This window comes from Rosettibacter firmus, from assembly GCF_036860695.1.
Classification (GTDB): Bacteria; Bacteroidota; Ignavibacteria; order Ignavibacteriales; family Melioribacteraceae; genus Rosettibacter; species Rosettibacter firmus.
Map to the genome: position 1 here is coordinate 230687 of NZ_JAYKGJ010000004.1, position 57671 is coordinate 288357.

General features: G+C 30.3%; 48 protein-coding genes, 1 other RNA gene and 1 CRISPR repeat array (2 of these 50 running past the window's edge). Of the genes, 20 read left to right on the top strand and 29 right to left on the bottom strand.

Annotated features, from left to right (window positions below):
- Positions 1-385, top strand: partial view of a hypothetical protein gene (locus tag VJY38_RS12800; protein ID WP_353681115.1) — the 3' portion only. The gene continues 728 nt to the left of window position 1, outside the view; 385 of the gene's 1113 nt are visible here — the last part of the coding sequence; its start codon lies off the left edge, out of view; its stop codon occupies positions 383-385.
- Position 386: 1 nt separating this feature from the next.
- On the opposite strand, the gene VJY38_RS12805 is transcribed toward VJY38_RS12800, so the two are convergent.
- Positions 387-1097, bottom strand: coding sequence for a DUF6901 family protein (locus VJY38_RS12805; RefSeq protein WP_353681116.1), 711 nt, complete (start codon positions 1095-1097; stop codon positions 387-389).
- 192 nt (positions 1098-1289) lie between these two features.
- On the opposite strand from VJY38_RS12805, the gene VJY38_RS12810 reads away from it, so the two are divergent.
- The 3 genes from VJY38_RS12810 to VJY38_RS12820 are packed head-to-tail and all read left to right on the top strand — an operon-like array spanning position 1290 to position 4718.
- On the top strand, positions 1290-2267 hold the full coding sequence (locus VJY38_RS12810; protein WP_353681117.1) for a sugar phosphate nucleotidyltransferase: 978 nt from the start codon (positions 1290-1292) through the stop codon (positions 2265-2267).
- Between the two features lie 17 nt (positions 2268-2284).
- Positions 2285-3430 (top strand): methionine adenosyltransferase, encoded by a 1146-nt coding sequence (gene metK / locus VJY38_RS12815; protein WP_353681118.1) that lies wholly within the window; start codon positions 2285-2287, stop codon positions 3428-3430.
- Between the two features lie 10 nt (positions 3431-3440).
- Positions 3441-4718 carry an adenosylhomocysteinase gene (locus VJY38_RS12820; RefSeq protein ID WP_353681119.1) on the top strand — a complete coding sequence of 426 codons (1278 nt, stop codon included), beginning with the start codon at positions 3441-3443 and terminating at the stop codon, positions 4716-4718.
- 49 nt (positions 4719-4767) lie between these two features.
- On the opposite strand, the gene VJY38_RS12825 is transcribed toward VJY38_RS12820, so the two are convergent.
- The 18 genes from VJY38_RS12825 to VJY38_RS12910 form a co-directional block, all read right to left on the bottom strand.
- On the bottom strand, positions 4768-5208 hold the full coding sequence (locus VJY38_RS12825) for a response regulator (protein WP_353681120.1): 441 nt from the start codon (positions 5206-5208) through the stop codon (positions 4768-4770).
- The gene (locus VJY38_RS12830) at positions 5196-6290 is read right to left on the bottom strand and encodes a sensor histidine kinase (protein ID WP_353681121.1); all 1095 of its coding nucleotides are present in this window, start codon (positions 6288-6290) and stop codon (positions 5196-5198) included. Before VJY38_RS12830 ends, VJY38_RS12825 begins: the two co-directional genes overlap by 13 nt.
- 79 nt (positions 6291-6369) lie before the next feature.
- Positions 6370-6945, bottom strand: a complete 576-nt coding sequence (locus VJY38_RS12835; protein WP_353681122.1) for a hypothetical protein — start codon at positions 6943-6945, stop codon at positions 6370-6372.
- A 4-nt stretch (positions 6946-6949) separates the two neighbouring features.
- Positions 6950-7441: a hypothetical protein gene (locus VJY38_RS12840; protein ID WP_353681123.1), complete on the bottom strand. Its 492-nt coding sequence runs from the start codon at positions 7439-7441 to the stop codon at positions 6950-6952.
- 153 nt (positions 7442-7594) lie between these two features.
- Positions 7595-8623, bottom strand: coding sequence for an AmmeMemoRadiSam system radical SAM enzyme (amrS, locus tag VJY38_RS12845; RefSeq protein WP_353681124.1), 1029 nt, complete (start codon positions 8621-8623; stop codon positions 7595-7597).
- Between the two features lie 165 nt (positions 8624-8788).
- Positions 8789-10216 (bottom strand): pyruvate kinase, encoded by a 1428-nt coding sequence (gene pyk / locus VJY38_RS12850; protein ID WP_353681125.1) that lies wholly within the window; start codon positions 10214-10216, stop codon positions 8789-8791.
- Positions 10213-12699, bottom strand: coding sequence for a Lon protease family protein (locus tag VJY38_RS12855; protein ID WP_353681126.1), 2487 nt, complete (start codon positions 12697-12699; stop codon positions 10213-10215). Before VJY38_RS12855 ends, pyk begins: the two co-directional genes overlap by 4 nt.
- 358 nt (positions 12700-13057) lie before the next feature.
- On the bottom strand, positions 13058-13336 hold the full coding sequence (locus VJY38_RS12860) for a hypothetical protein (protein ID WP_353681127.1): 279 nt from the start codon (positions 13334-13336) through the stop codon (positions 13058-13060).
- 1831 nt (positions 13337-15167) lie between these two features.
- Positions 15168-15877: direct repeats of the CRISPR family, unit length 35 nt; unit sequence GTCTCAATTCGTCAACGACTCCATACATTTGTAAG.
- Positions 15878-16287: 410 nt separating this feature from the next.
- On the bottom strand, positions 16288-16563 hold the full coding sequence (gene cas2, locus VJY38_RS12865; protein ID WP_353681128.1) for a CRISPR-associated endonuclease Cas2: 276 nt from the start codon (positions 16561-16563) through the stop codon (positions 16288-16290).
- A gap of 1 nt (position 16564) precedes the next feature.
- The gene (cas1, locus tag VJY38_RS12870) at positions 16565-19423 is read right to left on the bottom strand and encodes a CRISPR-associated endonuclease Cas1 (protein WP_353681129.1); all 2859 of its coding nucleotides are present in this window, start codon (positions 19421-19423) and stop codon (positions 16565-16567) included.
- On the bottom strand, positions 19420-20232 hold the full coding sequence (gene cmr6 / locus VJY38_RS12875; RefSeq protein WP_353681130.1) for a type III-B CRISPR module RAMP protein Cmr6: 813 nt from the start codon (positions 20230-20232) through the stop codon (positions 19420-19422). The genes cas1 and cmr6 overlap by 4 nt, the downstream gene beginning before the upstream one ends.
- Entirely contained in the window at positions 20229-20648 is a 420-nt protein-coding gene (locus VJY38_RS12880; RefSeq protein ID WP_353681131.1) for a type III-B CRISPR module-associated protein Cmr5, read from the bottom strand. The genes cmr6 and VJY38_RS12880 overlap by 4 nt, the downstream gene beginning before the upstream one ends.
- 11 nt (positions 20649-20659) lie before the next feature.
- Positions 20660-21565 carry a type III-B CRISPR module RAMP protein Cmr4 gene (gene cmr4 / locus VJY38_RS12885; protein WP_353681132.1) on the bottom strand — a complete coding sequence of 302 codons (906 nt, stop codon included), beginning with the start codon at positions 21563-21565 and terminating at the stop codon, positions 20660-20662.
- A gap of 11 nt (positions 21566-21576) precedes the next feature.
- A complete protein-coding gene (locus VJY38_RS12890; RefSeq protein ID WP_353681133.1) occupies positions 21577-22713 on the bottom strand; it encodes a type III-B CRISPR module-associated Cmr3 family protein in 1137 nt (378 codons plus the stop codon).
- Complete coding sequence (cas10, locus tag VJY38_RS12895) at positions 22713-24389, bottom strand: type III-B CRISPR-associated protein Cas10/Cmr2 (protein ID WP_353681134.1); 1677 nt, start codon at positions 24387-24389, stop codon at positions 22713-22715. The genes VJY38_RS12890 and cas10 overlap by 1 nt, the downstream gene beginning before the upstream one ends.
- Positions 24390-24423: 34 nt before the next feature.
- The gene (locus VJY38_RS12900; RefSeq protein WP_353681135.1) at positions 24424-25716 is read right to left on the bottom strand and encodes a hypothetical protein; all 1293 of its coding nucleotides are present in this window, start codon (positions 25714-25716) and stop codon (positions 24424-24426) included.
- A 7-nt stretch (positions 25717-25723) separates the two neighbouring features.
- Positions 25724-27568 (bottom strand): hypothetical protein, encoded by a 1845-nt coding sequence (locus tag VJY38_RS12905; RefSeq protein WP_353681136.1) that lies wholly within the window; start codon positions 27566-27568, stop codon positions 25724-25726.
- The gene (locus VJY38_RS12910; protein ID WP_353681137.1) at positions 27565-28341 is read right to left on the bottom strand and encodes a hypothetical protein; all 777 of its coding nucleotides are present in this window, start codon (positions 28339-28341) and stop codon (positions 27565-27567) included. Before VJY38_RS12910 ends, VJY38_RS12905 begins: the two co-directional genes overlap by 4 nt.
- 296 nt (positions 28342-28637) lie before the next feature.
- Here VJY38_RS12910 and lgt point away from each other — a divergent pair, with 296 nt between their 5' ends.
- From lgt to VJY38_RS12940, 6 genes are all read left to right on the top strand, one after another.
- Entirely contained in the window at positions 28638-29423 is a 786-nt protein-coding gene (gene lgt / locus VJY38_RS12915) for a prolipoprotein diacylglyceryl transferase (protein WP_353681138.1), read from the top strand.
- 18 nt (positions 29424-29441) lie between these two features.
- Positions 29442-30596 (top strand): TolB family protein, encoded by a 1155-nt coding sequence (locus VJY38_RS12920; protein ID WP_353681139.1) that lies wholly within the window; start codon positions 29442-29444, stop codon positions 30594-30596.
- 16 nt (positions 30597-30612) lie between these two features.
- The gene (locus VJY38_RS12925; protein WP_353681140.1) at positions 30613-31038 is read left to right on the top strand and encodes a hypothetical protein; all 426 of its coding nucleotides are present in this window, start codon (positions 30613-30615) and stop codon (positions 31036-31038) included.
- Positions 31039-31042: 4 nt separating this feature from the next.
- Positions 31043-32470: an NOL1/NOP2/sun family putative RNA methylase gene (locus VJY38_RS12930; RefSeq protein ID WP_353681141.1), complete on the top strand. Its 1428-nt coding sequence runs from the start codon at positions 31043-31045 to the stop codon at positions 32468-32470.
- Between the two features lie 124 nt (positions 32471-32594).
- A complete protein-coding gene (locus VJY38_RS12935; protein ID WP_353681142.1) occupies positions 32595-33245 on the top strand; it encodes a DUF4159 domain-containing protein in 651 nt (216 codons plus the stop codon).
- Positions 33246-33263: 18 nt separating this feature from the next.
- Entirely contained in the window at positions 33264-36614 is a 3351-nt protein-coding gene (locus VJY38_RS12940; protein ID WP_353681143.1) for a DUF4175 family protein, read from the top strand.
- Between the two features lie 33 nt (positions 36615-36647).
- On the opposite strand, the gene VJY38_RS12945 is transcribed toward VJY38_RS12940, so the two are convergent.
- Together VJY38_RS12945 and VJY38_RS12950 are read right to left on the bottom strand one after the other, a co-directional pair.
- Entirely contained in the window at positions 36648-38096 is a 1449-nt protein-coding gene (locus VJY38_RS12945; RefSeq protein WP_353681144.1) for a M16 family metallopeptidase, read from the bottom strand.
- Positions 38093-39451: a M16 family metallopeptidase gene (locus VJY38_RS12950; RefSeq protein WP_353681145.1), complete on the bottom strand. Its 1359-nt coding sequence runs from the start codon at positions 39449-39451 to the stop codon at positions 38093-38095. Before VJY38_RS12950 ends, VJY38_RS12945 begins: the two co-directional genes overlap by 4 nt.
- A 602-nt stretch (positions 39452-40053) precedes the next feature.
- Here VJY38_RS12950 and VJY38_RS12955 point away from each other — a divergent pair.
- Positions 40054-40266, top strand: coding sequence for a cold-shock protein (locus VJY38_RS12955; RefSeq protein WP_353681146.1), 213 nt, complete (start codon positions 40054-40056; stop codon positions 40264-40266).
- 133 nt (positions 40267-40399) lie between these two features.
- Here the strand turns inward: VJY38_RS12955 and VJY38_RS12960 are convergent, their stop codons facing one another.
- Genes VJY38_RS12960 through VJY38_RS12970 form a run of 3 tightly spaced genes read right to left on the bottom strand, consistent with a single transcriptional unit; the run spans position 40400 to position 42271 of the window.
- Entirely contained in the window at positions 40400-40978 is a 579-nt protein-coding gene (locus VJY38_RS12960; RefSeq protein WP_353681147.1) for an FMN-binding protein, read from the bottom strand.
- Entirely contained in the window at positions 40960-41631 is a 672-nt protein-coding gene (locus tag VJY38_RS12965; RefSeq protein WP_353681148.1) for an RluA family pseudouridine synthase, read from the bottom strand. The genes VJY38_RS12960 and VJY38_RS12965 overlap by 19 nt, the downstream gene beginning before the upstream one ends.
- Before the next feature lie 10 nt (positions 41632-41641).
- On the bottom strand, positions 41642-42271 hold the full coding sequence (locus VJY38_RS12970; RefSeq protein WP_353681149.1) for a hypothetical protein: 630 nt from the start codon (positions 42269-42271) through the stop codon (positions 41642-41644).
- Between the two features lie 111 nt (positions 42272-42382).
- On the opposite strand from VJY38_RS12970, the gene alr reads away from it, so the two are divergent.
- Complete coding sequence (gene alr / locus VJY38_RS12975; RefSeq protein WP_353681150.1) at positions 42383-43534, top strand: alanine racemase; 1152 nt, start codon at positions 42383-42385, stop codon at positions 43532-43534.
- Between the two features lie 13 nt (positions 43535-43547).
- Here alr and VJY38_RS12980 read toward each other — a convergent pair whose 3' ends face one another.
- A complete protein-coding gene (locus tag VJY38_RS12980) occupies positions 43548-44267 on the bottom strand; it encodes a hypothetical protein (RefSeq protein ID WP_353681151.1) in 720 nt (239 codons plus the stop codon).
- Between the two features lie 274 nt (positions 44268-44541).
- Here VJY38_RS12980 and rnpB point away from each other — a divergent pair.
- The 5 genes from rnpB to ruvA all read left to right on the top strand — a co-directional run bounded on the left by rnpB (position 44542) and on the right by ruvA (position 48678).
- An RNA gene (gene rnpB / locus VJY38_RS12985) (RNase P RNA component class A) lies at positions 44542-44998 on the top strand.
- Between the two features lie 21 nt (positions 44999-45019).
- On the top strand, positions 45020-46741 hold the full coding sequence (recJ, locus tag VJY38_RS12990) for a single-stranded-DNA-specific exonuclease RecJ (protein ID WP_353681152.1): 1722 nt from the start codon (positions 45020-45022) through the stop codon (positions 46739-46741).
- Between the two features lie 24 nt (positions 46742-46765).
- Positions 46766-47494 carry a YebC/PmpR family DNA-binding transcriptional regulator gene (locus VJY38_RS12995; RefSeq protein WP_353681153.1) on the top strand — a complete coding sequence of 243 codons (729 nt, stop codon included), beginning with the start codon at positions 46766-46768 and terminating at the stop codon, positions 47492-47494.
- Between the two features lie 41 nt (positions 47495-47535).
- Positions 47536-48081, top strand: a complete 546-nt coding sequence (ruvC, locus tag VJY38_RS13000; protein ID WP_353681154.1) for a crossover junction endodeoxyribonuclease RuvC — start codon at positions 47536-47538, stop codon at positions 48079-48081.
- Between the two features lie 12 nt (positions 48082-48093).
- Positions 48094-48678: a Holliday junction branch migration protein RuvA gene (ruvA, locus tag VJY38_RS13005; RefSeq protein ID WP_353681155.1), complete on the top strand. Its 585-nt coding sequence runs from the start codon at positions 48094-48096 to the stop codon at positions 48676-48678.
- A 99-nt stretch (positions 48679-48777) separates the two neighbouring features.
- Here the strand turns inward: ruvA and VJY38_RS13010 are convergent, their stop codons facing one another.
- The 4 genes from VJY38_RS13010 to VJY38_RS13025 all read right to left on the bottom strand — a co-directional run bounded on the left by VJY38_RS13010 (position 48778) and on the right by VJY38_RS13025 (position 52937).
- Positions 48778-50040: a glutamate-5-semialdehyde dehydrogenase gene (locus VJY38_RS13010; RefSeq protein ID WP_353681156.1), complete on the bottom strand. Its 1263-nt coding sequence runs from the start codon at positions 50038-50040 to the stop codon at positions 48778-48780.
- A 15-nt stretch (positions 50041-50055) separates the two neighbouring features.
- The gene (gene proB, locus VJY38_RS13015) at positions 50056-51192 is read right to left on the bottom strand and encodes a glutamate 5-kinase (RefSeq protein ID WP_434968572.1); all 1137 of its coding nucleotides are present in this window, start codon (positions 51190-51192) and stop codon (positions 50056-50058) included.
- Positions 51193-51349: 157 nt separating this feature from the next.
- Positions 51350-52141 (bottom strand): class I SAM-dependent methyltransferase, encoded by a 792-nt coding sequence (locus VJY38_RS13020; protein ID WP_353681157.1) that lies wholly within the window; start codon positions 52139-52141, stop codon positions 51350-51352.
- A 55-nt stretch (positions 52142-52196) separates the two neighbouring features.
- On the bottom strand, positions 52197-52937 hold the full coding sequence (locus VJY38_RS13025) for a rhomboid family intramembrane serine protease (RefSeq protein ID WP_353681158.1): 741 nt from the start codon (positions 52935-52937) through the stop codon (positions 52197-52199).
- Between the two features lie 155 nt (positions 52938-53092).
- On the opposite strand from VJY38_RS13025, the gene VJY38_RS13030 reads away from it, so the two are divergent.
- The 3 genes from VJY38_RS13030 to asd all read left to right on the top strand — a co-directional run.
- On the top strand, positions 53093-55129 hold the full coding sequence (locus VJY38_RS13030; protein WP_353681159.1) for a thioredoxin domain-containing protein: 2037 nt from the start codon (positions 53093-53095) through the stop codon (positions 55127-55129).
- Between the two features lie 282 nt (positions 55130-55411).
- The gene (locus VJY38_RS13035; protein WP_353681160.1) at positions 55412-56800 is read left to right on the top strand and encodes an aspartate kinase; all 1389 of its coding nucleotides are present in this window, start codon (positions 55412-55414) and stop codon (positions 56798-56800) included.
- Between the two features lie 7 nt (positions 56801-56807).
- On the top strand, positions 56808-57671 hold the 5' portion of the coding sequence (asd, locus tag VJY38_RS13040) for an aspartate-semialdehyde dehydrogenase (protein WP_353681161.1). The gene runs 177 nt beyond the window's last position; only the first 864 of its 1041 coding nucleotides appear in the window; it begins with the start codon at positions 56808-56810; its stop codon lies beyond the right edge, outside the window.

Genomic DNA, 57671 nt, shown 5'->3' on the forward strand with positions numbered 1-57671 from the left:
CTCATTTGCATCTGTTAAAACAAATTTTACAGGCACAACATTAAATACATTTTTATATGGTGGCTTTTTAGGTGTTGGTAATAAATATATTTCTATTCTTAGTGAACTTGATTTTGCAGAAAATTATTTATCAAAAAATTCAAAATCTTCTGCATTGTTTATCGAGACTTCTTATCAATTAATGATTGGTCTGGATGTAATTATACGCTATGATAGTTTTAATCCAGATATTACATTAAAAAACGATGAGATTTCGCATCTAATTTTTGGTTTTGAATTTTTTCCTTTCAGCTTTATAGAAATTCGTCCTCAATATAGATTTAATATCGAAAATCCAGATAAAAGCAATAATGCTTTTGTTCTACAATTTCATTTGTGGTATTAATTTACTCAAGCCATTCTTTAAATATATTTTCAAAATCAGAAAGGTCATTATATTCAAGACTACTTGAAATAAATTGAGCAAAATTATCCAGAGCTACAATAGCATTAATGCTTGCATCTTTATTTTCAAGATTGGCAACTCGCTCAGATAGAACTCGATTAATTTTAAGAATGTCTTCGTAAATCTGTTTTAATTTTTTCATTTCCCAGTCTGGAGTTCCACCTCTTTGCATTATCATATATTGAACAAATAAGTACATACTAATTACTCTAAATTCAGTTTCTTCAATAGATGCAAATGGCAGATGAAATCTTACAAGCGGCTTTAATTTTGAAAGTACTGGACATCCACTAACTGGCATTATAATACCTATTAAACTGCTAACACCTTTTTGAACAGAAGTTTCTTTAAAGTAAGTTCTCTCATCTACTTCTGCATAAATCTTTACAGTTTCATAAGAATTTATATCACTAAAAAATTTTATTATGTTATCAATATTAACTGCAATGGGACAATATTTTTCAAACTTAGAATTACACAAATCATTAGCACATTGAAAGTTTTCTCTTTTTGCCCAATCTGCTACTTCTGTTTGATTTGATGAAATTAAATCCAGTGTGTTTTTATCAAGTAATATTTCAAATTTTTTTTCTGTTCCATTATTGAATATGAAAGTGTATGTATATTTTAAAACTTCCTGATTGTTTTCCATTTTTCCCTCTAATTATTTTTATTTTTAAAAAGCATGAAGAATAGATAGATTAATCTCCAGAATAATTTTATGATTCTCATAATTTATATACTAATTTAATTACATCAGAATATAAATTCTATATTTGTAATAAATTTGATAAACGATGCCTTATTAATTAAATTGGTAAAGTAAAAAAAGGAAAAGTAATTATTGAGAGCAGTAATACCGGCTGCGGGTTTTGGAACAAGACTGAAACCGCATACATACTCACTCCCAAAAGTATTATTAAATGTTGGTGGTAAACCAATCTTAGGGCATATTGTTGATAAAATAATTTCTGAAAATATTTTCAAAGCCACTTTTATAATTGGGTACATGGGGGAGAAAGTAATTGATTATATAAACAAAAACTACAAGGAATTAAATGCAGATTTTGTAGTACAGGAAGAATTACTTGGATTGGGTCATGCAATTTTTAAAGCAGTACCAACTTTTGATGACGAAGAGATTCTCATAATACTTGGCGATACAATTTTTGATGTTCAATTAACAAATGTATTATCACAAAAAATTAATTCACTTGGAGTAAAAGAAGTTGAAGATCCATCAAGGTTTGGAGTAGCTGTTTGTGAAAACAATCGAATAATAAAATTAATTGAAAAACCACAAACACCAATTTCAAATCTTGCTCTTGTTGGGTTATATTACATTTCTAATTCTAAATTACTAAAAGAATGTTTGAACGAAATAATTAAGAATGATATTAAAACAAAAGGTGAATACCAGTTAACAGATGCATTGCAACTAATGATAGAAAAAGGAGAAACAATAACAACATTTCATGTAGAAGGATGGTATGATTGTGGAAAGCCTGAAACTTTATTATCCACAAATCAGTTTTTACTTTCAAAAAATTATTCTAAAAAAGATTATAATGGTGTAGTTATAAATCATCCTGTATTTATTTCTGATAAAGCTATTATAAAGAATTCAGTCATTGGTCCTTACACAACAATATCGGAAGATTGTATAATTATTGATTCGATTATAAAAAATTCAATAATTAGTTCTGGTGCTAAAATAGAAAAAGCAATGCTAGAAAATTCAATAATTGGAAGCAATGCAGTTATTAAAGGCAATTTCAAAAAATTAAATGCCGGCGATTCATCTGAGATAGAATTTTTTTAATAATAAGTGAGGTATAAATGTCATACTTGTTTACATCTGAATCTGTATCTGAAGGTCATCCAGATAAAATTTGTGATGCCATATCTGATGCAGTTCTCGATGCTGTCTTAAAGCAAGATCCAGAAGGAAGGGTTGCGTGCGAAACATTTGTAACGACTGGACTTGTAGTCGTTGGTGGTGAAATTACGACCAATGCTTATTTAGATATTGAACATATTGTTAGATCAACAATTAGAAATATTGGTTATACAAAAGCAGAATATAAATTCGATGCTGAGTCGTGCGGAGTAATAAATTCGATTCACGCCCAATCACCTGATATTGCAATGGGAGTAGATAAAGGTGGTGCAGGAGATCAAGGATTGATGTTTGGATATGCTTGCGATCAAACTCCCGAATTTATGCCAATGCCAATTATATTTGCTCATAAACTTGTAAAACGCCTTGCTGATATTCGAAAACATCATCCAGAATTAATGCCTTATCTTCGTCCCGATGCAAAATCTCAGGTCACAATTGAATTTGATGATAATAACAATCCTGTTCGTGTTGATGCAATAGTTGTTTCAACACAACATGAACCAAATGTTAGTCAGAAAAAAATAAAAGAAGATGTAATTGAGCATGTTATTAAAGAAGTAATACCCGAACATTTTCTTGATAAGAAAACAAAATTTTTTGTTAATCCAACAGGAAGATTTGAAATTGGTGGCCCACATGGCGATAGCGGTTTAACTGGTAGAAAAATTATTGTTGATACTTATGGAGGCTGGGCACCACATGGAGGAGGAGCTTTTTCTGGAAAAGATCCTTCAAAAGTTGATCGAAGTGCTACTTATGCTGCTAGACATATTGCTAAAAATATTGTTGCTGCTGGATTGGCAAGAGAATGTCTTGTTCAGTTAGCTTATGCAATTGGTGTTGCTCAACCTGTTTCTGTTTTTATAAATACAAAGGGAACAGGTGTTATTCCCGATATTGAACTTGGTAAAATCATACGAAAAGAAATTGATTTAACACCAAGAGGAATAATTGAAAGATTAAAATTACGAAGACCAATTTATCATAAAACTTCTGCTTACGGTCATTTCGGAAGAAATGACAAAGATTTCACATGGGAAAGATTAGATCTGGTTCCAACATTAAAAAAAATTATTCGTTAAAGGAGAGTATATGGATTTTAAAGAAGGAAAATATAAAGTAAGAGATTTAAAATTAGCATCAGAAGGAAGAAAAAAAATAGAATGGGCAGAATCCCGAATGCCCGTATTAATGGAATTAAGAGAAAAATATTCAAGAACAAAACCATTAAAAGGATTTAAGATTGCAGGTTGTTTACATGTTACAAAAGAAACAGCTGTTCTTATTGAAACATTAAAAGCTGCTGGGGCACAGGTAAGCTGGAGTGGATGCAATCCTCTTTCAACTCAAGATGAAATTGCTGCTGCACTTGCAAAAAACGGAATCGAAATTTATGCATGGCATGGACAGAATGTAAAAGAGTTCTACTGGTCAATTGAACAAACTCTTAAAATAAAACCTAATTTAACATTAGATGATGGTGCAGATTTAATTTTTACAGTTCATAACAAATATCCTGAATTAGCAAAAAATATTATTGGTGGAACAGAAGAAACAACAACTGGTGTTCATAGACTTCGTGCAATGGCAGAAGCAAAAAAATTGCTATATCCTGTAATTGCAGTTAATGATGCTGAAACTAAATGGGATTTTGATAATGTTTATGGTACCGGTCAATCATCAATTGATGGAATATTAAGAGCAACTTCTGTTTTACTGGCAGGTAAAAATTTTGTGGTTGCTGGATATGGACATTGCGGTCGGGGTGTGGCAATGCGAGCCGCCGGGATGGGTGCTAATGTAATTGTCACAGAAGTAAAACCAACTGCCGCACTCAAAGCTGCTCTCGATGGATTCCGTGTTATGCCAATGGACGAAGCAGCTAAAATTGGCGATATATTTATTACTGCTACAGGTGTAAAAGATGTAATTGTATCCAGACACTTTAAAGTTATGAAAGATGGTGCTATTGTATGTAACACAGGGCATTATGATTGTGAGATAAATATTCCTCAACTACAACAGTTAAGCAAATCTAAAAGAATTGTACGACCCAATAACGAAGAGTACACATTAAAGGATGGAAGAAAAATCTATCTTCTTGCTCAAGGTCGACTTGTTAATCTTGCTGCTGCAGAAGGTCATCCTTCTGAAGTAATGGATATGTCTTTTGCAAATCAATTTATGTCTCAGTTAAGATTGGTTAATTTAGCCAAGAAAGGAATTAAATTAGAACCTCAGGTGCTCGAAATTCCAGAAGAGCAGGATCAGGAAATTGCAGAAATTAAATTGAAAACTATGGGCTATAAGATTGATAAACTTACCAAAGAACAGATAAAATATATAAAAGATTATAGTGCAGGAACTTAAAAAAATAGAGACACGAATCTAAAGAATTGATTCGTGTCTCTTTACAAATTTATAATTGTGAAAAACATATATTATTAATTAACTGCTCATCAAAAGAAAAATTTTTCCCTTTTAACATATTAAAAAGTGTGCTCAATAAAATCCTTATATCCGTTGGTTTGCTAAGATACTTTTCACATCCTGCTTCGAGTGCATTAATTCTATCCTGATGAAATGCATAGCCTGTATAACAAAGTATAGGAATGTGTGAATATTTAGGATTCTTCTTAAGTTCACTTGCTAATTCAAGACCGTTTGTTTTTCCTCTTAAAGCAATTTCTAAAATTATTAAATCATAATTATCGTTCTGGAGATGATTGTAAACAGCTTCTGCAGAATCGCACACAGTTACAATGAAATACTTACTTAAAAATAATTTTAGAAACTTTTGATTATCAGCATCGCCATCGGTAATTAAAATTTTGGGTTTCTTATTATCTAAGACTTCCATTTCATATCTCCTTTCAAGATAATTGTAAAAACCGAGCCCCTCCCAGGCTCACTTTTTACTTTTATTTCTGCTTTATTAAGGTCAAGAAAATGTTTAACGAGTGTAAGTCCCAATCCTGTACCCTCGTATAAACGTGTATAAGACATATTTGCTTGAGTAAAAGGTGTAAATAATTTTTTTAAATACTCTTCCGATATTCCAATCCCGGTATCGGCTACTTCTATTATAAAATTGTTCTCCCTTTTATCTAAAGTAATCTCAACTTTACCATGTTCTGTATATTTTATTGCATTATCAACAAGTTGAATTAATGATTGAGAAATAGAATAATGATCTGCAATTACAATTGCATCATTATTCTTACTATTAACAATTAACTTAATATCTTTTTCTTCTGCGTGACTTTCGAATTCTTTATACACTGCTTTTAATACAGCATTTAAGTCTATTTGTTCAAAACGTGGTTGATATTGATGCGTTTGAACCTGAGACATATTTATAAGTAAATCAAAAGTACGATAAAGTCTTTTACTATTATTAATCATAGCAAGATATGCATGCTTTTTCTCTTCAGTAATATCTTTTTCGTTAGCGAATAAGTCTGCATAACCTATAATAACATTGAGTGGAGAACGAATTTCATGTGATATTTGAGATAAAAAATATTCTTTCAACTTGCGGGATTCATCAGCTTTTTCGAGAGCAATTTTTAATTCACGCTCAGTCTTTTTCAATTCACTAATATCTCTTCCATAAACCTGACACACATTCAATTTTGGAATCCCTGCAATCAAAAATTGAAATGGATTCCCTGCTAATGAATCTGTATAGGTAATAGTTTTTCCATTCTGAATAATATCTTCAATATCAAATTCTTTTATAAATGGTAATACAGTATCTACCTGTTCACCAAGAAGCATTCTATGTGGAATAATTTTATGAGCTGAATTATTTGCAAGAATAATTTTACCTTTATTATCAAATCGGAAAATTGGATCAGGTGCAAGTTCAGCAAACAGAGCCATAAGCTCTGTCTGCTGATTTTTTAATTTCTCCTCTTCAATAATATGTTTTCTTCGCATAGGTAAAACAATATACCTGAAGAAAACATAGATAACAGAAAGGACTACAACTATCAAAATTAGAGAAAATAAAACCGGATTATCTGGACTTAAGAGCGATACGGGTTTTATCTTCTCTAAAGATTGAAAAGAAGAGTCCAAAGGCGATCTGAAAGATACTTGTAATAAAATAAAATGCAGTAGCATCAGAAAAACCTAATACAAGATTTAATATTTTTGTAATTATAGTTAATTCATAAAACATTAATACTAAATAGAATATGTTAATAGAATTCATTGAAACAGCATTTATAATAAATTCCTTTAAAAAATTTATAAATATAAACCAATGTAAAAGTATGTAAATAAAATAATGTAAATTTATTCCCCCGAAGAATCCAACATATAATAATATCAGTCCAATAAGTAAATAAAAATATTTGTATTTAATTCTATTATTAACATTAATCGAAAACACCAATAACATAAAAAAAACAAGCATATAATATGCAGTTACATAATTAGAAAGTTTAACATATTGAAGCAATATTGATATTGGATCACTAATTGCTAAAATCAAAAAATAAAAAAACAATTTATTTTTTCTTTGTCTAAAAGCTGGTAATAACCAAATAATAATACTTATAAAAAAGAGATTTTTTAATATATCTATCATTGAATTATATACATGCTGGTGGACAAATCATTGAAGCTTCCAACGTATAAACACCATCACTCAAACTAAACACTGCATTTGGTGAAGTAGCTGTTGTGTTTAGTTCCAAGTTATTTAATCCTCTTATTTCAAAATAAATTACTGAACTTTTACTGCTATTTAAAAATTCTTCTACTACTTCTTTACTAAATACAAAAGCTTTCTCATTAGCACTTAACGAAACATTATCTCCCAATAACGAAATTCGTCTCGAATTTAGAATTAAAGGCAATTTACCTTTTAATGAAAAGAAAACATATTTATCTGCCTTAGCAAGAGCTGCTTTTAGCAAATCTTTTCTTACGGGAATTGTGATCGATGGTTTCCCAAATAATTGATTTGCTTCTTCTTTAGCAAAGATTTTACCAATTCTTAATTCTTTGCTCTGTGCTGATACATTCGATACTAAAAGTGTACCGAAGAAAATTACAAAACAGAAATAAACTATTTTTTTCATACATACCCCCTTTTATGTAGGTTTAATTTATTTATAACAATGATAGGAAAAGTTTTTGTTAATATATCGATTATCATAAAAAAATACACTAAAAATTTCATGAGTGAATAAAAAAATTTGCATTGCCCTCTGTGTTTATTTTCAAGAAATCAATTAAAATCTTCCTTCTATCTCAAAGCCACAATAACTACATTTATTTTCTTTGAGTCTATATTTGAGTATTGAATGCCAGTCGCGTACAATCAATTCTTTCTTACAATTCGGGCAATAAGTTGTTTGACCATCAACATCGTGAATATTACCTGTATAACAATATTTTATTCCAGACTCAAGAGCAATACTTCTTGCCATTCGCAGTGTTGATGATGGAGTTCTTTCTTTATCTCTCATTTTAAAATCGGGATGAAATGCAGTAAAGTGCAATGGCACACTATCTCCAAGATTTTCAAGTATCCAGTCACACATTCTTTTTATTTCATCGGGAGAATCATTTTCCTGAGGAATAAGTAATGTAGTAATTTCAAACCAGACATCAGTTTCATGCTTTAACCATTTTAAAGTATCGAGTACAGGTTCAAGGTGAGAAAAAGTTAATTTGTGATAAAATTCTTCCGAGAAAGCTTTTAAATCCACATTAGCTGCATCAATATATTTATAGACCTCTTTACGCGCCTCTTTATCAATGTAACCAGCTGTAACCATTACAGATTTAATTCCTTCTTCACTTGCAAGTTTTGATATATCAATAACATATTCACCAAATATAACAGGATCGTTATAAGTAAATGCTATTGAGGGCACCTGATACTTTTTTGCAAGTGCAACCACATCTTCCGGTGAAGCTTCAATTGAGTTTGTATTATCAAGGCGTGCCTTGCTAATTGACCAGTTCTGACAGAATTTACATCCAAGATTACATCCTGCTGTTCCAAAACTTAGAATTTGTGTGCCAGGATAAAAATGATTGAGTGGTTTTTTCTCGATTGGATCAATTGCAAAACCTGTCGGTCTTCCATAACCAATTGAATATAATTTGCCACCAATATTTTGTCTTATAAAACAAAATCCAGCCTGACCTTCGCCAATAGTACAATAGCGAGGACATAATGTGCAGAGAATTTTATTATTCTTAGTTGGTTCCCACCATTTTGCCAGTTTCAAATTTTCTAATTGTGCAATCATCTTTTCCCTTTCATACTTTTCATTTAAAGATCCAGATCGAAATATTTAATTAAACTACAAAGTAAGTAATGTTTGAATTCTCTGTGTCTTCTTTGCGATCCTTGCGGTTTCAAAACTTAAACCGCAGAGAGCGCCAAGATAGTTAAGATATAGTAAGAATATTTTTCAAACAACAACACATCTTATCCAGGTTCGTCTTCCTTTATCTTTCATTGGTTCGCCTGCTGTAAAAATAATTACATCTCCATCTTTAATCAAATTTTTTTCTTTAAGTAAATTCATTGAATTCTGAATTGCACTTTCTTCATCTCTAATTTTGTCAAGAAAAAATGGTTTAATTCCCCAGTGAAGATTTAAGGTGTTGAGTGTTTCAAATTTATCTGAAATGGCAAAAAGTTTTGCTTCTGGTCTAAATTTAGAAACAATATTTGCTTTTATTCCAAAGTGTGTAAATATAACTATTGCAGAAGCTTTCAATTGTTCAGCTGTTTTTACCACTGCAGCACCACTAGCATCAATCATATTTTCAAAAATATTTTCAGGTATTTGATAAGATATATTCTCATGCTCAGGGAATTCTGATTCTGTTGTAAGTAAAATCTGTTTCATTACTTTTACAGCTTCTACTGGATGATTTCCGACAGATGTTTCACCGCTTAACATAACCACATCTGTTCCATCCAGAACAGCATTAGCAATATCAGAAACTTCAGCTCTTGTTGGTACAAAATTTTGTATCATCGATTCAAGCATTTGTGTTGCTGTAATTACAAGTTTACCCACTTCGTTACATCTTCGTATAATTTTTTTCTGAATTACTGGCACCTGTTGAACCCCGATTTCAACTCCAAGATCCCCTCGAGCTATCATAATTCCATCTGAAGCTTTAAGTATTTTTTCAAAATTATCAACAGCTTCTTTCTTTTCTATTTTTGCAATTAATGGTATCTTATAACCTTTTTCTTCGAGCCACTTTCTTAAATTTATTATATCATTTTCTTCTCTCACAAAAGATAAAGCAATAAAATCAACTCTATGTTTAAGAGCAAATTCGAGGTCATTTAAATCTTTTTCTGTAACAGAAGGAGTGCTTAGTTTCATGCCTGGCAAGTTCATTCCTTTTTTGGGTTTGAGTATTCCCCCTTCCAGTATTCTGCAAATTAGTGAATCATCTTTCTTTTCTTCAATAACAAGTTTTATTAAGCCATCATCAATTAAAATAAAATCACCAATCTGGGAATCATCAATAAGTTTTAAATAACTCGTAGAAATTTTTTCTTTTGTTCCAATGATATTTTGAGTAGTAATCTCAATTGTATCGCCAGAATAAATTTCTATTTCAGGTTGAATTAAATCTCCTATTCTAATTTTTGGTCCCTGTAAATCAATTAAAATTGGTATGGGTAAAGATTTTTCCACGCATATATCATTAATCAAATGAAATAAATGTTCAAAATAAGCATGATTACTATGAGAAAAATTCAGTCTAAATCCATCTGCTCCTGCATCAATTATAGCTTCAAGTTTTTCTTTTGTATCTGTTGATGGACCAAGTGTTACAAGAATTTTTGTTTTAGCAAAGTTGTTTGTCATCTCTTCTTTTTTCTCCTGCTCTTTGTAGAACTTGTCTCTTGATTTGAATCAGATTTTTTAGTTGGTGTTGATTTCAGTCTTTTTTTCATTGCAATTAATTCTTTTTCAACAAGACCAAAAACTGTGTTGGCTTCGTGTCGACCATTAGCTAAAACTTTTCCTGCTTTAATACCTGTCAATATTTCGATTGCTTCTGATACTTCTGATACTGGATATATATGAAATTTTCCTTCTTTAACAGCATTAATTACTTCATCTTTCAGCATAAGATCTTTAACATTCTGCAATGGAATTATTACACCATGATTTCCATTCAAACCTTTTCTTTTACAAACATCAAAGAATCCTTCAATTTTTTCATTAACTCCACCAATTGGTTGAATCTCTCCTTTTTGATTAACAGAGCCAGTTATTGCAATTGATTGTTTTATTGGAATTCCAGAAATAGCAGAAAGCAAAGCACAAATTTCTGTAATTGAAGCACTATCTCCATCAATAAATCCATATCCCTGTTCGAAAGCAAGACTTGCAGTAAACGAAAGAGGAATGTGTTTACCAAACTTTTCTCTGAAGTAACCAGAAATTATCAATACACCTTTATTGTGTGTACTACCACTTAAACCAGCTTCACGTTCTACATTAATGATATTTCCACTACCAAGAGAAACAGAAGCTGTAATTCTTGATGGTTTACCAAATGAATAAGAACCACTATGATAAACTACAAGAGCATTTACAGTTCCAACACGTTCACCTTCTGTATCAATTAATAAAGTTCCATCATGAATCATTTGAGAAAGTTTAGATTCATAAAGTCCATGTCGTTCTTTTGAAGCTTCGTATGCCTGAACAACATGATAATCAGTAACCATTTTATCGCCATTATCACGTGCCCAGAAACTTGCTTCTCGAACTAAATCTGCAATGTAAGCAAATCGAGTTGTTAATTTATTTTTTTCTCCTGCATATCTTGCCCCATACTCAATCACTTTTGCAATAGCAGATTTATCGAACTCAAGTATTTTTTCAGTTTCAATTAATTTTTTTATAACTCTTGCATATTCATTTAATGCTTTATCAGTTTTAGTCATTTCATAATCAAAATCAGCTTTTATTTTGAATATTTTATTAAAATCATCTTCGTAAGCAGATAGAATTGAATAAATATAATTATTGCCAATTAGAATTACTTTTGTTTCGATCTGGATTGGTTCTGGTTTTAAAATACTTGGAGCGAACTGATAAAGATTTGCGAGATCCTGGATTTCCAGTTTTCCATAAAGTAAAACTCGTTTTAAAGATTTCCATACTCCTGGTTCACTAAAAGCATCAAGTGCATTAATAACCAGAAATCCTCCATTTGCTCTAAGCAATGAACCTGCTTTTATTCTTGTAAAATCTGCATACCATCCGCCATGTCCATCACTTATTCTTTCAATTGTACCAAACAAATTTGTATATGTTGGACTTGTCTCAATAATAACCGGTGTTTCTTTTGTGTGTGAGTTATCCAGAATAATATTAACTTCATATTCTTTCAAATAATCGACTATAATGCCACTCTCGGTTTCTTCTCTAATTGGTTTTTGACCTTTAAAGACATCAAGATTAAGAATAATATTTTCAGCTACTTGATCGAGATAATATTTTACTTTTTTGAATTTATATTTCTTTCTCAAATCATCAATTGTAACATTAACAATTACTCTTACAGCTTCTGTTTCGAGTTGAATTATTTTTTCTTGAAAATCCTGAGTAAGTTTTAAACTATCTTTAAAAACCTGCTGAAGTTCTTCCTGATAAGATGTATATTTATTAAAAATTTCCTGAGCCTGATCTTGAGTTAGTTTTTGTTCATTAACTAAATCCTGCAATTGAGTAACAAAGAAAGGTTGATTATCAATTACAGCCAGAATTTCGGGTCGCACCATTTCGCCCATTTTAACTTCGCCAAGTGTAAAATTATCTTTACGCAATTTATCTTCGAATCCAAGCATAATTGCTCTCTGCTTTTTAGTATATTCAGAAAGTAATTGTTTTTTTCTGGATACAAATGGTTCGTTAGATAAAACTTGAGGAATTCTTTCCTGTAAAAATCTTATTGCTCTATTTAAATCCCTTTTAAATTTTCTTGCCATACCAGCAGGAAATTGCAATAATAGTGGTCTATCTTCATCTTTAAAATTATTTACATATGCATAATCATAAAGTTCAGCTGAATTATTTGGGACAATCGATTCGAGCATTTTTTTAATTGTAGTAAGCTTGCCAGTACCAGATAATCCAGCAACAAAAATATTATAACCTGGACTTTTTAATTCCACACCAACTCTCAATGCTTTAATAGCACGTTCCTGACCAACTATTCCTTCGATTGGTTCTAATTTTTCTGTGCTTTCAAAATCAAATACTTGGGGGTCGCAAGTCCATTTTAAATCTTCTACTTTTAATTCACTATGTTTGGGTGCTTTTTTTAGTGACATAAATTTTCCCCTTATAGAAGTCATTTTCATTTTAAAAATATGAATTAAAGCAAAGGAATTCTAATTTAAAAATAATCCTCTGGTAAAGTTAATTTCATGGCAAAAAGAATAAATTAAATAGAGAAGAGATTAATAAAATTAATCAATGGAAATAAATTTCAAATATACTATTAACAATAAAAGTAATTATTAATTGTATTTGCTTAAGTGTTATTTTAAATCTATTGAAAAATTATTAAAGATGAATTTTAAAATTAAACCCGTCAGGCATTTTATTACCCAACGGGCTTTTGATATTATTAATGAATATTACAAATTCTGATTATGTTATAAAATCTTTCTTATATATTTTAAATTATCATTTGTTATGTCTTTCATAAGCTTTAATCATCCTGTTAGGATCTTTACACGATACCAAGAATAATTCACCATTATATTGAACTAACTCATAATAATCTTTTGTATTATCGATATTTGATGTCATTACACGTTTCCACACATCCCCCTTTACATTATAACCCATTACACCAATTAGAAAAGAATAATTATAAAAACTAATAACAGTATTAGTTAATAAATCACCATCTTTTTCTTCAAGAATTTTATCAACTGCATTTTCAATATTGGGAGAGCCCAATGGTACATAAAGAACAAAAACTTCGTCCTTAGCTTCTCCAGTTCCAACTTTTTCGTATTTTGCTCCTAATTCAACATTTTTTGTTGAAAGGATTGTAAAAATCCCCTAACCGCATAGTACAACTTACTACAAACAGGAGTAAAGCTATAAAACAAAAAGTAAAAGTTAACCTTTTCATTTTAATCTCCTTTATTTAATTTGTATTATTAATCAGGCATAACGAAATAATGAAGACTGCCCCAATATTATTTTACTGAACACATTCATTTCAAAAAATTATAAATAAACTCGGTAATTAAATTTGATAGTAAGTATAACATACTTCTATTAAGATTTAAAAAACGCTTATTAACATACCCTACAGAAAAATATTTTTACTCAACATAATTTTTAGAAATAATATTATCAAGAAGATTTTTTAATATGAAACGAAAGAGGAATATTGCTAGTGGATGAATCTCAATTCGTAAACGACTACAAAAACAATTTAGAATCAACCATTATATAAACTCATCACTTTTAGCGCCCAGTCTTTGAGCTCCGATTTATCGGGGCGAAATCCCGATGAGCTTTAGCGAAATCGGACAATTCGTCAACGACTCCACACACATGTAAGACACATGCTTTCAGAAGCCTTTCACAAACAAAAGTAAAGGGTCTCAATTCGTCAACGACTCCATACATTTGTAAGTTGGTTTTTACTTGCTGACTCCACCATTCTGGGAAAGTCTCAATTCGTCAACGACTCCATACATTTGTAAGACATATTAAAAGAGTTTTACGGCTATCTTGATGCGTTTGTAAGTCTCAATTCGTCAACGACTCCATACATTTGTAAGACGGTGGAATCTGGAGAGTGCCTCAGCAGTTTTTTCGTCTCAATTCGTCAACGACACCAAAAACGATTTAGAATCAACCATTATATCAACTCATCATTTTTAGCGCCCAGTCTTTGAGCCCCGATTTATCGGGGCGAAATCCCGATGAGCTTCAGCGAAATCGGACAATTCGTCAACGACTCCATACACTTGTAAGGAAAGACTGATGGGGATAGTTGAATTTAACGGAGGAATGTCTCAATTCGTCAACGACTCCACACACATGTAAGCGATGGTTTAACTACAGTAATAGATGGTGGTAAGTCTCAATTCGTCAACGACTCCACACACATGTAAGACACATGCTTTCAGAAGCCTTTCACAAACAAAAGTAAAGGGTCTCAATTCGTCAACGACTCCATACATTTGTAAGTTGGTTTTTACTTGCTGACTCCACCATTCTGGGAAAGTCTCAATTCGTCAACGACTCCAAAAACAATTTAGAATCAACCATTATATCAACTCATCATTTTTAGCGCCCAGTCTTTGAGCTCCGATTTATCGGGGCGAAATCCCGATGAGCTTCAGCGAAATCGGACAATTCGTCAACGACTCCATACACTTGTAAGTATCAGAAACTTTCATAAATGAACAAGGTCCACTGGGTCTCAATTCGTCAACGACTCCATACATTTGTAAGCCAAGCGGCGCAAGCGCAAGGTGGCAAGAAATAGATAAACAGGTCTCAATTCGTCAACGACTCCATACACTTGTAAGAAACGAAAATCTATCTCCAATCAGATATAGTTGGAGAATAGTCTCAATTCGTCAACGACTCCATACACTTGTAAGTTACAGCACAAATTATTATGGAGTTTATGGTTCCAGGTCTCAATTCGTCAACGACACCAAAAACGATTTAGAATCAACCATTATATCAACTCATCATTTTTAGCGCCCAGTCTTTGAGCCCCGATTTATCGGGGCGAAATCCCGATGAGCTTCAGCGAAATCGGACAATTCGTCAACGACTCCACACACATGTAAGCCAGGTAATGGTGCAGTGTGGGAGACAATTCAAAATCATAGGTCTCAATTCGTCAACGACTCCACACATATGTAAGTCTTAAAGTCTTTAATATACTCGGGGAAGAAGTTTTTCAAGTCTCAATTCGTCAACGACTCCATACACTTGTAAGCCCCTGCAAGAGAGAGTGATTGGAAACTAATTGCTGATAGTGTCTCAATTCGTCAACGACTCCATACATTTGTAAGTTACGTGGGAATTTGTTTCTTTCCCCCCCTCCTGATTACAGTCTCAATTCGTCAACGACTCCATACATTTGTAAGGATTAATCGCCGACACATCTGTGTTCGGAAAGAATACGCCGTCTCAATTCGTCAACGACTCCATACATTTGTAAGAGGTTGACCCCAGAGAGAGGTTAATGGGGTTGACAGAGGTGTCTCAATTCGTCAACGACTCCATACATTTGTAAGGCAGAATAACATCAAGATTAAGATTTTTGGATACAGTGATGTCTCAATTCGTCAACGACTCCATACATTTGTAAGCAAAACCTCATTCTCATGAGGACGCAAAGAGAGTTTCTGTCTCAATTCGTCAACGACTCCATACATTTGTAAGATTATATTACACAGGATACAACAACTGGAGTTGAAGAAGTGTCTCAATTCGTCAACGACTCCATACATTTGTAAGGCTATACTTACAAACATATTAAATTTAATAACTTACAGCCATAAATGCGAGGCAAAACGGAAAATATGTTTAATTGTTTTACAGAAGCTAAATTTTATTTCTCTATTAATTCTCTAACCTTATATAATTTTTAAAGTTACATCAATACGAAACAAATTATCGTTTACTTAATTTATTTTTCCTTAATTTTAAGGAAATATCTAACAATCTTTCAAAGAACATCAACAAATATGATTTAATCATTAATTTGGTTCGCAGAAGTAACTTAAATTTTTCATTCTGATTACTGCTGTCTAATATCTCCACATTATATAATACTTTAAGATTTCTCTCCTGTTTTTCGACTAAGCTCAGATTCGTGATAACTTATTAAGTATTTCATAACACAAAGATCTTGTATCAATTTTTACCTAAACTATTTCGTATCCTTTTAATCCTGGATAATGTTTTACTTCTCCTATACCAACAGATTTAGAAAAACAATCTTTGCAAATTGGGTAAATTCTTATATTAAAATTACCTTTAGCTAATTTTCTTAATTTAAGAAGAAGTTCTTCATACCGTTTTTGATTAAGGTTACACTCAAAAACCGATTCCTGAACTCGAATGCCATAACCTTCTAAAATTTTGCTGACACGGTTTCTTTCTTTGTCGTCTTCAATATCATAAGTTATAATATGTATCATTTTACCTTATCCATAAAGGTTGATATTTCATTTCTTTTTTTTGAATAGAAAACTTTAATACTTTCACCTGAAAAACAATAAATTCTTTATACGTAATTTTTTTAGAGAAATTAGGTGGTGTAAATTCAACTTTTAGTCGCTCTTCCACCATACTAATAAATTTTTTCCTGAAATCTTTTGTCATAAAACACGGATAGTAATTACTGTCTTCAAAGATAAAATCTTTTCTTGTAACCATATTTCTTCTTATAATATAAAGAACAAGACTATCAATTATATGTCTGAATTCTTCCTGAAGATCGGAGGCAAGGGGATAATAACGATTACTCGGTTTATGATAAAACCCTATTTGAGGATTTATACCTTCTAACAAAATTGCAGTTGATATATGATGATACAAAATTGAATAGCCAAACGAAAGCATAGTATTTACGGGATCTTTCGGTGGTCTTTTATTACGTCTGTCGAATTTCCATTCATCTGGAATAGAATTATTCAAAACTTCATAAAAAAGAGATGCAGAACTACCTTCAATTCCCCTTAAAGAATCGAGCGAATCTGAAATTTTTGCTTTTTCTATAAGAGAATTGAATCTTTCTTTATAATCATTTTCTTCATTTACTCTTCTTGCAATTACTTTATGATTATTAATTTTTGCTTTTACAACTTCGCGTGCAAATTTAAGAGTAAAATCGTAATCATTAGCAAGGGTTAATTGATTAGTCCACAAATTGAAATCTGGATTATTAAGCGGGATCGATAATTTAAGTTCACCGTTTGGTCTGCAAAAATAGATAGGTATATTATTTTCATTTAATTTAAAGATAGCAGGCATAGAAATGCGGCTGTTTCCAATAATGACAACCGAAACAATATCCTGAAGAGGATATTTTATGGGTACTACATCAGGTTCATCATCATTTATAATATTTATATTTTCTTCATCAATATGAATATAAGAATTACCAGTAACATATAAAGGAAATTTTTCAAGGAGGATTTCCTGAACTTCATTTTTTTTTAAAGGTGTAATTTCCTGAAGGTCTGTCTTGTGTAGCGATTTTAATTTTTCTAAATCAACAAGAGTAAGCCAGCTTCCTTCCGGAATTGATTCAGGTGTTATTTCATAATCCAGGATATTTTCTTTCCTTTCATCATTCTTTTCGATGATTAAAGATTTCAAGAATAGATATCCAAGGTACTGGAAACCTTCATCAAACGAGATGATTCTTGTTTTGGAAGGTTTTATTTCGAGCTTTAAATTTTCAAGAGTTTTTTTAACTTCAATAAGAGCATTTTCGGCTTGTTCTTTTGATTTGCAGAGGATTACAAAATCATCGGCATAACGTACAAGTTTAAAATTATCCTGTAATGCTTCGTCAAATTCATCCAAGAATAGATTAGCAAGCAACGGAGAGATAACAGCACCTTGAGGTAATCCTTTTGTACGCTTAATTTTAATTCCATTGAAAATAACATCACTTTTTATCCAGGATAATAGAAATTCGGAGATAGGATCGTTATCAAAAAGAATTTCAATTTTCTTAAAGAGCAACTCCCAGTCAACATTATCGAAGAATGATTGGATGTCTGATTCGAGAATATAATTATAACCATGTTTGCGAGCTTCGTTAATTGCCAGAGCTGCACCTTTTCGGGATAAACCTTTACGGTAAGCATAAGAATTTTCTTCCAATAAATGATCGATAGAATCCCCAATAATCTGAACAACAGCTCTTTGCAAAATGCGATCTTTAACGGTTGGAATAGCAAGAGCTCTTATTTTATTATTGGCTTTAGGTATTATAATGCCTTGTAAGTCAGAGGCTTTGTATTGTCCAGATTTAATTTCTTCAATAAGATTGTTAATATTTTGTTCCAGATTTAATTCAAATATATCAGGAGTAATCCCATCAATACCGGCTATATCGCTATTATTTTTAATATGGATAAACGCATTAAGTAGATTCTCTTTATTTACAACCAATTGAAGATAATTTTTTGATGGTTTTGGAATTAATGTTTTGTGATTGTAACCTTCAATTAAATATTTACCAAAACCAGCTGATGAGTTTTTACCGACGTGTGTAATTTGACCAAACCACAAAATTCTTTTCCAGAGTTCCTCAAGTTCAGTTCTAAATTTAATATAACCAATCATGCCACCTAAGGTTATTTTATTATTTTCTTTTGGAACATCAATCCAGATGAAATACTTATCCAGAATTTCTGCTTCAGGGTTATCTGGGATCTCATTGGAAGGATAAGTTCCACAATTTAATTTATATAAGTCGGCTATCCTTTTGTAAAGTAGCTTAAAAAAGTGCTTGCAATCAAAATATTCCAGATCAAAAAGAGTCTTGCCTTTCTTTTTATCTTCTTCCTTCCTTTCCATTCTAAGAGGCGTAATAAATTTTAATGTAAACTCATTACCACCAAGAGGTTCATAAGCAGTGTAATCAGGGATTTTGAAAATATCAATTAGTTCAACTGAATCTTTATTTAAATCGCCACCAAATTCAAATTCTGGAATATTAGCAAGGTTAGAAAAAAAATTTCTAATTATTTTCTGATCATTTCTTAGAAAAGTGATTTGAAAATTATATTCATCACCTGGTTTATAAAATATTCTTGAAGATTCGCATGGATAAATAACTATATCGTTTACCTTCTTTTTATCTTGAGGCAAAGGATGATACTCTAAAATATTAGAAATAAAGCTAAATAGTTTTGAACCGTGGTAAAAATGAAAATGTATTGGCTTCTTAAATTTCAGTTTAACATTATAGCTTTCAACAAAAATAGAGTCGATGAATGTTAAGGTGAATTTATTTCCCAATAATATATTTTCTTCTTTCATGTTTTTGTTTCCTTAAATTGGCCATAACCAACATTTCTCTTAGCACCCACACCAAAATCGAGTATAATTTGTTTGAAGACTTGAACAATATGCTCTGCTGTAAGAATAATATTATCGTTAAATTTATAATCACAGACAACAAATTGAAAAGTAAATTTTATCCCTGGTGCAATTTTTAAGAAACGGATTGGTTTAGGATTTTTAAATATTCCTTCTGTATGAGGTGTTATATAATCATCTTCAAATATCTTTTTATTATCTGGAATTTCCTCTATGTAAGCATCGCAGAAAATATGTTTACGCATAGGTAATTTGCCAAAGAATATTTCTTCCCAGTTATCTATTTTAATAAAATCAGAAGCCTTTTCGTTAACTAACCTCACTTTATCTTTTATATAAGTAAGTTTTTCTTCTATATACGGAAAATCTTTTTTTGGGAAAACGCTCTTAAGAACTCCTTTAACTGAAGAGCCCGGAATAACAGGAAATCCGGTAGTATGATCAAAGTAAAAACCAAGATTAAAATCTGAGATGTCATTTTTATCTTCAGGGTTTACATCGTGAATTGCACCATGTGAATAACCTGCCCCGATTAGTAATCCAGGGTAAGTTGTTTCGAGAGTAAATTTTGTGTTACCAGTTACTAAAGGATGTTTAAAATAAACTTTATAATTATTGTCCCAAATTTTATCATTTGTTACATAAAATTCTTTAAGATCTCTTTTAAACTCAATATTTTTTTCTAGCAAAATGCCATTTGAATACTTACTGCCAGCAATGTAATACTGATAAGATAAATTTGCACTCATTGTTCCTCCTCTTTGGTTTCATAAGTAAACATAGCAAGCTTACAAGCAAGTGCTGCTTCTAATATTTTATCGCGAAAGTTTAATCGTTTTAATGTCGGTTGGTTATTTGTGTTTTCTAAATAGAGAGTGAGGAGATCTTTATTTTTATCAAGTTTCAGATCTGAATTCCCTTTAATCAATACATGCTTTATAAAATTGGTTATTACAGATCGATCAGCAGTTCCGCTTTTCTTATAAAAAGCAAGAGTTTTGGCCATTCCAGCTTGAATAACGGAAGGTCCAAAAGATGCAATATAACCCACATACTTTGAAGAAATTTTATTTTCTGTAGTTTTGATATTCTTAAAATCATCCTCTGGATCTTCCAGAAGCTGAATAGCAACTGGAATTAGTTCGTCAACTTTCTTTAAGTTCATTTTACCCTCCTTTACTCAATAACTTTAACAATTTTAGAAAATCCGTAACCAATAGAATAGTTTGCACCAAATTGATATACCTTACCATTATTATTAAATTCTTTCTCAAACTTATCCTTTAAATTCTTTTTAGAATTTTGATTTAAATAGGAATCATAACCGAGTAAAAAGTAAAGCGTAGTTTTTCTTGGGAGTACTTCTTCATAAAAAAGATTACCGCTGGTACCATCTTCTTTAATATAGTTACGTGCAACTACTGGAATTGAATCTTTACAAATTCTACTAAAAAGAGATGAATCGAATATTGCGAGGTTGTTGATATCTATATTGAGATAAGTATTAAAAGCTTTTTTTACGGAATCGGGAATTTGGGATTTATATTTCATACCTTTTGTATAATCTTCAATTTCAAGATCATCTACATCATTAAAATAATAGAAATCATGGTTTCTAAAGTTCATTGTCTTGAGGAATGCTTTCAGATCATTAAATTCAGGGACTTTTCGGATAAAGTCTTCAAACATATTTAAATAGTCAATTATTATTGCTTCGGAAGTACAATTGTAAAAGACATTTTGATTTGAGCGTAAAGGGAGTGTAAGCATATTAGCTTCAAAAAATATAAGATGCCCGGGAGAATTTTTTAGGGCATCAGGAGTTTCAGGTCCACCTTCCACTTCGCTGCCAAAAAGTTCTATTACCTCATCTTTTTCTAAGTTTGTATTACTGTTATTATATTTTAGCAAATGATCAAAATATTCTCTTATTGAGCCCTTGATACCAGAGGCATGAATAACAGGTATGTTTGTTACAGGATTTCGTTGAATAAGATTATCAACAATACCAAAGTGAGTATCCCCTGAACCAACATGCATATTTGAAAGTGTTTCGATGATATACATTTTGTAAGTATTCATTTTATTTCTCCTTAAAATTTTATTGCAAAGTTGTAACCGATCTTAATCGCTGCTGGATAAGTTTTAATTTTTACTAATCTATTTGCAGGGAATAGCACAGAGCCAGTTGGTATTGCTCTGAAAGAATCTGTTTTCTCTTTCCTGCTTGATAAGAATCTCGGTGAATGCATTCCACTTATTAATGCAAATTTCAGATCACGTAAAATGTCATTATTGCCAAAAAAGGGTGAAATAAGAACAAGTTTTTCACCATCAAAATCAACATCAAAATTGCCATTATAATCGCCATAGTCTTTATCACTTATAAACCTACTTATTACCGGGTGATTTGTGTATAGATGTGGCAAAGATTTAGGTAATCTTTCAACTTTCATCTTAAACAAAGAGCGTTCTCCTCCCATGAAAACGTCATTATTTTCAATTACATTTTCTTCGCTTAAATGTACTATCACACCAAAGGCATAGTCATCATTCATTCTATAATCATTCTTAATATAAAATAAACCTTCTTCCTCTCTTGTAGTGCGATCTTTTCTTGCAATACCATGCTGCGAATCGGCAATTATTATCTTTTCTGTAAAGTATCCACTGTGTGTAGTCAATTTTTTCTTTTGCTTATATTCTTTATACTCATTCCAGAATTGGATTCCTCCAAGATATGCAGCTGTCGAATCCTTCATTTTTTTGCCGGCACTAAATGAAAGATGATTGCTTTCCCCAGTGATTACCTTTGAATTTTCCTCGGGTTTAAACTCAACAAGATACAGTTTACCATCTTCATTCTGAAAAACATCAGCGGGAGCGGGAAGTAAAAAATCCTCAGGACATTCTGATTCTCTCTTTTGTCTAACAATAAAAACCGGTGATATTTTAAGTATTTTCCCAAAGTTATCGTCTGGATCATCAATTCCTTTCATTTCAGAGGTCCCGGTGAGTTCTTTTAAATCATCATCAAGATTTAAAGGTAATCTCGTTTTTAAATCAAGTTTATTATGTTCTCCAAGAATTTTAGCACGCAGAGTTCCCAGAATAGTTGTTTGTGAAGGGAACATTAATGATTTTGCATAAAAACTTTCACCAAATGATTGTGAAGTTCCAAAATAAAATTTTCCTGCTGGTTTGAATGTTATTAAATGGGGAATACTCATTATTTCTCTCCCGTAATAAACTTTATTAATTTTATTCGTGATATAAATTCATCAAACAGTATTTCTGCCGGTTCACCTCTATAAATTTTTAAAGTACTGCCGTCTGAGTATGTAAGTATTTCCTTCAGCATTTCAAATACATTACCTATTCCGGAGAATTCCTTATGTATATCTTCATTAAAACGGTTTTTCATAAATGCATCGAGTTGATTTGGATTGGTTAAGTTCGTTAATACCTTTTTATATCGAAGCAAATTATGATGAATTCCCTCTGGATATTTGATTTCACCTTTTAATATACCTTTAAGAAATTCTGAATAATTTTTCAATTGGTCTGTACATAACTTGAAATGGACTTTTATTTGTTGTCCCGAATGCTGGGTTAAAAGCAGCACAAGTGAATTCTTACCATCTTGCGATTTTGCCTCACCAAGAAGTTTACGTGCTTCATCTATTGCAATGGATAAAGGAGATTTATAATAAAATAAATGAACACCGAATGAGATACTACCCTTAAGATTTATTTTACCTAATTCCGTTGTATACTTAATAGAAATAGACTGGATATAATCAAATATGGTTTTTATGTCGTTCTCTATTTTGTATGCAGTCGGCATAAATACAAGTAAATCATCACCCCCAAGGTAAACCGGTTCGCCATGGAATTCCTTTTCAGTGATTATTGCAGCTTGTTGTCCAAAACCAAAAAGCGTTTTAGAAAATTTTTGAGGGTCTTCAATATCATTAGCCATTTTACCAAGGTTATCCCCATCAGCAACTACAATTGCCATATACTTTTGATAGTCTTTAAACTGATCGAAATCATTTGGAAATAATTCTCTAAATTTTTTCCCTTCCTCAGTATATGGTTCAAATGAAATTTCATCATATTCTTTTAAATATTTCTCATAACTAATCTTATTTTTTTTTATAAGGTAATTAATCAACTCGTAACCGGAAATTTCTCCGGTAGATCTGTAATGAAAGTTAGAAGGTTGAGAAGATTCTGTTATAACATCAGCAATTGTATTACATTTGAATTTAATAAAACAAAATGGGCAGACAGCTTGTTCTTCATATTTTTTATCAAAGTTATCTTTAATATTAAAAGTGGATGGAAGTATTTTGCATCTAAAACATGTGGTTTCATTTTTACCAAGTGAGAAATAACGATTGCGTTCCAATGCATCGAGGTGTGCTTCAACAGTTTTTATAACATGCTTTTTTTCTATTCCGTTTGCCGGCAGAACAACTATATTTGTTTGAATGTAATCATTAAATATATTTTCTACATCACTTCTTGATTTGCCAGATAAATAATCTGATTTACCAGCATTATCAATAATGTCAATAAAGTTATTTTTAATTTCAATATTTATGTCGCTAATTGTGCTTAAAGTATCATCAAGTGATTTTTTACTTATTCCCACAACATGATCAGGAAATAACCCGGCTTTAGATTTTGGTGGTGGTTTTGATGGATCGAAATAAGGTGTAAGAACTGTGATGTCACTATTTGTAGATAATTTATTATATAATAATTTAACTAATAATTTAACATACCATGAAAAGAAGAAAGAACTAAACCATAGTTCACGTGTTTTTTTTGAATTGCTCATCATTTCATAGATGGGACCGATTGTAAAGCCGAAGAGAGTTTGAAAATTTTCGCTCATAATTTAACTCACTTTTTATTAAACAGGTGAAGTATTATATATTAACCCAATTTTCTGATAGGTGATTTTGAAGAAAATCTTTCAAATCAAAATTATCAGGAACCTTAAGTGATCCAAGATTTATTTCTGTTTTGCCTTCATCTTTCTCTAATAATAGTTTAAAACTGAATCCTTCATCAAGAATCTCTTTATAAGAATCATTTGTTCCTATGTAAACACATCCGTTTAATACTTTAAAGAAAATTGGAGATGGAAATCTTTCTATTTTTGGTTTGCCCGGACTTGGATTGTGCTCTACTGAAATAAAATACTTATATCTTTCATCCTTATTACTTGTTCTTATCCATTTACCATTTTTATCTCTTTCTTCTTTAATCACGTTGAATTCAAAATGCTCAGCAAGTCCTAGTAAAGCTCTTATGTACTTATAATTGTTTTGTTGTCTATCATCCCACTCATTATAGTCAATTTTTTTTGCATCATCTATATCAATTGGTGCAGGCTTTTTACTCCAAAGGTCTTTATTTAATATTTTTTGTTTAAGATATCTTTTCTCCCATATTATACCTTGAGTAATAAAATAGTTGAAAAGTTCCGATTTTGTGTAAGTTGGATAATTTTTCCCACTTTTAAGTTTCTGATATTCATCAAGTATAAATTCAAAGAGGTCTGAAAAATTTTTATAACTAATTTTAGATTTTTTAAAAAAGTGTTTCAACAAAATGTTTTTATCCAATTGAACTGTTTCATTATTTATACTTTCAACTGAAAACGAACCAAATCCTTTATCTTGCCTTGTTCCAAAGTTATTTAATAAGAAAAAAACAGAAATATTCTCTTTTATCTTATTCAATAAAACTTCATCCCATGATTTGATTATAATTCTTATTCTCTCGTCAGTGAAAATGCCTAATGATATTTTCGATAAATCAACTCTTTTAGGATCGATTCTGTCTTTAATAAATTTAATTTTGTCGGCATTTGCGAAAAAAGGTGTTGGGGAAATTATATCTATATCAATGCCAATTTTATCTTTTATTAATTTTTTTAAGTTATTACTTTTTTTATTTTTAATCCTTAATGGCATTGGCAAATAATAAGTTAAAGTAACTTCATTACAAACTTTCATGCTATAATTAAGTGCATCATGCTCACCACTACCAATCAACCACTTTTTATAATCTATCCTATTCTTCTTAAAATAATCAACAAGAAACCTATCAAGTTTGGGTTTTACTTCACTCATTCGTAAAAATGCTTGTGGTTGGTTAAACTGAAAATGAATAAGCGGGCTGTGTTGTTTTAATTTAATACTTAATTGTGCCATTTTTACCTCAATTAAATATTAACTTTTTTATTAGTTCAATAAATGGTAGTAGTGTAAGAATTATCAGCAATAGAGTGAACCCACTAAGTAATATTTTCCACTTATATATTTCAGTGTTAGTTCTCCAGAAAAAGAATTGTTGCATTAAAGCTTTCAATGGAGAAAACCAATTTATCTTATATCCAAGACTTTCTGGATAATCATCATTAATTAAGCAATAAGTTAGCAGGAAAAGTGTAATTAGAAATATTAGGGACCATAAATTTGAATAAATAGCAGGGATTATCCCCCATTTAAAATATTCGGGAATTATCAGATATGGCTTAATAAACTTACTCAGAGTTGAATAGAGAGTTAAGGGGGTAAAAATCGCTGCTATTAAAGTAATTTTATCTAATAATTTTTTCCTTTCCCTTTGAATTTTATTTCGTTCTCTTTCTTCTTGAAGATCCATTCTCTCCAGTATTTGATCAGCAGTTAAATGCAAATCATTAATTTTGCTTTTTAAGATATTGAGCTGATTAGGAATTTGCATATTTTCTAAAGCCATATTATATAATTCGATACCTTGTTCTTGAGGTGTGATTTCGTTATATGTCATTCTATTAATAAAGTTCATTACTTTTATATCCAGTTCTTCCAGCTTCTTTACATACTCAAGTATATTATTAAATTCTTTTTCATTGAATCCATAATCTTCTTTCCTTTTATGTCCAGTATTTTTTAGACTAAATACTAATTTTTCAATTTCATTATTAAATTGGATAATTGAGGCACGCTGAGCAAGAAGTAACACAGCCATTTGATAGTACTGTTTTTGCATATGATTCCGAATATTTTTATATGGGAAGTCATTATAAGGATCAACTCCGCACAAACACATAAAACTATAACGTGTTATACCATAAATAGTCCCATCATCAATAAAGCGCGGATAAGTAGATTTCTTAATTAGATTACTTCTCATCTCATCATTTCCTATGCCGGCAAATTTACCATCAACAAATAAGAACATATACCATTCACGACTTCTCTCATAATTATATACTTTTTCTTTTACGTAATAACCAAGATTCTTTATAAGCTGATCATTTTCATACCAGCAAATCGTATACATTCTATCGTCAATTATTGCTTTGCAATCTTGAGGATTAAGAGGTTTTAAAAGCTCTTCTATATAATTAGCATATTTATGAGTATCTTTTAAAAATTCGCTAGTATTAAATTCCTCAGTAATATTTAAACCACATGCATTAAAAACAATTTTATCACATAGAAAAGCTTCTTTTGTAGCATCAACAGGAGACTTTAATCCCCCAGCACCTAAAAACTGTGGATAAATTCTTCTCCCGAAGTCATTAATCTTTAATATATCTTCAAAACTTTTATAACAAGTGTTATATAATGTTAAGCTTAGAATTCCAATTCCCGTTTCAAATATCCTCAGAGAAACGTTATTTACTTTTAAAGTATATATTATAGGAGTTTGATCTTTGATATAATATGTTATTTCGTCTGTAGGGGATGTTTTTCTTTCATAATATAAACTAACATGCGCATAACTTTTAGTAAAAAGCTCTTCTAATTTTTCTTTTGTGTATAAAGCATCGCGTATATAATCGTAAAAATAATTGTACTCGTTATAAGCCCAAATTTCATCATCAGAATAAGGGAAGTTCTCAGGTTTATCAGCGCCCAAAGTAATCTGGAATGGTTTATATTCCCAATTACTATTTTTCAGTTTTTCGTGTATTTTTCTTAATCTTTCCTGAGAAGAATCTTTGGATTTAAATTCCTTTAATTCAATAGTGAAAGGAAATAGAAAAATATGTTGTGAGTAAATTCTACTCATTTAAATATTCCCTTATTTATTTCATAAATATTTTTTATTGTAATAGGTATATTAGAACCAAAATAACCGCTAAATGGGAGATTGCCCCCATACCAAAATTTTACTGATTCATGATTTTTTTCTAACTCTTGAAAATAGCTTACAAAGTTCTTAACAACTTTTCCGGTTCCGCTGTAATTGAATTTATTCCCGACAGTATTTATAAAAATATGTCTATAGTATTTATAAAGTCGATCAAAGATTGGCGAAGTCTTATCAGTCATACTCAGTATATAAACACCATCCGGAGGAATTTCTTGACAATAATATTTAATTGATAGTTCTGCAAGTTTCTCATCATCTTCTGTGATACCCTGACATTTTCTATCAAAAGCCCTCACTTCATCAATTTCAGTTTGAGTAGCCCCAAAATCAATCATTCCATCTATATAAGCTTTATCATTAATGGAAACCAATTGCTGCCATCTATTTAATTCTATTTTTAATAAATCAGCAACTTGTTCAATAGAAGTTTTTTTATTAGCCCCGGCTTTTTCATTGTGATGATCAATTATGATTGAATTATCTGGATAAGGAATGTCCAATTCTAATTCAATTATCACTGGAATTTTATCTTCAGGAAGTTTTTTTAATTCTTCTTCATATTCAGAAAGCTTTGCCCCCCAGGAAAGTTTTTTATCCTTAAAATCTAATTTCTTCTCTTCAAGAATTTCTTTAATAACAACCATTTCAGCATCATAACCACCAAGAAAGAAGACAAATGATGTTTCCATGATAATATATTTTTTGATATATAAAAATTCTATGATTGCAACAAATGGAAGAAGATATATTCATTAAATTTTTTCCCTCTTGAAATGAATTAAGGTATTAACCTATCTAAATTTAATATAAATAAATCTTGTTTAAAAAGAAACTTATATTTAAGATAAGATTAAAAAATTTGAACTAAGCTTTTGCAATAATTAGCTTCAAGAAAAGTATGCTACTTTAAATTTTCAATTTTTGGTTTATTAATCAATCATTTACTAATTTTGTTTATGTAAAGATTGTATTAGTGAGGTTTATATTGATTTACTGGGATGTAAATCCTGAAATTTTTAAATTAGGACCTTTTACTATTAGATGGTATGGAGTTTTATTCGCAATGGGATTTCTGGTTGGCTATCAAATAATGTCTTATATATTTAAAAAAGAAAATAAAAATTTGGTTCACCTTAATGATTTATTATGGTATATGATTCTTGGAACTGTAATAGGAGCAAGATTGGGACATTGCTTGTTTTACAATCCAGATTATTATTTAAATCATCCACTTGAAATTATAATGGTATGGAAAGGTGGACTCGCAAGTCATGGTGGTGCTATTGGAATTTTACTTGCTCTCTACTACTTCGTTAAAAAGTATAATCTTTATTCATATTTGTGGCTGCTTGATAGAATTGCTATTCCAGCTGCACTTGGTGGTTCATTTATTCGTCTTGGCAATCTATTTAATTCCGAAATTATTGGTAAACCTACAAACTCATCATGGGGATTCATTTTTGCAGCAGTTGATAATGTTCCACGTTATCCTGCTCAACTCTTTGAATCAATTGCATATCTTTTAGTCTTTATTATTCTTTTCATGTATTACTTACGTTCAAATGCAAAATTCAAAAATGGATTTTTACTTGGATTATTTTTTGTCCTCGTATTTTCTTTCAGATTTTTTGTTGAATTTATAAAAGAAGATCAAACTTACTTCGAACAATATCTCCCATTGAATATGGGTCAACTTCTAAGCATTCCTTTCATTATTGCTGGTGTCTACCTTCTAATTCGCAAAGAAAGAAAAACAATTGTAATCAAATAACCAAACGAAATAATAAATATGAAGAATAAATTTTTATATACACTATTACTTTGTCTTATTGCATATTTATCATTCAATTTTACAACAAACAAAATATTACAACAGGCAATTTATTCTCCTGATGATACTTTAAGATATGAAGGAGAAGTTCATTTAAGAAATATTCGTCAACTTACTTTTGGTGGAAACAATGCAGAAGCTTACTGGAGTTTCGATAACAAAAAATTAATTTTTCAAAGCGAGTGGAAAGAAATTAATCCACATGGTTGTGACCAGATTTTTATTATGAATGCAGATGGAAGTCCCATTGAAAAACAAAATAAGTATAAATTAGTTTCAACCGGGAAAGGAATAACTACATGTAGTTATTTTTTACCTGATGGAAAAATTATTTATTCATCAACTCATGCTTCTGATGAAAATTGTCCCGAAAGAAAAATGTTTTCAAACGGTAGATATGTATGGCCAATATATAAAACATATGACATATATATTGCTGATTCTAATGGTTCCAATCCCAGAGTATTAATTGGTGGCGATGGATATGATGCCGAAGCAACTGTTTCACCAGATGGAAAATTTATTGTTTTCACATCAACTCGCTCTGGCGATTTAGATTTATGGAGATATGAAATTGCAACAGGTAAATTGCTTCAATTAACAAACACATTAGGATATGACGGTGGTGCATTTTTTTCAAGAGATTCAAAATTTATTGTATGGAGAGCAAGTCGACCAAAAGGTAAAGATGCAGAATTATATAAAAAACTTTTATCGGAAGGATATGTTGAACCAAAAGAATTGAATATTTTCATTTCTGATATTAATGGAAAAAATGTTCGTCAGGTAACAAATTTACCTGGTGCAAATTGGGCTCCGTTCTTTCATCCTGATGGTAAAAAAATTTTATTTAGTTCAAATCATCACTCATTAAAAGAAGGTGGAAGAAGATTTGATATTTTTATGATTAATATAGATGGAACAAATTTAGAACAAATAACTAACTCTGGTAACTTCGATGCTTTCCCGATGTTTTCTTATGATGGTAAAAAACTTGTCTTTTGTTCAAATAGAAATAAAGAGAAAAAATTAACTCGAGAAACAAATATTTTTGTTGCTGATTGGATTGAAAATCCAGATAAAGTTGATATAAATTTTAAAACACATAAATAATCATTTACTGATTAATATGACTGAAAAAGAATTTACAACTGACTGGATTGAAAAAATCAAAAAGGATTTAAAAAGGTTTCCAGAAGATTTTATTTCTACTGATAATATAGAAATACTTGATATGCCTGTAAAAAACCTATTGCTTACTCCACCACTATTCGATAGTTATGAAATTATTGATAACGATGGTAATATAATCTTTCACTTAAACGACATTAATAAAGCAAAGTATATTTTGTATTCAAATAGAAATAAACCAGAAAATATTCCAGTACCAATAAAACAGGATGATATTGAAAAAGCTGTTAAACTATACGAAACCTACATCGATGAACTTTTAAGAGCAATTGAAAAGGATTATAAAATTAAATTTCCTGCATCAAAAAATTTCTCGACCATATCAATCCAAATTTTTAATTCATTAAATCTGATGAGACTTTAAGATAATGATTTTACTTAGCGAGAAAATTGAAAATTACATTCTGCAAACCTTTGGCGATGATTATCTTAAAAAGTATAAAGAATTTTATCACAGTAATTATGGCAGTTATATTCGACTTTCAAATAAAGCAGATGCTGATAATCTCATAACCAATCTTAAAAATTATGGAATTCAATTAGAGAAAATAGAACCTTTAGAAAATGTCTATAAAGTTATAGCTGGAGAAGATTTAATTGGAAAAACTTTTTATTACATACTTGGTTATTACTACATACAAAGTTTATCTTCGATGATTCCAGCAATTGTCCTTAATCCTTCTGAAAATGATCGAGTCTTGGATTTATGTGCAGCACCTGGATCAAAAACCACTCAAATTTCTGATTTAATGAAAAACAAAGGGACACTAATAGCAAATGATATTTCACTCGATAGATTAAAAGTTCTAATGTTCAACTTAGACAAGATGAATTCAATAAATGTGGGAGTCTTAAATAAAAAAGGTGAATTACTAAGTAAATATTTTGAAAATTATTTTGATAAAATTCTTGTTGATGCACCTTGCAGTGCTCTTGGTATAGTTCAGAAAAAAGGAGAAGTGAGTAACTGGTGGAACATCAATAAAATTGGGGGTATTGCAGATATTCAATATAAATTATTACTGAGTGCCATTAAAATTTTAAAGCCAGGCGGTACAATTGTTTATTCAACCTGTACATTAACACTTGAAGAAAATGAACTGGTTTTAAATAGAATTTTGAAAAAATATCCTGTTAAGTTAGTTGATATAAAATTACCTATTAAATCTCATCCTGCTTTCACAAAATATAACCAGGAAAATCTGGATGAATCACTTGCTTTTGCAAAAAGAATACTTCCCTGGGAAGTATATTCCGAAGGATTCTTTGTTTCCAAATTAGTGAAAACAGATAAATTAAATAGTGAAACTCCTACAATTCACACTTCAAAAAAAATTGAATTGCTCAGTTATAATAATGCAAGAGTAAAAGATTTTTTATTTCGAGTTTCAGATTATTATGGAATTGATGAAAACATTTTTGATGATTATAAATACATAACAAGAAGCAAAGATTTATATTTTGTTAACAAAGACTGGCAGGCAGAAAATCCAGAACTATTTAATAGGATTGGTTCTAAATTTGGCTCAATCGATAAAAACAAAATTGTTCAAATCCATACTTCGGCAGCTCAAATACTTGGTAAATATTCCAGTAAAAACATTGTAGAACTTGATGATAAAAAAGAATTAGAAATTTATTTTAATGGCGGTACTATAAAAAAAGATTACGGAAAAGAAGGACAGAAAATTGTAAAATATCAAGGATTAACTCTGGGCACTGCAGTTCAATCAAAAGATGGGCTTAAAAGTCAATTCCCCCGTTCTTTAAGAACTCAAGAAATTGTAATTGCTTAAGCTTTCAGATAATATCAATATAGTTTTCTTCAGTATTTACTTGCAATTATTCAATGGAAAATTTAGTCTTATGTTTTGATGCATCAAATTATTTATCTTAGTATTAAAGAATAAAGATACTTAAATGAAATACATAATAAGCTTTTTAGTTTTTGCAAATATAATTTTAGCACAGGACTTAACTGGTTTTAAGATTGGTAGATTAAAATATAATGGTGGTGGTGATTGGTATAATGATCCTTCTGCAGAAGTTAATCTCTTAAAATTCATTGCACAGCATACAAATATTAAAACAAATCCAGTCTACGAGTTTGTTGATTTGAGCAGTGGAAATATCTTTTCCTATCCATTTTTATTTATGACAGGACATGGCAATGTTGTATTTACTGAATCTGAAGCAAAAAAACTTCGCACTTATCTTGAAAGTGGTGGCTTTCTTTATGTTGACGACGATTATGGACTGGATAAAGCATTCAGAAGAGAGATTAAAAAAGTTTTTCCCGATAAAGATTTGGTTGAATTACCATTTAATCATGGTATCTATCATTGTGTTTTCGATTTTAATAATGGACCACCTAAAACTCATGAACATGATAATAAGCCACCACAGGGATTCGGAATTTTTGTAAATGGTCGATTATGTGTTTATTATACATACGAAAGTAATCCAAGTGATGGCTGGGCAGATCCAGATGTTCACAAAGATCCACCAGAAAAAAGAGAAGAAGCACTTAAATTTGGAACTAATATTGTTGTCTGGGCTTTAATGAATTAAAAATTATTCGAATTGAAAATGATAACCGAAAACTTATATGAATTAAAAAATAGAATTAAAAAATTTTTCGTTCTTGAAAAATGTAAAGAACTAATTAACTATTTACTCTCTTTAGTTTCTCTCTTTTCTTTATTATTTCTTTTAATTTATCTTCTTGAAACCATCGGAAAATTTAATACCACTTTTAGAACAATATTATTCTATCTACTACTTTCTGCAATAGTAATTTCTTTTATACTTATCACTTATAAGATTATCAAATTTTTTATAACAATTAAAAAAATTAATTACATCGAAATTGCTAAAAAAATTGGAACCCATTTCGAACATATTAAAGACGAACTTGCAAATGTATTGCAATTAAAAGAACAACCAGATAAACTTCACTCAAGTCAATTAGTTAATGCAGCCTTCGAAAATGTATATATCAAAACAAAGGACTTGAATTTCAATTCAATAGTAGATTTCTCATCTACAAAAAAATTATTGAGAATCACATTAATTCTTATCTCGGTTACATTGCTACCTTTAATTTTTATTCCCGAATTAAATTTTGCACTCTATCGAATATTAAACTACAACAAAAACTTTTCGCCACCACCAAAATTTTATTTTGAAATTTATCCTGGCAACAAAGAAATTACGAAAGGAGATAATGTTCTAATTACGATTAAAACAATTGGAATTAATCCAAACGAAATTTTTATTGCCACTAAATACGAAGATGAAACCGATTTTATAAATAAAAAAGTTTTATCTGACTCATCAGGAACTTTCCACTACGAATTTACTTCTGTTAAAAATTCATTTGAATACTATGCATTTGCTGAAGGAATTAAAAGTGATATATATAAAATTTCTGTATTGAACAGACCTGTAATTAAAAAGCTTGAAGTAATTATTATTCCACCAGCTTATTCAAAAATTTCAACCACAACTCAATTAGACAATGGCAACATCAATGCTTTGAAAGGTAGCAAAGTAAAACTTTCTATTAAATCATCTCATCCTTTAAAAAATGCAATGATAGTTTTTGATGATACCACATCAAAACAAATGAGAACTAATAACGATAATGCTTCTTTTGAATTTAATATTTACAGAGATTCAAAATATAAAATCATAATACAGGATGAAAAAGGAATACCAAATGATAATCCAATTTCTTATTCAATCAAAATAATAAATGATGATTATCCAGTAATTGAATTGCTTTCGCCAGAAGAAAATATCAAAATTAATAGCGATAAAATCTCACTTGTTTCCAGAATTCAGGACGACTATGGTTTTTCAAAATTATATTTACACTATAGAATCTCTTCTTCAAAATATCGCCAGCCTGCAGAAAATTATTCCAGCTTAGCATTACATTTTAATAAAGATAAGAAAGAAGATGAAATTTATTATACGTGGGATTTATCGTCACTTGTGCTGGCAGAAGGTGAAGTTGTTTCTTACTATCTCGAAGTTTTTGATAATGATTTTGTTAGTGGACCTAAATCATCCAGAACAAAAATTCATACAATTCAAATACCATCTATTGATGAATTATTTGCAGAAGCTGAAAATTCACAGGAAAATGCAATAGAAAATTTAGAGAAAACACTTAAAGAAGCAGAGCAATTAAAAGATGAATTGCAAAAGATTAGCTACGACTTAAAACAAAATCGAAGAGAAATAAGCTGGGAAGAAAAAGAACGAATTGAAAAATCTATTGATAAATTTAAAAACTTGATGCAAAAAGCAGAAGAAATATCACAAAAATTAGCTGAGATGCAGAATAATCTTTTACAAAATAATTTACTATCAGAAGAAACTTTGCAAAAATATAATGAACTGCAAAAAATATTAGATGAGATGACAAGTGACGAACTTAAAGAAGCATTCAAAAGACTGCAGGAAACTTTACAAAGTTTGATGAGAGATAATGTGCAGGTTTCTTTAGAAGAACTAAAAGCAAACGAAGAATATTTCAAAAAAAGTCTTGAAAGAACAATTAATCTATTAAAGAGAGTACAGATTGAACAAAAAATAGATGAGTTACTTAAAAGAACGGAAGAGTTAACTAAAAAAATTGAAGAACTAAAAAATAAAACAGAGCAAAGTAATTTATCTGATACAGCCAGAAGAAACGAATTGGTTACTCGACAGGAAGATATTACAAAAGGATTAAACAACTTAGAAGAAGAGATGAAAAAGCTCGATGATAAAATGAAAGAATTAAAAGATCTTCCACTTGATCAACTTGAAAAAGCCTTAGATGAATTTGAAAAACAAAACAATCAGGAATTATCCAGAGAAGCAGAGAAAAATTTACAGCAAATGCAAAAGATGAATGCCATTACCAAACAACAACAATTATCATCAAATATGTCAAGTATGAAAAGTCAATTTCAGAATCTGCAATCTGCAATGCAACAAATGAATCAATTAAGAACTTATTATGATATGATGAAAATACTTGATGATTTGCTTACACTTTCTGATATGCAGGAAAAATTGAAAAATGAGACTTCAAAATTAAATTACAATTCTAACGAGTTTACAAAATATTCAAGAAAACAGAATGAACTTCAAAATAACTTGAGTAAAATTCTGAATAAAATGACAGAGCTTTCACAAAAAACATTTGCAATTACTCCCGAAATGGGGAAAGCACTTGGTAAATCATTTTCTGAAATGCAAAAATCAATTAACTCATTACAAAATAGAAATGGAGCAGTTGCATCTCAATTTCAAAATAAAGCAATGGAATATTTAAATGAAGCAGCAAGTTTGATTAAAGGTGGTATGGAACAAATGATGAGTGGTGGACAGGGCGGTGGTATGATGTCTTTATTCCAGCAATTGCAACAAATTACAAAACAACAAATGAATTTAAATCAGTTAACTCAGATTTTAAATCAAGGAAAGCTTTCTCAGGAAATGTTATCTCAACTTAAAAGACTTGCAGCTGAACAGGAAGTAATTAGAAAATCACTTGAGCAATTAAATAAAGAAGCACAGCAAGCAGGAAAATCAAAAAGTCTTGCTACAAATCTCGAAAAGATTCTTCAAGATATGAAAGAAGTTGTAACCAATCTCGAAACCGAAAAAATAAATGATGAATTAATTAAGCAACAGGAAAGAATTTTATCTCGATTACTTGATGCACAACGATCAATTAACGAAAGAGATTATGAAAAACAAAGAAAATCAGTAACAGGAAAAGATATTAAAAGAACTTCGCCACCAGATTTAATTTTATCTAAAGAAGAAAGAAAAAATAAACTTCGAGACGAATTGCAAAAAGCTATGCGTGAAGGTTACAAAAAAGATTATGAAGATTTAATCAGAAAATACTTTGAAGCACTTGAAAAAGAAAAGTAGAGACAATTTAGAATTGCCTCTACTTCATATAAACTAATTTTCCAGAACGGGAATTTTACCTAAAACATCTTCGATTTTTAAATTCTTTATTTCACCAAGATTGAGTTGTTTTATACCTTCTTCAATTTTTGATTTATCGCCTACAATTACAACAATCATTTCTTCTGGAACAATATATTTATTTGCAGCAGAATTAACTTCATTGTTTTTTACATTCAGAATATTATTCACATAATCATTGAAATAACTTTCCGGTAAATTATATTCAATTAATTCCTCTATTTGAGATGCAATTTCAGAAACTGTTTGAAAATTTTGTGGATAACTCAAAGCCACAAGATTTTTAGCTCTATTTAATTCATCATCTGGAATTGGTTCACGAATTCCATTTAATTCTTTAAAGAATTCCATCAATGCTTTATCTGTTACATCTGTTTGAACTGAAGAATAAGCAAAAAAACTTCCAGCTATTGGTCTAAATACAAATCTCGAACCTGCACCATAAGTATAACCATGTTCTTCTCTTAAATTATTATTCAATCTTGATGTAAAAGAACCACCAAGAATTGTATTCATCACCATTATTGCATTGTAATCATCAGTTAATCTTTTTGGGCCAACTCTTCCTATGTAAATTACAGATTGAGCAGAGCCAGGTTTATCAATTAAATAAACAATTCTTTCTTTAACTTGTTCTGGTTCATCAATATTTGTTTTTTCTACTTTTCCTTTTTGCCATTTTCCAAAAACCTTTTCCAGTTTATCTTTTAATTCATCTTTTTTAATATCACCTACAACTATAATAAAGGCATTGTTTGCTTTAAAATATTTGGCATAAAAATTTTTTAAATCATCTGTTGTAAAACTTTTTATAGAATGTTCATATCCAAGCGATATTTTTCCATAAGGATGATTTTCACCAAACAAGAATTTATTAAAAGCGATGTTTGCAATCGAAGTGGGTTGATCGTGCCATTGAGAAATAGTTGTTAAATATTCTTTCTTTTTTCTCTTTAATTCATTTTCGGGAAAATCTGGTTTTAAAACTATATCACTCATAATTTTTAGAGCGTCATCAAATTTTGAAACAGGTGTATGAAGATAAATTCCCGAGAAATGTAAACCTGCTCTTGTAGAAATTGAAGCTCCAAGAAAATCTATTTCATCTGCAACTTCGAGAGCTGTTTTGCCTGCATTTCCTTCATCAAGCATATCTATTGTTATATTCGCCAGACCTTCTTTACCTTGCGGATCATTCACTGTTCCAGCTTTTACTATAACATTAAGTTGAATTAAAGGTACATTATGCTTTTCCATTAAAACAACTTTCAATCCATTTGATAACTCGAATTTTATTAATTCTGGTAAACTCAAAGATTTTGGCGGAGGCAATTCTGGTGGTTTTGTTCTATCAACATCCTGTGCATTTATTGAAATGATAATTAAGAACAAAAAACTTATCCATTTAAAAATATTTTTCATTTTACCTCCGCATTTGATTTTACTGCTAATTCTGTTTTTCCTTTAGGCACAATACTTAAGATAACACGTGCATTATCTAATAAATATGTTTGAACTGCTGATTGAATATCTTCTGGACTTAATGCTTTATAACGAGCTAAATCTTCATTTGCATAATCTGGATTACCTGCATAGTAGAAATATGAATTTAGTAAATCTGCTTTACCATTAAATCCACCGACTCTTTCTAAAGCATCAAGAAAGGATGCTTCAATTTGATTAACTGCTCTTTTAAGTTCTCTTTCTCCTGGTGGTTCTTTTTTTAGTTTATCAATTTCTTCTTGAATAATGTTTTTTATTTCTGTTAAGTTATGTCCAGCTCGTGCTGTTGCAATTATAAAAAATTGAGAAGAAAGTTTACCTGAATTCTGAAATGCATTTACATCCTGAGCAATTTGCAATTCATAAACAAGTCGTTGATATAATCGAGAATTTTTTCCTCCAGTTAAAATATTTGATAGAATATCCATCTCTGCATCACCTGGAGAAAATTTTGAAGGTGTAATCCATGCCATATAGATTCTTGGAAGTTGAACATTATCTTCAAGAATAACAATTTTTTCTTCATACAATTTTGCAGCAGCTGGATTTAATGGTGGGACAGGTTTACCTGATGGAATACTTCCATACCATTTTTCAACAAGTTTAATTGTTTCTTTCGGGTTAATATCTCCTGCAATTACAATTGATGCATTGTTGGGCACATAATAAGTCTTATAAAATTCAACCACATCTTCATAACTTGCTGCACTCAAATCTTCCATCGAACCAATTACAGGCCAGCTATAAGGATGACCTGCAGGATAGAGATTTTTATAAATTGTTTCCCATGCCAGTCCATAAGGACGATTTTCATAACTTTGTCTTCTTTCGTTTTTAACTACATTACGCTGGCCATCGACTTTTTCTGGAGTCATTGCATCAAGCAAAAATCCCATTCTATCAGAATCAAGATACAATGCAAGTTCAAGAGCATTAGATGGTATATCTTCATAATAATTTGTTCTATCTTCTGTTGTAGAACCATTATTTTCTCCTCCAGCAGCTTCAAGCAATTTATCAAAATCACCTTCTGCTACATGACCAGAACCTTCGAACATCAAATGCTCAAAAAGATGAGCAAACCCCGTACGACCGGGTTTTTCATAAGCAGAACCAACATGATACCATGTGTTTACAGAAACTGTGGGTGTAGTATGATCTTCATGCAATATTACATTCAAACCATTTGATAAAACATATCGTTCGTATGGAATTTTTAATTGTGCAAAGATTATCACATTAAATAGTAAAACTAATATTGCTATTTTTTTCATAATAACTCCTGAAGAATGTTAATATTAAAATAAAATTTCTTTTCGTGAAGTTCTAAAATAATTTATGAGAAAAAGCATATAATTTCTAATAACTCTGTAGAAATATCATTAAAACAATGAGATTATTGTTTTTAAATAAGAATTTTAAGATAGAAAGAATACTTACAATTATTAAAAAGAAATCAAAGAATATTAATTACAAAACAAGTCAACAAAAACTAATAGTTGAAGGAGTTTAGAAGATAATCAGCTTATTAGAATAACAGGTTTATAAACTATTGAAAAGTTCAGAAGAATAAAAAATCATAAATTCAAAATAAATCAAAAATTTAAATATGATAAGAACCGAAACTTTTTTAAATAGTATTAAGATTACTTCTTCCGGTTAATGTCTTCAATTATCTCAATTTTATAGTTAATTACTATTGATTAAAATTAATGTAACACGAAAAATATTTTTACAAAAAATTAGGATATTCAATTTATTATAACTATGTTTGTTTTAGAAAGGCAGTAGTTTTAGAAGTAGATGTAGAAGTAACCCTTCCAACGATTTTAAAGCCCTGCCAATTTTATCAAATTAAATTAAAGGAGCATCTGTTATGGCAGAGCGCAAATTAGGAACCGTAAAATGGTTTAACAATTCAAAAGGTTATGGATTTATTCAACAGTCAAATGGTGAAGATGTTTTTGTTCACTTCCAGTCAATAACTGGTGATGGATATAAATCTTTATCTGAAAATGATAGGGTTGAATTTACTATTACAAAAGGTCAAAAAGGCTTACAGGCTACCGATGTAAAAGTAATTAAATAAATTTACTAACATCAAGCTCTCGCATTTGCGGGAGCTTTTTTATTCCCATCATTTAATTTCTTATATAAATATTCAGCTTTTCTAAATTCAGCAGTAATTCAATTTTATCAATTCCACCAAAACAGATTTGGTTTTATCTATTTTCTAATTTTGCTTTCATCAATGCAATTGAAAGTGCATATCGAAATCTATATAGAGAATAAGTAGCACCACTTACAGCATCAACTTTCATAATATTTTGTTTTTCGAGCATCTGATTTTCGTATGAAGGATATGCAATTGAAGGTGATGTTCCTGTTACTTTCATTTCTTCATTATATTCAATATCATTTTCTTTACCTTTTCCGCCTTTCTTAATTTCATCGTAATCTATTTTAATAATCTTTTCGTTCTTAATTTCGATTTTTACAACGTGTTTATAATCATAAGCATCGTAAGGAGATTCTCCAGTATAAATACCATCTTTGCATCCACTTGCATCCACTGGAATATTATTCGCTTTAATCCATTGTTCAAATAATAAATTAAGTTCTTCTGGCGAACGAGTTTCTATTAGAAAATGCATATTCTTTACACTGGCTTTAAAAAATCGATCTGAGAGATTATAATTCTTTATTTCTTCAAGGGAATCTTTTTCAACAGTTGAGCATTTTAAAAACAAAAAGACAAATAAAATAATTTTAATCTGTGTTTTTAAAAATCGTTTAAGCATATATTCCCCATTTTAATTTCGTTTAAAACATTTGTGAAAGATTCAGGTAATTCAGATACGATTTTTAATTTATTTCTTTCATCTACAAAAAATTCAATTTCACTTGCGTGAAGCATTAGTCGAGAAAAATTTTTCTGAATTGAATTGTTACCATAATGCAAATCGCCTGCAATAGGATGTCCAATGCTATAAAGATGAACTCGTAATTGATGTCGTCTTCCTGTTTCTGGATGTAACTCTAATAGTGTAAATGAATTAAGTCTTTCTATTACTTTAAAATTCGTAATGCTTTGTTTTCCTTTAATTTTATCTACACCCATTCTTCCAGATCCAAATTGTCGAATTGGTTTATTAATTACACCATAGTTCTCTTCAATTATTCCAATTACAACTGCAACATAAGTTTTACGTACTTTATAATTCATAAATTGTTCATTTAAATATTTATGTGCGTTTAAATTTTTTGCAAATAACATCACTCCACTTACATCTTTATCGAGTCTGTGAACAACAAATAATTTTTGACCGATTAACTTTTGCAAAATCGAATGGATGTTCCGTTTAGCTGGATCACTTTCTGCAATTGAAGAAATCCCTTCTGGTTTATCAATTGCAATTATATTATTATCTTCATATAAAATTTTTAAATCCATCTTTCTTCTTTCAGTTGAATTCTAATAAATAAACATCGCTGGATTCATAAGTTGTTTTTATAAAACCCATCTTTCTTAAGTACTTCTGATGTGTTTTATTGCCAGATGTTGTAATAATTTTTTTAATATTATTTTCTTTAAAGAATTTTTGATAAACATATTTACCAATCTTAAAATCTCTATAACCAGGAATAACATAATCAAGATTGACAAATAATGTATCTTTATCAATACTTTTAGTACAGACCAATCCTGCTGGTACAGAATTTCTAAGAACAAAAATTACTTTATCATTTTCTTTTATTTCGAATGAAAAATCGGGTACAAACTTTTTAATCTCTTTTTCGTGAAATGAAAGGAAATATTTTAAATACTCTGAGTTCGGTTCAACTTCGAGAATATCAAAATATTCTCTGGTAGAAAAAATTTCGATGAGATAATAAATATTAACAACAGCAATAAAACCATTCACCAGAGCAACAGGATAAGCTGATATAATGATTCCATAAACAGTAAAAATAAGTGAGCCAATTAAATTAATTATTCTCAGCTTAACAATTGCACTCATCATTAAGGAAATTGCTACAAGCACAGAAGCCAGGTAGCCAATTATCTCAACATAATTTGTATTATCAAACATAATTTTCCCATTAATATTATTAATAGAAGTTTTCGATACTAAATTTACAAAATTGATTAACGAGTTCTCCAATAAAATCTTATTTTAGCAAAGTAAAAAACAATTATGAAGATGAATAATTATAATAATTATCCAGTAATCAGTATAGATGAAATAATAAGACCAACACATTTAGTCATCGATTTAAATGTCCTTCGAGAAAATTTCAAAAGAATTAAAGAGCATGTATATCCAGCTAAAGTAATGCCTATTCTCAAAGCCAATGCATATGGGCATGGACTTGTTCGCATTGCTCAATTAATGCAGGAATTAAAAGCAGATTATATTGGTGTTGCTGTTTTAGAAGAAGGAATTTTACTGAGAGAAAATGGGATTACATTACCAATACTTGTACTTGGTGGTATCTGGGGAAATCAAATTCCAATTTTTTTAAAACACAATTTAACCATTACAGCTTCTTCAATCGAAAAATTAAATCAAGTAGATGAAATTGCAAATCAAATGAATGTAAAAGCTAAGGTTCATTTAAAAATTGATACTGGAATGGAAAGGATAGGCGTTCATTATTACAATGCAAAAAAATTTTTAGATGCAGCTGTTAATATGAAAAACATAATTGTTGAAGGAATTTATTCTCATTTTGCTAATTCTGAAAAAGCAGATTTAAGTTATACAAGATTGCAGTTAGAAAGATTTCAGGAAGTAATAAATTATGCAGAAAAAATATTTGTTGAAAAACCACTTTATCATATTTCAAATTCTGGAGCTATACTTCAAATGCCAGAAGCAAATTTTGATATGGTGCGTCCTGGAATAATGTTATATGGAGTTTATCCATCTTCTGAAACAAAAAAAACAGTTGAAGTTAAACCAGCACTCACATGGAAATCAATTGTAATTTATTTTAAAGTAATAAAACCAAATCATCCAGTTGGTTATGGTTCAACCTGGCAAACTGATCATAATGTACGAGCAGTTACTGTACCTGTAGGTTATGGTGATGGTTACATGAGAAGTATGAGTCATAAAGCAGAAGTAATAATTAGAGGGAAAAGATATCCCGTAGTTGGTACAATTTCAATGGATCAAATTGTTGTAAATATTGAAAACGATAGTGCTTATAATGGTGATGAAGTAATTTTAATTGGTTCTAATGGTAATAGCAAAATTACAGTAGAAGAACTTGCCGAGTGGGCAGGAACAATCCCTTATGAAATCCTGACGAATATTAATACAAGAGTTCCGAGAGTTTATGTAGAATAAATTAACATTGAATTTAAGCAGCCAGAAATCTCATCAATTTTCTTTTTGCCACAGGCAAAACTGTTTCGTTGAATGGGAAATCGATATCTGTTTCGAGATTATAAGTTGCTGGATTGGGAAGTTCAGGATACTTTTTAATTAAATCAAGTTTAATTGTCTCTGGTGGAATTATTGCTGGAGGTTCATGTATTGATTCCAATAATTGAGTTTTCAGTGATTTAAATGGAACATTTGATGTAACAATATTCGATAATAAAAATTTATAAATGAAAGTTGTTTTATCTGCATGAGATGGAATAAAGAAATAACCTTCATCTTTATAAAGTGGAACAATTCCTATTTCTTTTATATTCATATTTGATTCAACAAAATCATAAATAGCTGCACCTTCTTCAACCACTTCTTTAATTTTAGGAAGAGCCCATTCAATAAAATCAAATATTTTTGATAACTTATCTTCGCTTATATTTTCTGAAGTATATTCATAAATCAAAGATTGATTTTCTAAGTCAACTCCAACAATTTTTTTTGATAACATATTTTTAAGATTATTTCTTTGTTCAAGAAGATCTCTAAGTTCATTACTTAATTCTACAAGTTCACCGAATACTGGATACAATTTATTTTTATGAAGTTGTTCTTTATAATTTTTTAGAGCTGCAAGCAATTTATATTCAGATAATTCTGAATCTTCTGCTGCAGATATAAAAATATCGAGTGTTAATTTTTTCATTTTAAGTACTCTGTAATATATTTTTTGTTAACTCAAGTTTGATTTATAATCGAAATATTATTAAAAAAGTTAATTTCTTCACAAGTGGAAAAATTTTTCCATAATTAATATTAAAGTTTATAGACTATACTTTTCAATAATTTTTGAAACAAAAACAATTCTGCGGGATAATAAAGCCACACAAAATTTTAAGATGCAGACTCATCTATAATTTATTATATTTGTTGCAGTTGAAAAAAATGTATAATAAAATGGAAGTAGAAGAACAGTTGATGAATCATGTTGGGCAGTTGCTCTCCGGTAATAAAATACCGGGGGGAGGAAAGTCCGAACACCGCAGAACAAGGTGCCGGGTAACGCCCGGGGGCTTGAAGACGAAAGTCTCAAGCTACGGAAAGTGCCACAGAAAAGATACCGCCTGGCCTTAGGTTTAGCTTCAGGCTTACCTAAGCCGGGTAAGGGTGAAAAGGCGAGGTAAGAGCTCACCGCTCCGGTAGTAATACCGGAGGTCTCGTGATGAACGAGATCCTGCAGAAATGCAGGACACGGCAAACCCCACCTGGTGCAAGGTCAAGCAGAAGGACTCCTGGCTATTTGCCAGGAAAAGGTTGTTCGCCTTTCAGTGCCTTCGGGTAGACCGCTAGACCACGATAGTAATATCGTGGCTAGATAAATAACTGCCGCTCGCCTATGGCGAGTTACAGAATTCGGCTTATAGACATGGTTCATCACTGTTCTTCTTATTAATCCTTATGCAAAATAAAAGATGGAAACTCAAAGATTCTCCAGACGATAAATTAATTCTTGCTCTCGCAGATTCATTAAACATTTCTAATTCACTTGCACTTCTTCTGGTGCAAAGAGGTGTTACAAATTATCACGAAGCTAAATTATATTTTCGACCATCCCTTGATTATCTCTACGATCCATTTCTTATGGATGGAATGCAACAGGCTTCAAATAGAATCATTAAAGCAATAACTGATAATCAAAAAATCTGTGTTTATGGAGATTATGATGTCGATGGCACCTGCTCTGCTTCTTTAATGTATCTTTTCCTTAAAGAACTCGGAGCCGATGTTCAAACTTATATACCTAATCGACTATTGGAAGGTTATGGAATTTCTATTCAGAGTATTGATTATTTAAAACAACAGGGAATTAATTTAATTATTAGTGTCGATTGCGGTATTACAGCTGTTGAAGAAATTGAATATGCTAAATCTCTTAACATAGATACTATTGTTTGCGATCACCATCAACCAAAAGATAAATTACCCAATGCCTATGCAATTTTAGATCCATTAAAACCTGGTGATAATTATCCATTCAAATATCTATCTGGTGCTGGTGTGGCTTTTAAACTTGCTACTGCAATCGGAGATAAAATTGGTAAAAGGAATATGGCTCTGAAATATCTCGATCTTGTTGCCTTAGCAGGTGCAGCAGATATTGTCCCATTAATTGATGAAAATAGAATTCTTGTTAAAGAAGGTTTACAAATAATAAATACAAATCCCCGTCCAGGTATTGCTGCTCTTATAAAATGCTCGAGAATCGAACCGGGAAATTTATCAGCTGGACAAATAGTATTTACAATTGCACCAAGAATTAATGCAGTTGGAAGATTAGGAGATGCAAATAGAGCCGTCGAACTATTTACAACTGACGATCCTCAAAAAGCAATGGAACTTGCTCAGATCCTGGAAGATGAAAATGTAAAAAGAAGATCAATTGACGAAGCAACTTTTTCTCATGCTGTTAATTTAGTTGAATCTACTGTCGATCTTGAAAATGATTTTGGTATCGTATTGCACGATGATAACTGGCATCCAGGTGTTATTGGTATTGTAGCTTCTCGACTTGTTGAAAAGTTTAATAGACCTACAATTATGCTCACAACAATTGATGGAATTGCAAAAGGTTCTGCACGTAGCATCCCTGGCTTTAATATTTATGATGCTCTTCAAAACTGTGAGGATTTATTATTGCAATTCGGTGGACACGAAGCAGCTGCCGGACTTGCAGTAGAAATTGATAAACTTAATTTATTCAAACAAAGATTTAATGAGGTTTTAAGACAGTGTATTAAAAAGGAAGATATTTTTCCAGAAATACTTATTGATGCAAAAATTGCTTTTTCAGAAATTACACCTAAGTTTATCCGGATTCTTGAACAATTTGCACCTTTCGGTCCAGGTAATATGAGACCAATATTTTTAAGTGAAAAAGTTGCACTTACTAATTTCCCTAAGATAGTTGGAAACAATCATCTTGTTGCTACTTTCAAACAAAATGGAAATGATAAAGTTTTTGACGCAATTGGTTTTAATCTTGGCTTTTATGCAGATCATATTGATAAAAATAAAGATTTAGTTGATATTGTATATACAATTGAAACTATTAATAAAGATGGAAAAGTTTTTCCTCAACTTAGAATTAAAGATATTAGATTAAACAATAATGGAAATTAAAATAAAATTAAAGGAGATATTTATATGTCAGGACATTCAAAATGGGCTACGATTAAAAGAAAAAAAGCAGCACTCGATGCAAAGAAAGGAAAACTTTTTACAAAGTTAATTAAAGAAATAACAATAGCTGCTCGTCACGGTGGTGGTGATCCAGAAGGAAATCCTCGTCTTAGATTAGCAATCGATAATGCTAAAGCAGCTAATATGCCCGCTGAAAATATAGAGCGAGCAATCAAAAAAGCTACTGGTGAATTAGAAGGTGCTACTTATCACGAAGTTATTTATGAAGGTTATGGACCAGGTGGTGTAGCACTTATGGTCGAAGCCGCTACAGATAACAAAAATAGAACTGTAGCAGAAATTCGTCATATCTTTTCTCGAAATGGTGGAAGTCTCGGCGAAACAAATTCTGTAGCCTGGATGTTCGAACGAAAAGGAATTATTACAGTAAAAAGAGAAGGGAAATCAGAAGATGAAATGCTTGAAATTATACTCGATGCCGGTGCAGATGATTTACAAACAGAAGAAGATTTCTTTGAAGTAACTACATCTCTTGAGTCTTTTGAAAAAGTTAGAAAAACTCTAGCTGAGAAAAAACTCAATATCGAAAATGCATCGCTGCAATGGGTTGCAAAAAATCTTGTATCTGTAAATGGTGAAGACGCAGAAAAGTTAATGAAACTAATTGAATCACTGGAAGATTGTGATGATGTCCAGAATGTATTTTCTAATGCTGATTTCGTTGATGCATAAATATTGATTTATATAAATTCTATTAACAAAAAAAATTTATAATGAGAATATTAGGGGTTGACCCGGGCACAATTATTACAGGTTATGGTATTATCGACTTCGATAAAAACGAAATTAATTATATTGCTTCGGGTATTATTCAAATACCGGCAACAAATGAATTTGGTCCTCGTTTAAAAATAATTTATGATGAGCTTTATAAAATTATAAAAAAATATAAACCCAGTGAATTTGCTTTAGAAACAGCATTTTATGGAAAAAATGTTCAGTCTGCTCTAAAGATTGGATATGCACGTGGTGTATCATTATTAGTAGCGGTTCACAATAATCTTCAAATAAAAGAATATTCACCGAGAGAAATAAAAAAATCAATAGTTGGAAAAGGCTCATCATCAAAAGAGCAAGTTCAATATATGATTAAAAAGTTGTGCTCAATAAAAAAATCAAAAATGAAATTCGATGAAAGTGATGCTATTGCTGTTGCTATCTGTCACGCATTTAAGATAAAATCAAATTCAAATTCTAAAAGAAGCAAAAACTGGAAAGAATTTGTTGAATCAAATCCAGATAAAATTCTTGAATATTAATTTATAATTTATATGATTGGCTACATAAGCGGAAAAATTATTTCAAAAAAACCAACAAAAATTATTTTAGATGTAAATGGAGTTGGATATTTAGTTAACATCTCTGTTAATACATTTGAAAAAATTGCAGATAAAGAAACAGTTTCACTCTTTACATATCTTAGTGTAAAAGAAGACTCACTCGATTTGTATGGCTTCTATACTTCTGCAGAAAAAGAAATGTTTGAATTATTAATAGGAGTAAGTGGAATTGGTCCAAAGACTGCTCAGAGTATTTTATCTGGACTTCAACTTGAAGATTTGAAAGAAGCAATAAAATCAGGAAATATCAATCGATTAACTTCTGCACCCGGAATTGGCAGAAAAACTGCTGAAAGAATGATTCTTGAATTAAGAGAAAAAGTTGATGGTGTTTCAGAATCAATTGATGGAACAGTTGTCAGTACTTCTATAAAAAATGATGCTATTGCTGCACTTGTTAATCTTGGATATGGTCAGAAAATAGCTGATCGTGCTGTTCGTTCTGTAATAGATAAAAATCCGAATATTTCAATCGAAGACTTAATACGCGAAGCACTATCTTTATTGAATAATTAAAAATTTATAAAACACTTTCGAGCAACTCTTCTAAAAAATTTAATGCTATATAATTTTTTATCTAATGTTCCAAAACTCTTTTTTGAAACTGAATTTATATTAAATATCAACTTTATGGCGTGTTTGACCATTTCCGATTACAATAAATTTTTTAGTTGTTAAAGCTTCCAGTCCCATTGGTCCATATGCGTGAAGTTTTGAAGTAGAAATTCCAATTTCGGCACCCAATCCCATTTCGCCACCATCAGCAAATCTCGATGATGCATTAACCATAACAGAAGATGAGTCTACATCACGCAAAAATCTTTGACTTGTTTGTAAATTATTTGTCACAATTACTTCGGTATGATTAGAACCATATTTTTCAATGTGTGCAACTGCTTCTTCATAACTTTCTACTACTTTTACTGCAATTATTAGAGAAAGATATTCAGCATAATAATCATCTTCGGTTGCAGGAAGAGCAAATGTTAAAATTTTTCTTGTTATATCACATCCACGAATTTCAACATTCTTTTTTCTTAATGCTTCTCCAGCAACAGGTAAAAATTTTTCTGCAATATCTTTATGAACCAGCATTGTTTCAAGTGCATTACAAACTGCTGGTCTTGAAGTTTTGCCATCTATCAATAAACGAATTGCCATATCGAAATCTGCATCTTTATCTACATAGAGATGGCAGACACCTTTATAATGTTTTATTACTGGTATTCTACTATTTTCGGCAACGAATCTAATTAAACCTTCACCACCTCTTGGTATAATTAAATCGATGTAATCATCTAATTTTAAAAGTTCTAACATTGCTTCTCTATCTGTAGTTGGAACAAAAGTAACGATTGATGCATCAACTTTACACTTTTCGATTCCTTTATGAAGAGAATCAACTATAGCAATATTCGAATTAAATGCTTCTGAACCTCCACGAAGTATAACTGCATTCCCACTTTTAACACATAATGCTGCAGCATCAGAAGTAACATTAGGTCGAGCTTCATAAATAATTCCAATTACTCCAAGCGGGATTCTCATTGTTCCAACCTGTATTCCATTTGGACGAATTCTAATATTTGTAATTTCACCAACTGGATCTGGCAGTTGAACAATTTCATATATTGCATTTGCCATCGATTTAATTCTATCTTCTGTCAATAAAAGTCTATCCAGCATTGCATCAGACAATCCCTTCTCTTTTCCTGCTTGAATATCTTTATTATTTGCAGAAAGAATATAATCTTTATTCTGTATTAGTTGTTCTGCCATCGAAGATAGTAATTCATTCTTTTGATTTGTATTCAGCAATGATAATTTATATGCTGCCTGTTTACTTTTCTTTGCTAACTCTATTAAATTAGTTACCATTTTTTTGCTCCTAAATTATTCATTATCGATTAATACTAATTCATCACGATGAATAACTTCTTCTGTTCTTAAATAACCAAGAATATTTTTAATCTGATTACTTTTTTTGCCCTGAATTTTTTTAAGTTCATTTGAATTATACTGAGTTATACCTTTAGCTATCAATCTCAAATCGTTCGCATCTTTTAGATAAACTTCAACTGCTTCATTTTTCTTAAACTCTCCTTCAATGTCAATAATTCCTGATGGCAATAGCGAAGCTCCTTTTTTTTGAATAGCTTTTGCAGCTCCTGAATCGACAATAATTTTACCATTTGCAGGCAATGCATAAAGCATCCACATTTTTTTCGCAGTGATTGGATTTTCATTTTTCTTAAATATTGTTCCAAATAATTTACCATCAAGTAAATAATCAAACACTTCACTTTTAGTAGCATTAATTATGATTGTATCTATGCCAACAACTGTAGCTTTTTTAGCAGCTTCAATTTTTGTCTTCATTCCCCCAGTTGATATCGAGTTTTTAGAATCTCCAGCAATTGAATAAATTGAAGAATCAATTTTTTCCACAACTGGAATCAACTTAGCATTTTTATTTTTCTTGGGATCTGAATCATAAAGTCCATCTATATCTGTGCAAATAATTAGAAGATCGGCTTCTGCAAGCATAGCAACATAAGCTGCTAAATTATCATTATCTCCGACCTTCAATTCTTCTGTTGCTACAGTGTCGTTCTCATTAACAATTGGGAGAGTTCCGAGTTCTAATAATTTTTTCAAAGTATTTTTTGCATTAACAAATCTTTTTCTATTATGAATATCATCATAAGTCAAAAGAATTTGAGAACAGGGAAAATCAAAAAATCGACTCCAGCTTGCCATTAGCATTGTTTGTCCAATAGCAGCAAGAGCCTGTTTTTCTGGAATTGAGCGATTATTTTTTTTGAGTAATTGTGGTTGTGTTGATAAACCAGCTGCAACAGCTCCAGAAGATACAAGAATTATTTCTTTACCTCGATTTATACATTCTGTTATAAATGCAGCAATTGGTAGAGTATATTTTGAACTACATTTTATTCCTCCTGGAGCAATTATACCACTACCTACTTTAATTACTGCTCGTTTCCAATCCGAAAGTGTTATAAATTCCATCTTACAAAAACCATTTTTAAAGTAATGAAAATTATTTCTTCTAATTTATTACTCAATTATTTTATTAATATAAAAATTCATACTCAATAAATTATTTATTCTTGCTAATTACAAAGCAACATAAAATAAATTTATCTCTTTTTGAAATTAATTAGATTCACTTAATTGCTTCTACTTCAAGTCTCATCATCTTTAAATGAATTAATCCATTATTATCGATTGGAAATTTTTTTATATAACTTTTTACCACCTCATCTATAAACATTTCTCTTTTACTTTCTGGTATTTGTTGAGTATAAGGAAGCCAGGTTGTTTTTATCCATAATTTAAATTTTTCTTCTCCTTTATGTATCATATCTTTTGGTAATAACTCTATCCTTTTAGGTAATAATCCAGCTTTATTTAAAAATTTTTCGTAATCATTAATATCAAAAAATCCATATGGGAATGTAAAATTCTCGAAATATGATTTCCACTTTTCTTCTTTAATTATTTCATCGAGCACATTAATTAAATCCTGAGCATTCCCTTTACCTCCCATTTGGAGCAATATACGACCGGAGTTTTTCAAAATATTTTTAAAACCCTGTAGCACAGGCAGATGATCTTTTATCCAGTGTAAAGTAGCATTCGAAAAAATAATATCAAATTCATATTCAAAACTTAGATTTCTTGCATCGGCACATATAAAAATAAGATTAGGAAATTTTTCTTCTGGAAAATTTTCTTTGGCAAATTTTATCATACTTAGAGAATTGTCAACACCAACAATAAAACCTTCTGGCAATAGTTTAGAAATTTCTGCTGTTACTTTTCCATCTCCGCATCCAACATCAAGAATTTTTTCGTTTCCTTTAATAGATAATTTTGCAATTAATTCTTTTGCCCATTTGAATTGTTCAGATGAACTTATATGATATTCTTCTGGATTCCAATTATATTTTGACATAAGACTTCATAGATTTTTTATTATTAAATCAGAATAATCAAGCAAAATTATTTAACTAAAAATTTCTATAAGATAGCCACCATTCATCACGATACATTGGTTTTCTACTTTTCTTCTTAAAAATATGAACTGTAACAGCACCAAACACAAATCCACCAATATGAGCCCACCATGCAACACCACCTGTTGCACTGCTTTCAACCGAAAGAGCAAGTGTACCCTGAAACAATTGCATAACAAACCATAGCCCAAGTACAAACAATGCAGGCAATTGTATTATATCAAAAAATATGAAAATTGGTAACAACACTACTACTTTTGCATCAGGATACAAGAACATATAAGCACCAAGAACTCCAGCAATTGCACCACTTGCACCTATTGTTGGAATTGACGACTCAGGATTCATAATTATATGTGAAAAACTTGCAGCCAATCCGCAGAGTATATAAAAAATTAAATAACGAAAATGTCCCATTCTATCTTCAACATTATCTCCAAAGATCCAGAGATAAAGCATATTCCCGAATAAATGAACCCAGCCACCATGCAAAAACATTGAAGTAAACAATGGAAATATTCTGCTGAAATCAGAAAAATAAATAATTTCACCTGTCTCCAGTTGCATTCCCTGATAAAAATATCTTACCGGAATAACTCCATATTGTTCAATAAAAAGTTGTAAATCGCTACCAAGCATCAATTCAAATAAAAACATTACCACATTGGTTATAATTAATGTTATATTTATTATTGGAAATGTTTTTGAAGGAATATCATCTTTAAGTGGTATCAAGTTATACTCCGGCAAATTATAATTTTAGTATTAAGATAAAAAAAGAAATTTAAAAAAGTGATTATTATATATAATTTATTCGAAATAACATTATCGAGCAATGCTTCAAAAAATGAACTAATTTTATTTATAAAAAGTTATCATTAGAAAAACTTATGAACAAATTAGCAAAAGAAAGTTCTCCCTATCTTCTTCAACATGCAAACAATCCTGTAGATTGGTATCCATGGTGTGACGAAGCTTTTGAGAAAGCAAAAAAAGAAAACAAACCAATTTTTTTATCAATCGGTTATTCTACATGTCACTGGTGTCATGTAATGGCACACGAATCTTTTGAAGATGAAACTGTAGCTGAGATTCTAAATAAAAATTTTATTTGCATTAAAGTTGATCGAGAAGAAAGACCCGATATTGATAACATTTATATGCTTGCATGTCAGATAATAACAGGCAGAGGCGGCTGGCCTCTTTCAATTTTTATGACTGCCGATAAAAAACCATTTTTTGCCGGTACTTATTTCCCAAAATTTTCATATGCTGGTAGAATTGGTTTTGTCGATTTATTAAACAATGTCATAAAATTCTGGGAATCAAAAAAAGATGAATTGCTTAGAAGTTCAGATGAAATTACAAGATATTTAAACTTAGAAATTGCAACCGATTCAAATGAAAGTCTACAGGAAGAAATTTTTAATAAAACATTCACTTCACTTAAAAACAATTTTGATGAAGAATATGGTGGCTTTGGAACATCTCCTAAATTTCCATCACCGCATAATTTAATTTTTCTTATGAATTATTATCTCCATTATAAAAATAATGAAGCATTAAAAATGGTTATTAAAACATTAGAAGAAATGAGAAAAGGTGGAATTTATGATCAGATTGGTTTTGGTTTTCATAGATATTCTACAGATGAAAAATGGTTGGTTCCACATTTTGAAAAAATGCTTTATGATCAGGCAATGATGATTGATGCTTATACACTTGCTTATAAAATAACTCAGGATAATTTTTACAAAGAAGTAGTTTATGAAATTTATTCATACTTAAATATAGAAATGCTTTCTCCCGAAGGAGCTTACTATTCAGCAATTGATGCAGATAGTGATGGCGAAGAAGGAAAATTTTATTTATGGAAATCAAAAGAGCTTGAAGAAATAATTCCAGACAAATATGAAACAATCAGGAAAATTTTCAATGTGTCTGATGAGGGTAATTTTCTGAATGAAGCCACAAAAAAACTTACAGGAAAAAATATTCTGTACTTAAAAAATAGATTGCTTGATGTACTCAAAGAAGAATCATTAACTTATGAAGAATATGAGCAAATAAGAAAAAAACTTCTCAATTTCAGAAGTAAAAGAATACCACCACTTAAAGATGATAAAATATTAACCGACTGGAATAGTTTATTAATATCTTCGTTTGTAAAAGCTTACATAGTTTTTGAAGATGATATGTTTTTGAAATCTGCCATTAATTGCTATGATTTTATAATGGAAAATTTATTTATAGACAATAAACTTTTTCATGTATGGAAAGACAATCGTTCTTACACAAATGGTTTTGTTGATGATTACGCTTTTTTAATTAATGCTTCTTTAGAACTTTACAAAGCAACACTTGACGAAAATTATCTGCTTAATTCAATCAATTTTGATAATGTTTTATACAATGAATTCTGGGATAACGAAAAAGGCGGATACTTTTTTACTTCAAAAAATGACGATAATATTGTTAGAACAAAAATCCTTTTCGATGGAGCAATTCCATCAGGAAATTCAGTTCAATTACTAAATCTCATAAAACTATATCATTACACTGGAAATCCATTTTATTCAGAATTAATTAACAAACAATTAAAAGCTTTTTCAAAGCAGGTTAACAGTGCAACTCTTGGTTATACATATTTCTTGAATTCTTTTTTAATATTAAATGAAGAAACTGGAGAATTACTTATTATTTCTAAAAATGAAATAGAAAAAAATATTATCTCACAACTATCCCGACAAGAAAAACTATTTTCCATTTTAATTACAAATGAGAACAAAGAAAAAATTTATGAAATTGCTCAGTGGACTAAAAATTATAAATTACTTAACGACAAAGTAACTTATTATTTGTGTAAAAATTATACATGCAAACAACCAGCTAACGATTTTAATGAGATATTAAAAGACTTATTCTAATTAAGTGGATAATTATTCATAAAATTTAATAATTATAAAAAAATTACTCTGGCTATTGAATCTATCATTTTTGATTACTATAATGAAAACAAAAAATTTTAGTATTTAACAAATTGGCTCAAGAAATTAATAAATACTGCATATTTACCACAGATAGCTATAAAGTTCTAAAAAATTTAGAACTCCTTGTCACTACATACACGCACACCTCAACGACGCGTTAATAAAACACTCATTCCCTGTATAATTATAAAATCAAAAACAAAGAGGAATTAAGCACAAATGAAAATACTAAAATTTGGTGGTTCAAGTGTAGGTAACGCAGAAAGAATTAACAGTGTTATTGAAATACTGCAAAAATATTATATATCAAAAAAAATTAAGTTTTCTGTTGTCTTTTCTGCTTTTCAGGGAGTAACAGATAAATTAATCGAAATTGGCAATTATGCTTTCAAGCACAATCCCCAGTATGCTAACGAATTAAAATCACTCATTGAACATCATTATAAAATAGCAACTCAATTAAATCAAAACAAAGACATTAAAACTCTTACAAAAAAATTAGAAAAACTTTTTAATGAATTAAAAGAAGTTGTAGATGGTGTTTATCTTGTAAAAGAACTTACACCAAGAACACTTGATTACATTGTAAGTTTTGGTGAAAAACTTTCCTGCACAATAATTGGCGAAACTATGCTTAATCGAGGAATTGATTGTGAAATTTTATTTGCAGATAAATTAATTAAAACAGATAATAACTTTGGTTCTGCCCGTGTCGACTTTAAAACTACAAACAAAAAAATTGTAGATTATTTTAATAAGCATAAAAAACTTCAGATCATTACTGGATTTATTTCATCAACTTCAAAGAATGAAATTACAACACTTGGACGTGGAGGTTCTGATTATACTGCATCTATCTTTGGAGCAGCATTAAATGCAGACCTAATTGAAATATGGACAGATGTTGATGGAATTTTAACTGCAGACCCAAGAAAAGTAAAAAATGCATTCCCACTTGAATCGGTTACATACGAAGAGGCAATGGAATTATCACACTTTGGAGCTAAAGTAATCTATCCACCAACAATGTTGCCAGCTTTACAAAAGAAAATTAAAATAGTCATTAAAAACACATTCAATCCCGAATTTCCTGGCACAATCATACTCGAAAAAGAAAAAACATCTAAATTTACAGTTAAAGGAATTTCTTCTATTGATGATATTGCATTGATTCAAGTGCAGGGGGGAGGAATGATTGGAGTAAGTGGAATTGCAGCTCGATTATTTGGTGCACTTGCTCGTCATAACATAAATATTATCTTGATTTCTCAGGCATCCTCTGAACATAGTATCTGTCTTGCAGTTTTACCCAAATATGCTGAAGAATCCAAAAAAATTATTGAAGAAGAATTTCGACTCGAAATTATGGATGGAAAAATTGGAAAAGTTGAAGTAGAGAAAAATCTTTCTATAATTGCAGTTGTTGGAGAAAATATGCGTCGCACACCTGGAATTGCAGGAAAAGTATTCAGTTCACTTGGAAAAAATAAAATCAATATAATTGCAATTGCACAGGGTTCTTCTGAATTAAATATTTCGCTGGTAATTAACAAAAGCGATTTAATAAATGCATTAAATATTTTGCATAAATCTTTATTGAAAAAATGAGGTTATTATGAATAAACAAAAAATTCCTGTTGCAATATTAGGTGCAACTGGCAGTGTTGGTCAAAGGTTTCTTGAAATGCTTATAAATCATCCCTGGTTCGAAGTTGTAGAACTTGCTGCATCAGATAAATCGGCAGGTAAAAAATATTCAGAAGCTACTAACTGGATAATGCAAACTCCACTTCCAGAAAAATATGCCAATATGATCGTTAAAAAATGTGAACCTAACTTATCTGCAAAGATTGCTTTTTCTGGATTGGATGCTTCGGTTGCAGGAGAAATTGAATCAGCTTTTGCCAGTTCTGGTTATTATGTAATTTCAAATGCAAGAAATCACCGTTTTGATGATGATGTACCACTAATTATACCAGAAGTAAATCCAGATCATCTTCAATTAATAAGAAGTCAAAAATATAAAGGTGGAATTGTAACCAATCCAAATTGTTCTACAATTGGACTTGTACTGGCATTAAAACCTTTAAATGATAATTTTGGTATTGAAGCAGTAAATGTAGTAACAATGCAGGCTGTTTCTGGTGCTGGATACCCAGGTTTGCCAAGTTTAGATATTATTGATAATGTTATTCCATACATCAGTGGCGAAGAAAAGAAAATGGAAACCGAGCCACTAAAAATTCTTGGCAAATTAAATTCGAATAAAATTGATTTTGCAGATATTAAAATTAGTGCACAATGTAATCGTGTTGCTGTAATAGATGGTCATACAGAATGCGTGCAGGTAAAATTAAAAACAAAAACAACAATTGAAGAAATCAAAAAAGTGTGGAAAGAATTTAGATCAATTCCACAAGAATTAGATTTACCAACTGCACCAAAAAATCCAATTGTTTATTTTGAAGAAGAAAAATAT

What these genes read in the sequence shown, in the direction of transcription:
- VJY38_RS13020 (WP_353681157.1), bottom strand. Translation starts at nt 52,141, where the DNA reads ATGTCAAAATATAATTGGAATCCAGAAGAATATCATATAAGTTCATCT.
- VJY38_RS12970 (WP_353681149.1), bottom strand. Translation starts at nt 42,271, where the DNA reads ATGTTTGATAATACAAATTATGTTGAGATAATTGGCTACCTGGCTTCT.
- VJY38_RS12935 (WP_353681142.1), top strand. Translation starts at nt 32,595, where the DNA reads ATGAAATACATAATAAGCTTTTTAGTTTTTGCAAATATAATTTTAGCA.
- VJY38_RS12825 (WP_353681120.1), bottom strand. Translation starts at nt 5,208, where the DNA reads ATGGAAGTCTTAGATAATAAGAAACCCAAAATTTTAATTACCGATGGC.
- VJY38_RS13010 (WP_353681156.1), bottom strand. Translation starts at nt 50,040, where the DNA reads ATGGTAACTAATTTAATAGAGTTAGCAAAGAAAAGTAAACAGGCAGCA.
- VJY38_RS12945 (WP_353681144.1), bottom strand. Translation starts at nt 38,096, where the DNA reads ATGAAAAATATTTTTAAATGGATAAGTTTTTTGTTCTTAATTATCATT.
- VJY38_RS12925 (WP_353681140.1), top strand. Translation starts at nt 30,613, where the DNA reads ATGACTGAAAAAGAATTTACAACTGACTGGATTGAAAAAATCAAAAAG.
- VJY38_RS12805 (WP_353681116.1), bottom strand. Translation starts at nt 1,097, where the DNA reads ATGGAAAACAATCAGGAAGTTTTAAAATATACATACACTTTCATATTC.
- VJY38_RS12890 (WP_353681133.1), bottom strand. Translation starts at nt 22,713, where the DNA reads ATGAGTATTCCCCATTTAATAACATTCAAACCAGCAGGAAAATTTTAT.
- cas1 (WP_353681129.1), bottom strand. Translation starts at nt 19,423, where the DNA reads ATGAAAGAAGAAAATATATTATTGGGAAATAAATTCACCTTAACATTC.
- VJY38_RS12830 (WP_353681121.1), bottom strand. Translation starts at nt 6,290, where the DNA reads ATGCGAAGAAAACATATTATTGAAGAGGAGAAATTAAAAAATCAGCAG.
- VJY38_RS12820 (WP_353681119.1), top strand. Translation starts at nt 3,441, where the DNA reads ATGGATTTTAAAGAAGGAAAATATAAAGTAAGAGATTTAAAATTAGCA.
- VJY38_RS12950 (WP_353681145.1), bottom strand. Translation starts at nt 39,451, where the DNA reads ATGAAAAAAATAGCAATATTAGTTTTACTATTTAATGTGATAATCTTT.
- VJY38_RS12855 (WP_353681126.1), bottom strand. Translation starts at nt 12,699, where the DNA reads ATGTCACTAAAAAAAGCACCCAAACATAGTGAATTAAAAGTAGAAGAT.
- proB (WP_434968572.1), bottom strand. Translation starts at nt 51,192, where the DNA reads ATGGAATTTATAACACTTTCGGATTGGAAACGAGCAGTAATTAAAGTA.
- VJY38_RS12835 (WP_353681122.1), bottom strand. Translation starts at nt 6,945, where the DNA reads ATGATAGATATATTAAAAAATCTCTTTTTTATAAGTATTATTATTTGG.
- cas2 (WP_353681128.1), bottom strand. Translation starts at nt 16,563, where the DNA reads ATGATACATATTATAACTTATGATATTGAAGACGACAAAGAAAGAAAC.
- cas10 (WP_353681134.1), bottom strand. Translation starts at nt 24,389, where the DNA reads ATGAGCGAAAATTTTCAAACTCTCTTCGGCTTTACAATCGGTCCCATC.
- VJY38_RS12980 (WP_353681151.1), bottom strand. Translation starts at nt 44,267, where the DNA reads ATGAAAAAATTAACACTCGATATTTTTATATCTGCAGCAGAAGATTCA.
- cmr6 (WP_353681130.1), bottom strand. Translation starts at nt 20,232, where the DNA reads ATGAGTGCAAATTTATCTTATCAGTATTACATTGCTGGCAGTAAGTAT.
- VJY38_RS13030 (WP_353681159.1), top strand. Translation starts at nt 53,093, where the DNA reads ATGAACAAATTAGCAAAAGAAAGTTCTCCCTATCTTCTTCAACATGCA.
- VJY38_RS12900 (WP_353681135.1), bottom strand. Translation starts at nt 25,716, where the DNA reads ATGGCACAATTAAGTATTAAATTAAAACAACACAGCCCGCTTATTCAT.
- alr (WP_353681150.1), top strand. Translation starts at nt 42,383, where the DNA reads ATGAATAATTATAATAATTATCCAGTAATCAGTATAGATGAAATAATA.
- VJY38_RS12840 (WP_353681123.1), bottom strand. Translation starts at nt 7,441, where the DNA reads ATGAAAAAAATAGTTTATTTCTGTTTTGTAATTTTCTTCGGTACACTT.
- VJY38_RS12940 (WP_353681143.1), top strand. Translation starts at nt 33,264, where the DNA reads ATGATAACCGAAAACTTATATGAATTAAAAAATAGAATTAAAAAATTT.
- VJY38_RS12910 (WP_353681137.1), bottom strand. Translation starts at nt 28,341, where the DNA reads ATGGAAACATCATTTGTCTTCTTTCTTGGTGGTTATGATGCTGAAATG.
- amrS (WP_353681124.1), bottom strand. Translation starts at nt 8,623, where the DNA reads ATGATTGCACAATTAGAAAATTTGAAACTGGCAAAATGGTGGGAACCA.
- VJY38_RS12995 (WP_353681153.1), top strand. Translation starts at nt 46,766, where the DNA reads ATGTCAGGACATTCAAAATGGGCTACGATTAAAAGAAAAAAAGCAGCA.
- VJY38_RS12930 (WP_353681141.1), top strand. Translation starts at nt 31,043, where the DNA reads ATGATTTTACTTAGCGAGAAAATTGAAAATTACATTCTGCAAACCTTT.
- recJ (WP_353681152.1), top strand. Translation starts at nt 45,020, where the DNA reads ATGCAAAATAAAAGATGGAAACTCAAAGATTCTCCAGACGATAAATTA.
- VJY38_RS13035 (WP_353681160.1), top strand. Translation starts at nt 55,412, where the DNA reads ATGAAAATACTAAAATTTGGTGGTTCAAGTGTAGGTAACGCAGAAAGA.
- ruvA (WP_353681155.1), top strand. Translation starts at nt 48,094, where the DNA reads ATGATTGGCTACATAAGCGGAAAAATTATTTCAAAAAAACCAACAAAA.
- VJY38_RS12880 (WP_353681131.1), bottom strand. Translation starts at nt 20,648, where the DNA reads ATGAACTTAAAGAAAGTTGACGAACTAATTCCAGTTGCTATTCAGCTT.
- VJY38_RS12960 (WP_353681147.1), bottom strand. Translation starts at nt 40,978, where the DNA reads ATGCTTAAACGATTTTTAAAAACACAGATTAAAATTATTTTATTTGTC.
- VJY38_RS12965 (WP_353681148.1), bottom strand. Translation starts at nt 41,631, where the DNA reads ATGGATTTAAAAATTTTATATGAAGATAATAATATAATTGCAATTGAT.
- cmr4 (WP_353681132.1), bottom strand. Translation starts at nt 21,565, where the DNA reads ATGAATACTTACAAAATGTATATCATCGAAACACTTTCAAATATGCAT.
- VJY38_RS12920 (WP_353681139.1), top strand. Translation starts at nt 29,442, where the DNA reads ATGAAGAATAAATTTTTATATACACTATTACTTTGTCTTATTGCATAT.
- VJY38_RS12955 (WP_353681146.1), top strand. Translation starts at nt 40,054, where the DNA reads ATGGCAGAGCGCAAATTAGGAACCGTAAAATGGTTTAACAATTCAAAA.
- pyk (WP_353681125.1), bottom strand. Translation starts at nt 10,216, where the DNA reads ATGACAAACAACTTTGCTAAAACAAAAATTCTTGTAACACTTGGTCCA.
- VJY38_RS12905 (WP_353681136.1), bottom strand. Translation starts at nt 27,568, where the DNA reads ATGAGTAGAATTTACTCACAACATATTTTTCTATTTCCTTTCACTATT.
- metK (WP_353681118.1), top strand. Translation starts at nt 2,285, where the DNA reads ATGTCATACTTGTTTACATCTGAATCTGTATCTGAAGGTCATCCAGAT.
- ruvC (WP_353681154.1), top strand. Translation starts at nt 47,536, where the DNA reads ATGAGAATATTAGGGGTTGACCCGGGCACAATTATTACAGGTTATGGT.